Genomic DNA, 56,455 nt, shown 5'->3' with positions numbered 1-56,455 from the left:
GCGGGAGCCGCGCCGGAGCGGGCTCCCGCCGGGGGTGGGTGGTCAGGACCGGAGGGTGTAGCCGGCCTCGTCGACGGCGGCGGCGATGTCGGCGCGGTCGACGGGTCGGTCGGCGGTGACGGTGACGGTGCCGCTGGCCAGGTCGACGGTGACGGTGTCGACTCCGTCGACGGCGGCGATCTCCTCGGTGACGGCCCGCTGGCAGTGCGCGCAGGTCATGCCGGTGACGGAGAAGGTGGTCGAGCCGATGAAAGTGCGGGGCGTGGCGGACAGCATGGGAACTCCTCGGGTTGCTGGTGGGGTGGGGCAGGGACGAGCGTCGACGCGGAGCGGGATGCCTCTCACCGGCGGAATCGCCGGGATCCGCACCGGGGTCGAGCCGGGTCAGTGGCCGTGGCCGTGGCCGTGGCCGTGGCCGGTGGTGCCTGCCACGGGCTTGCCGCCGGGGACGGCGAGCAAGGTGAGGACGAACAGGGCGGCGAGGACGCCGGCGGTGGCGGTGAAGGCGCGCGCGTAGCCGTCGATCAGTCCGGTGGAGGTGGCCAGGTCGCCGGCGACGGCGGTGAGGGCGGCGACGCCGAGGGCTGCGCCGATCTCGTGGCCGGTCATCATGAGCCCGGAGGCGAGGCCGGACTTCTCGGACGGCACGTCCCCCATCGCGGCGACCGAGATCGCCACGAACATGGGCCCTACTCCGGCGCCGACGAGCAGGAACCCGGGCAGGACGTCGGCGGCGTAGGACGTACCGCCGGCGTTCGCAGCGAGCAGCAGCACGCCGGCGGTCATGATCGGCAGGCCGAGCAGGATCAGCGCGCGGGCGCCGACGTGCCCGATGGCGTGGGACGCGACCCCTGCGGCCACGGTGATGGCGGCGGCCAGCGGCAGGAACTGCAGCCCGGTGACGACCGGGGAGGCGCCGACGACGGCCTGCAGGTACAGCGAGCTGAGGAAGATGGCGCCGACGACGACACCGGTGACGCCGGTCATGACCGCCGAGGCGGACACGAGCGAGCGGATCCGCCAGGTGGCGGGTGGGACGAGGGGGTCGGCGGCGCGGCGCTCGAGCCGGGCGAAGGTGCTGAGCAGCACGGCGGCGATGGCGAGGGCGAGCCAGGTGCGGGGTGCGGTCCAGCCGGCCGAGCGGGTGGCCTCGATACCGAACACCAGCGCCAGCAGCCCGCTGACCAGCGTGAGAGCACCGGGGACGTCGAGGCGTCGGAGTCCGCTGCGCCGGCCGCTTCCACCAGGCACGGCGCGCAGGGTGCCGAGGACGACGGCTACCCCGATCGGGACGTTGATGAAGAAGACCGCCCGCCAGTCCAGCGCGCTGGTCAGCACGCCGCCGAAGAGGACGCCGGCCGCGATGCCGAGGCTGCCGACGGTCCCCCACACGGCCAGGGCGGTCTGCCGCTGCCGGCCGGCGTAGGCGGTCATGATGATCGAGAGCGCAGCCGGGGTGAGCAGTGCAGCGCCCGCACCCTGGCCGGCCCGGGCCAGGATCAGCATCAGCGGGGTCTGTGCCAGCCCGCTGACCAGCGAGGCGACGGTGAACAGGCCGATGCCGGCCAGGAAGGCCCGCCGCCGGTCCAGCAGATCGGCGATCCGCCCCCCGAGCAGCAGCAGCCCGCCGGAGAGCAGCACGTAGGCCGAGACCGCCCACTGGTAGTCCCCGGCGGACAGGTGCAGTCCCTCGCTGATGGACGGCAGCGCGACGTTCACCACCGACACGTCCAGGATGACCATGAACTGGGCGGCGATCATCAACGCGAAGACCGTCCACGGCCGGCGGGGGCCGTCCGCGGCGGCCTCTGGCCCCGCGATCGGCTGCAGCCCGTGCCGGTGGTGGGCGGAGTGCTGCTGCGCCACTGGTTCGGTGGCGGTGTGGGGTGACATGGCTCCTCCAGTGGGGACGTCGAGATGTGGCCCCACGCTCGCTGTCGCAGCGATCGCTCACGCCGGGGAAACCGCCGGGTCTCCTCGTCCCCGACCTGTCCTCGGCGGCCGATACGGTTCCGGCCGTGTTGGCTGGTCGGGATGCCGAGCGCGCGGCGATCGCCGCCCTGCTCGAGGCCGCCCGCACCGGGTCGGGCGGGGCGCTGGTCGTGCGCGGCGTGGCCGGATCAGGGAAGTCGACGTTGCTGGCCGACGCCGTCTCCGGCACGGACAGCATGCGCGTGCTGCGCACCTCCGGGGTGGAGTCGGAGTCCCCGCTGGCCTTCGCCGCCCTGCAGCGCCTGCTGTGGCCGCTGCGCTCCCGGATCGACTTCCTGCCGGCCCCGCAGCGGGCGGCGCTGCGCGCGGCGATGGGCGAGGCCGAGGGTGAGGGCGACCGGTTCCTGGCGTTCCTCGGCACCCTGAGCCTGCTCGCCGACGCGGCCGAACAGGCCCCGGTGCTCGCCGTCGTGGACGACGCGCAGTGGCTCGACGATGCATCAGCGGCCGCGTTGCTGTTCGCTGCCCGCCGGGTGCAGGCCGAGCCGGTGGCGCTGCTGTTCGCCGCGCGCGACGGCGACGCCCGCCGCTTCGACGCACCCGACCTACCCGCACTGGCCCTCGACGGAGTCGCCGGCGAGGACGCCGGCGCGCTGTTGGCGGCCCGCGCCGGGGGCGAGGTCGACCCGGCGGTCCGCGACCGGCTCGTCGCTGCCACGGGCGGCAACCCCCTCGCCCTCGGCGAGCTGGCCGGCGCCCTCACGAGCGACCAGCTGACCGGCCGTGCGCCGTTGCCCGCGCAGCTCCCGCTGACCGGCGGGGTCGAGCGCGCGTTCCTCGACCGGTACCGCCGGCTGTCCGAGCCTGCGCAGCGGCTGCTGCTCACCGCCGCGGCCGACGACACCGCGCGGCTGACCGTCATCCGCGATGCCGCCGAACGGCTCGGAGCGGACGACGCGGCCCTCGACGAGGCCGAGCGCACCGGGCTCCTCCGGGTCGATGCGGACACCGTCGTCCTCTTCCACCCCCTCGTGCGGTCCGGCGTCTACCGCGCGGCCACGAGCGCGCAGCGCCGCGCTGCCCACCGGGCGCTCGCCGAGGCCCTGGGCGCGGACGCCGACCGCCGGGCGTGGCACCTGGCCGCGGCCGCCGACCGGCCCGACGACGAGGTCGTCGCCGCGCTGGACGGCGTCGCCGAGCGCGCCGCTGCCCGCGGCGGGCACGAGGCGGCCGCCGCCGCCTGGGCCCGGGCCGCGGAACTCACCGGCGGCGGCGAGGCCCGGGGACGGCGGCTGTACCGGGCCGCGTCCTCGGCCTGGCTCGGTGCACACCCGGCGCAGGCGGCGGCGCTGGCCCGCTCCGCCGCGGCCGACGTCACTGAGCCGCTGCTGCAGGCCCAGCTGCTGACCCTGCAGGGGCAGATCGAGTGGAACACCCGCTCGCTGGACGACGGCTACGACCTGGTCCTGCAGGCCGCCCAGGCCGCGGCTCGGGTGGACGAGGCCGTGGCCGGACAGCTGGCGATGCTCGCCGCGGCCCTGGCGGCCTTCGGCGCCCGTTCACCCCGCACGGTCGACCTGGCCGGGCTGGTCCCCCCTGCAGCGCCCGACGCGTCGCCTCGCACCCGGGCCGCGGCGGCGCTGCTCACCGGGTTCCTCGCCGTCGGCCGCGCGGACTGGGCGACCGCGGACGAGAGCTTCCGGCGGGCCTTCGCCCTGACCGACGACGATCCGGTGGACGACCACGTCCTCCAGCCCAACCTCGGCGTCGCGGCGATGCTGATCGACGACGACGAGCGCGGGTTGCGGCTGCACGGGGAGCAACTGACGGCCGCCCGCCGTGCCGGCGCGCTCGCCATGGTGGAGCACGCGCTGACCCGGGGCGCCCAGTTCCAGATCGCGACCGGCGCGTGGGCGGCGGCAGCGGCCGCGGCCGCGGCCGCGCTGCCGCTGGCCGCCAGCACCGGGCACCCCGGGATGACGGCCCTGCCCACCGCCGAGTCCGCGCTGGTGGCCGCCCTCCGCGGGGACGCCGCCGCAGCCGACGGGCTCGCGACCGAGGCGACGGCGATCCGTCAGGCCCACCCCGTGGGACTGGTGGACGTCATCGTGGTCGACCTCCTCCACTGGACACGGGGACTCCGGTCCGGCAGCGCACCCACGGCGCTGCACCACCTCGAGCAGATCTCGCTGCCGGGACTGCGCCGCATGGCCGGTCTGGATCGTCTCGAGGCGGCCGTCCGGGCCGGCCGGGACGACCTGGCCCGCGCCTGGCTCGCCGAACTGGAGGCGTTCGCCGCCGGCACCGGCGCCCCGTCCGCGGTCGCCGTCGTCGAGCACGGCCGCGCCCTGCTCGCGGAGGGCGCCGCGGCCGAGGAGCACTACCTGCGCGCTCTGGCGGCGCACGAGCGGTCGCTGCGCCGGCCCGACCGGGCCCGGACCCACCTGGCCCTCGGCGAGCACCTGCGCCGGGTGCGCCGCCGGGTCGACGCGCGTGAGCACCTGCGCACCGCGCTGGCCCTCTTCGAGGACCTGGGCGCTGTCCCGGGCGCCGAGCGGGCGGCGCAGGAACTGCGCGCCTCGGGCGAGACCGCCCGCCGCCGCGACGTGTCCACCGCCACCGACCTCACCCCGCAGGAGCGCCAGGTCGCCGCGCTGGTCCGGCAGGGCCTGTCGAACCGGGACGCCGCCGCGCAGCTGTTCGTCAGCCCCCGCACGGTCGATTTCCACCTGCGCAACGTGTTCAGCAAGCTCGGCGTCTCCTCCCGGGCCGAGCTCATCGCCCTGCCGCTCGACGTCTGAGGCCGGGTCGTCCGGGGCCCGGCCCGGCGACGGACCCGGCGGTTTCCCCGGCGAGAGGCGTGCTGTCGCGCCCCTAGCGTCCCGGGCACCGTCCGCACCCACGAAGGAGAGACCGTGTCCCGCTCATCCCGCGCCGTCGGCCCCGGGCAGCACGACGTCGTCGTGGTCGGTGCCGGCCAGGCCGGCCTCGCCCTCGGCCACCACCTGGCCGCCCGCGGCGCCGACTTCCTGCTCCTCGACGCCGGACCCGAGGTCGGGCACTCCTGGCGCGACCGCTGGGACTCGCTGCGCCTGTTCAGCCCCGCCCAGTACGACTCGCTGCCGGGGATGCCGTTCCCCGCACCGGCCGACACCCACCCGACCAAGGACGACGTCGCCGATTACCTCGCCGCCTACGCCGCCCGCTTCGACCTGCCGATCCGGTTCTCCGCACCGGTGACGCGGCTGCACCGCGAGCCCGACGGCTCCTTCGCGGCGACGACCCCCTCCGGCACCGTCCGCGCCCGCCAGGTCGTGGTCGCCACCGGCCCGTTCCAGACACCGCACGTCCCGGCCGTCGCCGCGCAGGTGGACGCCTCGGTGCAGCAGCTGCACAGCGCCGGGTACCGGAACCCCGCCCAGCTCCCGGGCAGCGGCCGCGTCCTCGTCGTCGGTGCCGCCAACTCCGGCCTCCAGATCGCCGCCGAGCTGGCCACCACCCAGCCGGTCACCGTCGCCGTCGGCTCCACCCCCCTCCAGCTGCCCCAGCGCATCGCCGGCCGCGACCTGTTCACCTGGCTCACCCGCGCCGGCTTCTTCACCGTGCCGGCGGACTCGCGCCTGGCCCGCCGGCTGCGCGCCCGCGGTGACCTGGTGATCGGCAGCCGGCGCGGCGACCTGCGCCGCCGCGGCATCGACCTCCGGCCGCGGCTGACCGGCTTCACCGGCCGCACCGCGCGGTTCGCCGACGGCAGCACCGCCGACGTCGACGCCGTGGTCTGGGCCACCGGCTACCGCGCCGACCACTCGTGGCTGCACGTCCCCGGGGTCGTCGTCGACGGGCAGGTCCGCCACACCGCCGGCGTGACCGACGTGCCGGGGCTGTACTTCCTCGGGCTCCCCTGGCAGACCTGCCGCGGCTCCGCGCTGCTCGGCTTCGTCGGCGCCGACGCCGCCACCCTGGCCGACCGCATGGCCACCGACGCCCGCCGGCAGGCCCCCGGGTCGGCACGGCCGCAGGCGACCGCCGCCCGGCCGTGACCCGGCCCCGCGCCGGCCGCGTCAGCCGGTCGCCCCTTCGACGCGGAACGGTTCCGAAAGTCCCTACCGGCCGCCGCCCCGCCTCCCTAGCGTCCGCCGGGCGGCCGCCGCTCATCCCGCCTCGAACCAAGGAGACACCGTGATCCCCCATCCCCGCACCGACGTGGTCCCCTCCATCCCGGCGGCGGCCCGCGGCCGTGGCGTCACGAAGGTCTACGGCGAGGGCGACACCCGCGTCGTCGCCCTCGCCGGCATCGACGTCGACTTCACCCGCGGCCGCTTCACCGCGATCATGGGCCCGTCCGGGTCCGGCAAGTCGACGCTGATGCACTGCATGGCCGGCCTCGACTCGGTCACCTCGGGCCAGACCCACATCGGCGACACCGAGCTCAGCACGCTCGACGACAAGCAGCTGACCGCGCTCCGGCGGGACAAGGTCGGCTTCGTCTTCCAGGCGTTCAACCTGCTGCCGACGCTGACCGCGCTGGAGAACATCACGCTACCGATGGACATCGCCGGCCGCCGCCCCGACCGCGAGTGGCTGGACCTGGTCATCGACACCGTCGGGCTGCGGCCCCGGCTCGCCCACCGGCCCAGCGAGCTCTCCGGCGGCCAGCAGCAGCGGGTGGCCTGCGCCCGGGCGCTGGCCGGCCGGCCCGACATCGTCTTCGCCGACGAGCCGACGGGGAACCTCGACTCGCGCAGCGGCGCCGACATCCTGGACTTCCTCCGCCGCTCCGTGCGCGAGATGGGCCAGACGATCGTCATGGTCACCCACGACCCCACCGCCGCCGGCTACGCCGACCGGGTCCTGTTCCTCGCCGACGGGCGGATCGTCGACGAGATGCTCGAGCCGACCGCCGACCGGGTCCTCGAGCGGATGAAGGCCTTCGACCGCGACGCCGTCCCGGCAGTGCCTGTCGCGGACGAGACGACGGGGGCGCGCTGACATGTGGCGCACCACCTACCGGAACCTGATGGCGCACAAGCTGCGCCTGGCGATGTCCGGGCTCGCGATCGTCCTGGGCGTCGCCTTCGTCGCCGGGACGCTGATCTTCACCGACACCCTGAGCAGGACCTTCAACGACCTGTTCCGCAGCACCTCGGCCGACGTCAACGTCGAGCGCGCCGCCGCGTTCGACCAGGGGCTCACCGGCACCGGCGCCGGCGGCACGGCCTCCTACGTGCCGGCCGAGCTGGTCGAGGAGATCGCCGACGTCGACGGCGTCGCGGCGGTCGAGGGCTACGTCCAGGCCGAGGGCGTCTACATCCTGGAACGGGACGGCGACGTCCTGGACACCGGCGGGGCACCGGGCCTCGGCGTCAGCTGGGTCACCGAGCAGTCCGTCTCCCCCAGCACCCTGGTCGACGGGCGGGCGGCGACGGCACCCGGCGAGGTCATGATCGACACCAACGCCGTCGAGGAGACCGGGTACCGGGTGGGCGACACCATCACCCTGCTCACCCCCGGTCCGCGGATCGAGGCCGAGCTGGTGGGCACCTTCCGGTTCGGCGACGAGGGCGGCCTGGCCGGGGCGACGCTGACGGCCTTCGACGCGACCACGGCGCAGGAGCTGCTGACCGCCCCCGGCCAGTTCACCGGGATCAGCGTCGCTGCTGCCGACGGCGTCGACGACGCCGAGCTCGCCGAGCGGGTGGCGGCGGCGGTCGGTGCGGACTACGAGGTCAGGACGGCGGCCGAGCAGGCCGACAGCCTCGCCACGGACTTCTCCGAGGGGCTCGCGTTCTTCAACGTCTTCCTGCTGGTGTTCGCCGGCGTCGCGCTGTTCGTCGGCACGTTCATCATCCTCAACACCTTCTCGATGCTGGTCGCCCAGCGCACCCGCGAACTGGCGCTGCTGCGCGCGCTGGGCGCCAGCCGCGCGCAGGTGACCCGCTCGGTGTTGGGGGAGGCGCTGGTGCTGGGCGTGCTCGGCTCGACCGTCGGGCTCGCCGCCGGCTACGGGATCGCCGCCGGGCTGCGAGCGCTGTTCGGCTCCTTCGGGCTGACGCTCGACGGGGACCTCGTGTTCGCCGCCGACACCGTCGTGTGGTCCTACGTGATCGGCATCGTCGTCACCGTGCTCGCCGCCTACCTCCCGGCGCGCCGCGCGGCGAGGACGCCGCCCGTGGCCGCCATGCGCGACGACGTGGTCGCCGTGGAGCGGGGCCTGCGCCGACGCACCGTGGTGGGCGCCGTGCTGGCCGCCGTCGGCGTCCTCGCGCTGGTCGGCGGGACCCTGACCGACGACGGCAGCAACGCCGCGTCGCTGGTCGGCGCGGGGGCGCTCGCGCTGGTCCTGGGCGCCACGGCGCTGAGCCCGGTGCTGGCGCGCCCGTTCCTGCGCGTCGTCGGCGCGGTCCTCCCGCGCTTCTTCGGGACGACGGGCCGCCTGGCCCAGGAGAACGCCGTCCGCAACCCCCGCCGGACGGCGGCCACCGCGTCGGCCCTCATGATCGGTCTCGCGCTGGTCAGCGCCTTCAGCGTCATCGGGGCCTCGACGAACGAGAGCATCGACCGGCTGGTGGCCGGCACCGTCCGCGCCGACTTCGTCGTCTCCAGTTCCGTCGGCGCCCCGTTCAGCCCGGAGGTCGAGCAGGAACTCGCCGGGATCGACGGGGTCGACGCGGTCATGCCCCTGCGCTGGGGCCAGGTCCAGCTGGACGGCGAGACGGCGCTGTTGAACGCCGTCGACCCGGCGGGCCTGGACCGCAGCGTCGAGCTGACCTTCACGAGCGGTTCGTCCGAGGGCCTCGCCGGCAACGGCCTGCTGGTCGACGAGCAGACCGCCGAGGACCGCGGGTGGGCCGTGGGCGACACCGTGCGAGCGGTCTCCGTCGACGGCGGGGAGCAGGAGCTCGTCGTGGGCGGCGTCTACGAGCAGAACCAGGTCGTGGGGTCGACCGTCGTCTCCCTCGACACGCTCGCCGGCGCCGGCGGGGTGGCGCTGGACCGGTTCCTGTTCGTCGACCTCGCCGAGGGCGTGGCGCCGGGCGACGTCCGGCCCGCGCTGGAGGAGACGCTGGCCGCCTACCCGATCGTCGACCTCAAGGACCGGGGCGAGTTCTCCGACGAGCAGAAGGGCCAGGTCGACCAGATCCTCCTGCTGGTCAACGCGATGCTGGTGCTGTCGGTGGTCATCGCCGCCCTGGGCATCGTCAACACCCTGGCCATGTCGGTCATCGAACGCACCCGGGAGATCGGTCTGCTGCGCGCCGTCGGCCTCGGCCGCGCGCAACTGCGCCGGATGGTCCGCCTCGAGGCCGTCGTCATCTCCGTCTACGGCGCGGTGCTCGGCATCGTCCTCGGCGTCCTCTTCGGGATCGCGCTCAGCCGGGCGCTGGCCGACCAGGGCATCAGCGAGCTCGTCGTCCCGGTGCCGCGCATGGCGGTCTTCCTCCTCGTCGCCGCGGTCATCGGGGTGCTGGCCGCCGTCGGACCCGCTCGGCGGGCGGCGCGGCTGAAGATCCTCGACGCGATCGCGAGCACCTGACCGACGGTGTGGGGCCCGGGAGCGGCTGCTCCGCTCCCGGGCCCCACGCCGGCCCCTGGTCGCCCGACGCGGCGGCCGTGCGTCCTCCGACACCCCCAGCCGGTCCCGACAGGGAGGAAACGCCCGTGACGACTCCGCCCCCGATCCCACGGCCCACCCGAGCGGCCACGCTCGACGACGCCCGCGCCACCATCGCCGCCCTCATGGCACGTCACCACGTACCCGGCCTGTCCGTCGCGGTCACCGACGCCGACCGGTTGCTCCTCGCCGAGGGCCTCGGACACGCGGACCTGGCCACCCGGCGCCCGTCCACCGCCGACACCGGCCACCCGTGGTTCTCGATGTCGAAGATCGCCACCGCGACCGCGGCGATGCGGCTGGCCGACGAGGGCCGGCTCGACCTGGATGCCCCGGTCGGCGAGCTGGTGCCGGGGTTCGCGGCCCGCTCGCGCGTGCAGCCCCGGGTGCGTCAGCTGCTGAGCCACACCGCCGGGGTGGCCAACCCGCTGCCGATCCGCTGGGTGCTGCCCGGCGACGCCACCGACGGCGACGCCGACGCGTTCGCCCGGAGGCTGCTCGTCCGGTACCGCCACCCGAAGCGGCCCGCCGGCGGGCCGGCCCGCTACTCCAACCTCGGCTACCTGGTGCTGGCCGAGGCGATCAGCCGGGCGGCCGGCGAGCCCTTTCCCGAGCACGTGCGCCGAGCCGTGCTGGAGCCGAGCGGGATGACCGCCACCGGCTACGCCCACCGGGCCGGTGCCGCGTACGCCACCGGGCACGTGCGCCTGCCCCGCCCGGCGACCCCGCTGCTGCGCGCGGCGCTCCCGGCCGGGATCGTCGGCGACCGGCACGGCCGGTACGTCGCGCTGCGCCCGTTCCGGGTCGCCGGCGCCGGCTACGGCGGCCTGATCGGTCCCGTCACCGACGCCGCCCGGCTGCTGCGGCTGCACCTGGCCGACGGCACGGTCGACGGCACGCGCGTGCTGACGCCGGAGTCCGCGCGGGCGATGCGCACCATCTCCTCCCCGGGCAGGCCGTTCGACGTGGGCCTGGGCTGGTTCCGCCGGCCGGAGGACCGGGACGCCCGGCCGGGGTTCGTCGAGCACTGGGGCACCGGCGGCGGGTTCTGGAACGCGATGCGGCTCTACCCGGAGCTCGGGCTGGGCGTGGTCGTCATGGCCAACACCACCCGGCCCTACGACCACGCCGCGCTGATGGCTGCGCTGATCAGGGCGGTCGCCCGGTGACGGCCGCCCCGGGGGACTCCGACCGAGGCCACCGGTGAGGTGGCCGGCTACACCCCGGCGACGTGCCCGAAGTGCCGGCGGTGGTCTCCGGGGGTGGTGTCCAGCCGACGACGGAACGCGCGGTTCATGGTCTCCGGCGCCTGGAAGCCGCAGACGCGGGCGATGTGGTCGACGGCGTGACCGGTGGTCTCGAGGAGCCGGCAGGCTGCCTCGAGCCGCAACCGCTCCACGTGCTCGCTCGGCGTCACGCCGACCCCTGCCTTGAACACGCGGCTGAACTGCCGCTCGGACAGGTGCACGCGCCGGGCCAGGGCGGGGACGGACAGGTCCGCGGTGAGGTGGTCGGGCAGCCACGCCAGCAGCTCCCGCAGCGGTTCGCTGTCGGCTGCCTGTGCGGCGAGCAACGTGGAGAACTGCGCCTGCCCACCGGAGCGCCGCAGGTAGACCACCAGGTGGCGGGCGACGGCCGCTGCCGCCCGCGATCCGTGGTCGTCGGCGACGAGGGCCAGCGCCAGGTCGATGCCTGCCGTCACCCCGGCGGAGGTCCAGAGGTCACCGTCGCGCACGTAGATCGCGTCGCCGTCGACCGACACCTCGGGGTGTGCGTCGGCCAGCAGCCGGCACTCCGCCCAGTGGGTGGTGGCCCGTCGCCCGTCCAGCAGCCCGGCGGCCGCGAGGACGAAGGCCCCGGAGCAGACCGAGGTGACCCGTCGGGCGCTGCCTGCCAACCGCCGGACGTGGGCCAGCAGGTCGTCGTCCGCGCAGGCCTGCGCCATGTCCCGCCCCCCGGCGACGACGAGCGTGTCGACGGGCGCCACGACCTCGGCGAGCGCGGTGGTGCCGAACGACAGCCCCGAGCTGGCCGGCACGGGACCGCCCGAGGTGCTCACCACCTGCGTGCGGTACTCCACCGACGGCAGCAGGTGGGTGGCGCTGGAGAAGACCTCGAGCGGGCCGGTCACGTCCAGGATCTGCGCCGACGGGAAGGTGACGACCGCGACGTCGAGGGCAGCCACCCACGCACTGTACGGCCGGCCGTGTCCGGGATCGTCAAGCGCGCGTCCTGGCGCCGCCCACGGCCCGGGCCGCATCGTCGTCCCGTGCCCGTACCGCCGGCCCGCTCGAGGAGGCCGTCCGCCCGCGTCCCCCACCGGCCGGGTGCCCCTGCCGCTGACGCCCCGAGAGGCCCCGTGCCGGCCCCGGCGCCGGCCAGCTCGTCCGGCTCCGCGCACCGTCCGCTGCGCGCACCGCTGGTCTGGGGCGTCGTCTTCGGCGTCCTGCAGGCGGCCTCGCCGCTGGCGTTCCCCTGGCTGGACGCGGCGACCGTCCACGCCCTCGGCCTCACCCTCGTCGCCGCCGTCTACATCGGCTTCGCCGTCGCCGACGGGCGCCGGCACGTGCTGGTCGTCGAGACGGCCGTCGCGTCGGTGTTCGTGGTCGCTGCTGCCGCCGCCGGAGCCGGCTCGGCCTGGCTGGTCGTCGCCGGCCTGGCCGGACACGGCTGCAAGGACCTGTGGCAGCACCGCACGGGCTTCGTGGCCGGCACCCGCTGGTGGCCGCCGTTCTGCGCGACCGTCGACTGGGTCGCCGCCGCCCTGATCGCGGTGGCGCTGGCCGCGGGACTGCTCCCGACCTGACCGCGGCCGCGACGGGTCCGGCCCACCCGCCCCCTCGGCCGGCGCGAGCACCGCCGAGCGCCGTTCCCCCGACCCGACCCGACCAGGAGACCCCCGTGCCCGCTCCCGCCCCGACCACCGAGGCCACCGGGCCCACCCCCGGGCGGCCGGCGCACACCGGCCCGATCCGCCGGGTCGTCGCCGGATCACTGCTCGCCGGGGGACTCCTCGCCGCCGCACTCACGCTCGTCGTGTTCACCGGTGCGCCCGAGCACGTCGTCACCGGGTCGGCCCTGATGGGGTTCGCCGCCGGCTGGGCGCTGCTCGCGGCGCTGTCGGCGCGCATGACCAGCCAGCCGCAGCGGTGGGCACTGGTGCCGGCCGCCACCCTCGCCGCCACCGGCCTCGGGCTCGTGGTCCTCGCGCCGGGCGACCCCGGGCTGACTGCCGCCGGATGGGTGTGGCCCCCGGGGCTGCTGACGCTCGCCGTCTGGACGGGCGCCCGGATCCGCCGCGCCCTGGCCGCCGGCAGCGGCCGCTGGCTCCTCTACCCCGTCGTGGTGGTCATGGCCGCCGCGGCGGTGGGCGGGGCCCTGCAGACCGTCGCGCTCGCCTCCGGTGACCCCGCTGAGTCGATGCCGGGGCAGACCCACGACGTCGGCGGCTACCGGTTGCACCTGGACTGCACCGGGTCCGGCGGCCCGACCGTGGTGCTGTTCAACGGGCTGGGGCTGACCTCGGCCAACTGGGCGCGCATCGCCCCGGCCGTCGCGCGCAGCGGCCGGGTCTGCGCCTACGACCGCGCCGGCCAGGGGTGGAGCGAGGACGCGCCGCAGCCGCAGGACGGCCACCGGGCCGCAGCCGACCTGCACACCCTGCTCGAGAGCGCCGGGGAGCGGGGTCCCTACGTGCTCGTCGGGCACTCGATCGGCGGGGACCACGCGATGACCTACGCCGCCCGCTACCCCGAGCAGGTCGCCGGCATGGTCCTGCTGGACGCCACCGACCCCTTCCGCGTCGGCGGCGGTCCCCCCGGCGCGATGGCCGTCCTGCCCAGCCTCGCGCGCCTCGGTGTCGGGCGCCTGCTCCCCGCGTCGTACTGGTCCGCCCTGCCCGAGCCGGCCGCCGGGCGGGTACGGGAGTTCAACGCCGGCCCCCGCGGCTGGCGCAACGTCCGCGACGAGATCGCCACGCTGCCCGTGCTGCTCAGGCAGGCCCGCGCGCTCACCACCCTCGGCGACACACCGCTGGTGGTGCTCACCGCCGCCGGGGACGAGGACGACCCGGCCCGGCTCGCCGGGCAGGAACGGATGGCCGCGCTCTCGACCAACAGCGCCCACCGGCACGCAGATGCCGGGCACGGAGCCCTGCTGGACGAGGAGCGCGGTGCCGCCAGCTCGGTACGGGCGGTGGCCGACGTCGTGCGCGCGGTGCGCGCCGGCGTGCCCCTGCAGTAGACCCGGAAGTCCTCCGGACCTGGCCCTGCACGCCCGCCCCGGGCGTCTCGGCCAGACGAGTCCCCGGGTCCGGACGACTCCGCGGTCCCGTGACGGGACCCCGCGGACCCGCGCCGCCTGCCTATGCGCGCTGGTCGTCGGGGAGGAAGATCGCCACGAGGTCGTCGACCTCCCGGTGCGCCTCGGCGGGGTGGCGGAACGGCCGGTGCCGGGCCACCTCGTAGTGGGTCCGGCGGCCGCGCCGGGTCCGCGTCACGTAGCCGCCCTCCGCCAGGTCGCGGAGCACGGCCAGCACCGCCCGCGGGGTGATGCCCACCCGCTCGGCGAGCTCGGCGACCCGGGCGTCGGGATCGGCGGCCACGGCCAGCAGCACGTGACCGTGGTTGGTGAGGAAGGTCCACGTCGGACGCCGGTCCTCGGGCACGTCAGCCTCCTCGGTGGCGGGCACAGGTGAAGTCTGCTTCACTCGTTGCCGGGAGGGGAGTACCCCCACAGCGCCCCGTCGTCAGTACGGCCCCGCGGGAGGGGCTCGGCGGAGCGGGCCCGCGGCGCGGCCGCCGCGGCGCCGGGAGAGACCTCCGGTCGGACCGACCGGAGGAGGATCCGTGGACGTCTCCGTCTGGGTGTGGCTCGCGGTGCTGGGCCTCATCGTCGTCATGCTGGCCGTCGACCTGTTCGCCCACCGGCGGGCGCACGTCATCGCCGTCCGCGAGGCCGCGCTGTGGTCGGCGGCGTGGGTCGCGATCGGCGTCGGGTTCGGCGCGTGGGTGTGGTGGGCCCACGGCGCCGAGTCCGGCCAGCAGTACTTCGCCGGCTACCTCATCGAGAAGTCGCTGGCCGTGGACAACGTCTTCGTGTGGGCGATCGTCTTCACCTTCTTCGCCGTCCCCCGCGAGTACCAGCACCGGGTCCTGTTCCTCGGCGTGCTCGGCGCCCTGGTGCTGCGGGGGCTGTTCATCGCCGGCGGATCGGCGCTGATCGCCGGCTTCGGCGCGGTCCTCTACCTCTTCGCCGCCTTCCTGCTCTGGACCGGCTGGCGGATGTTGCGCCGGCGGGACGAGCACATCGACCCCCGGCGCTCCCGCACGCTGCGGCTGTTCCGCCGCTACGTCCCGATGACCGACGCCTACCACGGCCAGCGCTTCCTGGTCCGCCGCGCCGGTCGGGTGCTCGCCACTCCCCTGCTCGCCGTCCTGGTCCTGGTCGAGGTCACCGACGTCGTCTTCGCCGTCGACTCCATCCCGGCGATCTTCGCCGTCACCGACGAGCCGTTCCTCGTCTTCACCGCCAACGCCTTCGCCCTCCTGGGTCTGCGCGCCATGTACTTCCTGCTCGCCGACCTGATCCACCGCTTCGTCTACCTCAAGGTCGGCCTCGCCCTGGTCCTCATGTGGGTCGGCGTCAAGATGCTGCTCAAGATCGACGTCTACTACGTGCCGACGACGGTCAGCCTCGCGGTGATCGCCACGATCCTCGGCGTCTCGGTCGTGGCGAGCCTGCGCGCGACCCGCGGCCAGGGGCGCCGCGCCGCCGCTGCGCCGGTGGACCCCCCGTTCCGCGTGGCGACCGAGGCGGAGCTCGCCGACACCGAGCCCCTCCTGCCCCGGCGGCCGCGGGTGACCTCCCGGTGAGCCGTCACCACCGGCGGCCGCGGGCCCGGCGTCGCGGACGCACGGGTTCGGCCGGTTCCGGGTCGCCCCCGTCCGAAGGTCCCTGCCGCGGGGCGCGCCGCCCCGGCAGCATGGGCGGATGGCGCGCCTGTCCTCGGTGGAACGCAACACCCGGTCGGACCGCGCGGACCGTCCCGCCGTCCTGTCGCTGGCGGACCCGCGGGCGGCCGACCTGCGGCGCGCGGGCGCCAAGGCCGCGGCGCTGGCGACCGCGGCCCGGACCGGGCTGCCGGTGGTGCCCGGCTTCGTGCTGACCACCGCGACCGCCGAGGACGTCGCCACGGGCGGGGACCTGCCGCAGGAGGTCGAGGACGCCTGGCGCCGCCTGTCCCGGGAGGGCACGCAGGACCTCGTGGTCCGCAGCAGCTCGACCGTCGAGGACCTCGGCGGCGCCTCCATGGCCGGCCGTTTCGAGTCCGTGCTCGGCGTCCGGGGGTGGGAGGACTTCCGCCGGGCGGTCGAGCGGGTCGTCGCCTCGCGGGAGCAGGCGGCCGCGGGGTCGGCGACGCTCACCGGGCGGGAGCCCATCGCCGTGCTGGTCCAGCCGCTGGTGGCGGCGCGGTGCGGCGGCGTCCTGTTCGGGCTCGACCCGGTGTCGGGACGGGAGGACCGGCTGGTCGTGGCCGTGGTCGACGGCGGTCCCGACCGGCTGGTGAGCGGCCGGGTGGACGGCGACCGCTACGAGGTGGACCTCTCCGGCCGGCCCGTCGGCGTCGTGCGGGGCACGGGGGGCACGCGCCTGGGCCGCCGGCGGCTGCGCGAGCTGGCGGCCCTGGCGGCACGGACGGCGGAGGTGTTCGGCGGACCGCAGGACGTCGAGTGGGCCTCCGACGCCGGTGGCCGGCTGCGCCTCCTGCAGAGCCGGCCGGTCACCGCCGAGCGGCGCGGCCGGCCGGTCGGGCCGGTGCTCGGCCCGGGCCCGGTCGCCGAGACCTTCCCCGGACCGCTGCAGCCGCTCGAGGTCGACCTGTGGGTGGCGCCCCTGCGCACCGCCCTCCGCCGCGCGCTGGGCCTCGCCGGAGCGGCCTCCGACGCCGACCTGGACGCCTCCCCCCTCGTCCGCGTGGTGGACGGCTGGGTCGCGGTGGACCTGGACCTGCTCGAGCCGCGGCACCGCGCCCCGACCGTGGCGGAACGGCTGGACCCGCGGCCGCCGCTGCGCCGGCTGCACGCCTCCTGGCGGGTGGGGCGCCTGCGCTCGGCGCTGCCGCTGCTCGCACGGGACGTGCTCGACGCCGCCGACGCGGCGCTGACGGAGGTCCCGGCACCGGCGGGCCTCCTCGACCAGCAGCTGGTGGGGCTGCTGCACCGGCTGCAGCCCGCGCTGGCCGCGGCGCACGCGCACGAGGTCCTCGTCGGTCTGCTCGTCGCCCCGGACGCGCCGGTGACGACCGGGACCGGCACCGCCCTGCAGGTGCTCGCGCGGGCACGGCGGGCGGGGCTGGCCGACGCCGACGCGGTCGCCCGCCACCCCGTGGTCCTGGCCCTCGCCCCGCCCGTCGTCGGTCCCGCGCCGAGCCTGCCCGCGGACGTCCCCCTCCTGCCGCAGGACCCCGACGCACGTCCCGCCGCGGACGCCACGGACGCCGGCCTCCTGCGGGAGGCGCTGCGGCTGCGCGTGCGGTGGCTGCAGGAACTGGGCGCCCGAGCCGCCTGGGCCCTCGGCGAGCGGCTGGCGGCGGCCGGCCGTCTCGACGATGCCGCGGACGTCCGGGGCCTCCGCCTGGCCGACCTCGCCGCGGCCGTCGCGGACCCGGCCGCGCCGGTGTCGCCACGGCTCGTGACCCCGGGGGCGCCCCTCCCGGCCCGCTTCCGGATGAGCGACACCGGCCGGCCCGTCCCGGTCAGCGGCGGCGCGGCCGGTGCCAGCGGCGCCGGTGGCGGCAGCGGCAGCGGCCCGGTGCACCAGGGTGAGGACCCGCCGCAGGGCGCCGTCCTCGTCGTCCGGACCCTCGACCCGGCCCTGGCGCCCGTGCTCCCGCGACTGGCCGGGCTGGTGGCCGAGACCGGCAGCGTGCTGGCCCACCTCGCCATCCTGGCCCGGGAGGCCGGCGTGCCCACCGCCGTCGCCGTCGACGACGCCCTCGAGCGCTTCCGGCCCGGCACGGTGGTCCGGGTCGACGGGACGACCGGTGAGGTGGAGGAGGTGCGCGGCCGGTGAGGAAGCTCAGCTGGCTCGCCGGGGTGGCCGCGCTGGTCTCCTCCGGCGGGTACCTCCTGGTCTACGTCTACCGCTGGGAGTGGCACCGCGCCCTGCTCGTGGGGATCCTCTTCCTGGCCTCGCTGACCGGCCTGTGCGCCGCGCTCGTGCTGCGCCGGCTGGGCCGCCTGGAGCGGGAGGTCTCCGCCCCGCACCGGGCCTCCCCCACCGATCCGCTCCACCGGCTCCGCCAGGCACCCGTGGACAGCCCACCCTTCCGCTGGCTGGGCGCGCCCGATCCCGACCGGACGTACGTCTTCATCCCGATCCTCCTCGGCGGCGGGCTCCTGCTCTCCGGCGCCGCCTGGCTGGTCGAGCGGGTGGCCGGCTCCGCGGCGCGGACCGGCATCGAGGAGGACCTGGCCCGCGAGCTGCGCTCCGTCGCCTTCCCGGCGGGTCCGCTGGTGCCGACCGGCACCGAGGTGCTCGCCGGAGGCGGCGCCCGCGACGACCCGGCGCTGCGCCTGCTGCTGGGGCCGCCGGCCGCCGGGCGGCCCGCGTGACGCGGGCCCTCGCCTGGCTGACCGCCGCGGTCGTGGCCGCCACCGGTGTGCTCCTGCTGCGGGCCGAGCTGATGACCGTCCACGTGACGCACCCGGACGGCTCGTACACCGAGGTGCTCGTGCAGGCCCACGTCGTCCGGGAGGACCCGGCCGACCGGGAGGAGATGACGCGGAGCCTCGTCACGACCTGCAGGCTGCTGGTGGACGCCGAGATGGTCCCCGCGTCGTTTCGGACGGTCGAGGCGGGGGTATTCAGATTCCGGCTGTCACCGGGTCTCGACGAGTTCCGAGTACGAGAACTGCGCGGCTGCCTGTCCGATCTGACCGTGCCGCACATGCGGGCGGAGGTGCTCCACCTGGAGACGGTGACGCCGGCCGAGGCCGGCGGCGCTCCGGGTCGCCGCTGACGGCGACCGGCCCCCTGACCGGGGACGGCGCCGCGCCGGAGGACGCCTGCGCCCGTCCGGGAGGTCCGTTCCTCCGTGCTCGAACTCAGCCGAAGGCAGGTCCTGGCCGCCGGCGTGGGAGCCGTCGGCACGGTGGCCGCGGGCGGACTCAGCGCCCTGACCCTGCCGCTGCTCGGCCGCCAGGACCTCCTGCCCGGCGAGGCGCCCGCGGTGGGTCTCACCCCGCGCGCCTGGCCCACCCGGCCCGACCGGCTCACCTTCGCCGCCGTCGGCGACACCGGCAGCGGCGGCCGGCAGGCGATGGCCGTCGCCGAGCGGATGGCCCACGGCTACCAGCAGTCGCCGTACGGACTGGTCACCCACCTGGGCGACCTGTGCTACTACGGCCGCGTCGAGGACCGGTTCGACGACGTCTTCCTCCGGCCCATGGGTCCCCTGATCGACGCCGGCGTCCGGTTCGAGCTGGCCATCGGCAACCACGACGGCGCCCTGCACCACAGCGACGAGAGCCTGATCGAGATCGACGCCGAGCTGCGCCTCCTGGGCACCCCCGCGCGCAACTACACGACCGGTCACGGACCGGTCGACTTCTTCTACCTGGACTCCAGCACCCCGGGCCTCCTCGGCGAGGACGCCCCCGCCCAGCTGGAGTGGCTCGACGACGCCCTCGCCGCCTCGACCAACCAGTGGAAGGTCGTCTGCCTCCACCACCCGGTCTTCTCCTCCGGCGAGCACGGCTCCACGCCCGGCGCCGACGAGGAGCTGGCGCCGATCCTCGAGCGGCACGCCGTCGACCTCGTCCTCAGCGGCCACGACCACCACTACGAGCGGACCCGCCCCGTCGACGGGGTCACCTACGTGGTCAGCGGCGGCGGGTGCAAGACGACCCCGGTCGGCCGCAGCCGCTTCACCGTGGCTGCCTCCTCGGCGCTGCACTACCTGCACGTCGAGGTGGTGGGCGACCGGCTCACCGGCCGCTCGATCCAGGCCGACGGCACCGTGCTGGACCGCTTCGAGCTGCGCGCGCGGGAGGGCCGGTGACCCTCGCCCGGGTGGTGGCCGGCGGCCACGCCGTCCTCGTCGCAGCAGCGGTGGTGGCTCCCGCGGTCGTCCTGCGCGCCGCCGGCGACCGCGGCGGTCTCCCGCCGGAGCGCACCGGCGACGTCCTCGCGGTCAGCTGTGCGGTCGGGCTCGTCGCCGCCGTCCTCGCCGCGCGCCGGCTGCACGCGGGGACCGGGACCCTGGCCGAGCGGTGGGGCGCCGAGGCGGTGGGGCTGGCCGTGCTGGCGCCACTGGCCGCCACGCTGCCGGTCCTCACGTTCCTGGCCGTCGCGGCCCGGCTGCCGGCCGAGGTCGCCACCGGCCGCGGGATGGTCCCCGCCGCATGGGCCGCGAGCCTGGTCCTCGCCCTCCTGGTCGCCGCGGGAGCCCGACGCGCGGTGCGGCGCTGGGTGCTGCGGAGCACCGCCCCGGCGGGACGGGTAGTCCGTGGCCGCGCGGTCAGGACGCCGACGCGGGACGTGGTGCCCGGTCGCGTCCGGCGCCCGGCGGAGGTCGTCGTGGGGTCCCTCCGCGGCCGGGGGACCTCCCCCGCCGGCGGGTGACCGGCGGGTCCACGCGCCCGTGCCCGGCCACGGAACCTCCGCGTCGTCCCTGCAGGGGCGCGCCCGCGCCCCCGCAGGGATCGGCGTCCCCGGCTCCCCGGCGACGTGCCGATCCGCGTCAGGCGGCCGTCGCACGGACGGCGTCGGTGATCACGCCGGCGACGACGTCGGGCCGGGAGACCGTGACGGCGTGCGAGGCGTCGACCTCGACGACGTGCGACCCCGCACGCTCCGCCATGAACCGCTGGGCCGCCGCCGGCACGGCGAGGTCCTGCAGCGTGACGAGGGTCCACGACGGGACGGTCTTCCAGGCGGCCCTCGTCGCCTGGTCCGCCAGGGCGTCGGCGACGATCGGCCGCTGCGTGACGGCCATGAGGTCGGCGACGTCGGCCGGCACGTCCGCGGCGAAGACCGGCCGGAACCGGTCCTGCTGGATGTAGAGGTCGTCGACGGGCTCGCCGTCGGACCCGCGCACCGGCACCGGGCGCAGCGCCGGCCCGAGCTCGTTGCCGGGGAACCTCCCGGCCAGCTCGCCGGTGCTCTCGCCCTCGTCGAGCAGGAAGCTGGCCACGTGGACCAGCGCCCGCACCCGCGGGTGCCCGTCGGCGGCCTGGCTCATCACGCTGCCGCCGTAGGAGTGGCCGGCCAGGACGACCGGGCCGTCGACGCCGTCCAGGACGTCCCGCAGGAGCGCGGCGTCGCCGTGCAGCGAGCGCAGCGGGTTGGCGACCGCCACCACCGGATGGCCGTCCCGGCGGAGCCGGGCGATCACGCCGTTCCAGCTCGACGAGTCGGCGAAGGCCCCGTGCACGAGCACCACCGTGGGCTCTCCGCGGGGGCGACCTGCGGGCGTCACGGCGCGATCACCAGCTCGGCGACCAGGTCGCCGTCCATGGCGAACCGGTAGCCCAGCTCGACGACCCCGCCGGGGAAGTCGCCCACCAGCCGGTGGGTGACGACCCAGTGCGTGTCGTCGAGCCGCTGGGCCCCGACGAGCTCGCTGGTGTAGCTGAACCGGGACCCGGCGCTCGACACGAAGCGCCGGATCTCCTCGGTCCCCCGGTAGGTGGTGCCGTCGTCGACGACCACGGCGCCCGGGGTGAACGCGCGGATCGCGGCGTCGGCCTCCCGGGCCCGGTGGGCGGCGAGGAAGGCGCGGACGGTCGTGGGCAGCTGGTCGGCCTCGATGCGGGCGGGTGTGGTCATGCCCCGACCGTGCGGCCTCCCGCGCCGGGAGGGTCAACCGCTGGACCCTCCCCCGGGGGGAGGGTGCACAGTGCCCGGGTGCTGGCGATCGGCGAGTTCTCCCGGCTGACCCACCTCAGCGTGCGCACGCTGCGCCGCTACCACGACGCGGGCCTGCTCGAGCCGGCGACCGTGGACGACGCGACCGGCTACCGCTACTACAGCGCCGACCAGATCCCGACCGCCCAGGTCATCCACCGCCTGCGCGAGCTCGACGTCCCCCTCGCCGACGTGCAGCGGATCGTGGGCTCCCCCGACCCGGGCGCCCGCGCCGACCTGGTGACCGGCCACCTGCGGCGGCTGGAGGCCGAGCTCGACCGGACCCGCGCGGCGGTCGCGTCGCTGCGGCGGCTGCTGCAGCCGGGACCGGCGCCGCTGGACGTCGAGCTGCGGGCGGTGCCGGCCACCACCGTGGCCGCGGTCGAGGACGACGTGGCGCACGACCACGTGCTGGACTGGTACGCCGGGGCCATGGCGGAGCTGGACGCCGTGGTCCGGGAGCCGACCGGTGCCCCCGGCGGCCTCTTCGACAACGCGCTGTTCGAGGACGGCCGCGGGCACGTCCTCGTCTACCGGCCGGCAGACGAGCCCCCGCGCAGCGGCCGGGTGCACCCGGTGACCCTGCCCGCCGTCGAGCTGGCCGTCGCCGTGCACGCCGGGGAGCACGACGACATCGACGTCACCTACGGCGAGCTGGGCGCCTGGGTGGTGGCCAACGCGCTCGCCGTGGCCGGTCCGGTGCGCGAGACCTATCTGGTGGGTCCCCGGGACACGGCGGACCCCTCAGCCTGGCGCACCGAGATCGGCTGGCCGGTCTTCCGGGTGGCCCCCCGCTGAGCCGTCACCGCAGCGCGGCCAGCGCGGCGTCGGAGGCGGCGAGCGCCTCCCGGTCGTGGGTCGCCCCGCTGGCCAGCAGCTCGTCGGCGCCGCTGCGCTCGGCGAGCTGCTCGAGCCGGCGGCGCACCGTCTGCGGGCTGCCGGCCAGGACGGCGTCCAGGCCCTGCCGCACCCGCTCGGCGTCCCGGTCGTCCCAGCGCCGGCCGCGGATGGCGGCCACCGGCTCGAGGACGTCGAACACGCCGGTGCGCCGGGAGCGCACCATCGCCCACACCTCCGGCAGCGCCAGCTCCCGGGCCTCGGCGTCGGTGTCGGCGACCAGCACGTCGAGGGAGACGGTGACGTGGGGGCGGCTGCCCCGGTGCGGGCGGAATCCGCGCCGGTAGCCGGCGAGGACCTCGCCGAGCTCGGGACGGGCGAGCACCGGCCCGCCGACGACCACCGGCAGGCCGAGGCGGGCGGCGACCTCCGTGCCGCGGCCGGTGGCCAGCACGGAGAGCGGGATCGGCGCCTCCACCACCGGGCGGGCGGTGACCGGCGCGGTCCGCTCCAGGTAGGCCCGCAGCTCGGCGACGTCGTCGGCGAAGGCGTCCGGCTCGTCCCCGGAGCGGCGCAGCGCCCGGCGGACCGGCGCGGTGAAGCCCAGCGAGCGGCCCAGGCCGAGATCGACGCGCCCGGGGTACAGCGCGGCCAGCATCAGGAACTGCTCGGCGACCACGAGCGGCTGGTGGTTGGGCAGCATCACCCCGCCCGACCCCAGCCGGATGGTCCCCGTCCGCGCCCCGATCGCGGCCAGCAGCACCGCCGGCGACCCGGACGCGATGCCCGGGACGCCGTGGTGCTCGGCCACCCAGAACCGGTCGTAGCCCAGGCGCTCGGCGGCCACCGCCCGCTCCACGGTGTGCCCCAGCGCCGCCCCCTCGGGGGAGCCGGCACGGGTCCGGGACCGGTCGAGCAGCGAGAACCTCACCCCCGGGGCAACCCGGGACCCCGCGCCCGCCTTCCGGTCCCCGCCCGCCTTCCGGTCCCCGCCCGCCTTCCGGTCCCCGCCGGCCGGGCGGTCAGCCGCCGGCGGCCAGCAGCCGGCCCATCTGCTCGTGCACCGCCTGGATGCCCTTCAGCGGCCGCAGCATCACGCGGAACTCGACGATCCGACCCGCCTCGTCGCAGCGGACGACGTCGACGCCGTTGACGTACCTGCCCTCCACGGCGGTCTCGAACTCGAGCACCGCGGTGTCCCCGGACAGCACCTCCTTCGTGTACCGGAAGTCCTCCCCGTTGAGCACCCGGGCCGCCGCCTGCAGGTACTGCGTCGTGACGGCCTTCCCCTGCTGCGGCGTGAAGACCACCGGCGAGTGGAAGACGACGTCGTCGGCGAGCAGCTCCTCGAGGCCCCCGGGCAGGTCCCCGGCCAGGAACCGGTGCCAGCGGGCGATCACGTCGTGGATCACGGGGCCTCCTCGTCGGTGGCGCGACGGCCGCGCCCGGCACCGATCCTGCCCCCGGTCGGCCGGGACGGGCGGGAGCGGAGCGCGGCGCCGGTGCCGGTGCCGTGACCGGGCGGACGACGAGCACCCAGCGCAACCCGGCGAAGCGGGCCAGCCCGACGGCGCCGCTGACGGCGCACACCGCCAGGACGGACACGAGCGGACCCGCCGAGGCGGCCCAGACCTCGAGCGCGCCCAGCGTCAGGCTCGACGCCGCCAGCCCGACGAGGGCCAGGCCGCCCCCGGTCCACTGCGCCGTCGCCCACCCGACCCGGTCCCCGGCCCGGAAGGTCAGGCGGCGGTGCAGCTCGTTGGCCAGGGCGGTGGACACCAGCACCCCGACCAGGTTGGCCGCCTGGTCCCCCAGCCCGGCCAGCAGCAGGAACAGGCCGGCGTAGACCAGGTTGGCCGAGCCCCCGACCAGGGCGAACCGGAGGAGCTGCGCTGCCATGCGGCCAGGCTCCCGGGGCGACCGGCCCCGGCACATCCGGGGAATCCCTGGGACGTCCCCCTGACCCGTGCCGGAGGACCCGCACGCGGCGGCCGGGCAGCGCTCAGCCGCCGGGAGCCCGGACGTCCGCCGGCGCGGTCGGCGGGTGGACCTGCGGGCCCGTGACGCCGCAGTGCAGGCACTCCTCGACCGCGATGCGCCCGGGCGCCGGTGCGGCCGCGGCCGCCGGCTGGCGTCCGCCGACCAGCGCCGCCGACACCGCCGCCCCGGCCACCAGCAGCCCGGCCAGGACGAACACCGCCACCCGGAAGCCGTCGGCGAGGGCCTCGGGGTCGGTGTGGTCGTCGCCGCCGATGCCCGCCACGACCGGGACGACGGCCACCGCGAGCAGCCCGGCCGCCCGGGCCACGGCGTTGTTGACGCCGGAGGCGACGCCGGCGAACCGGTCCTCGGCCGAGGCCAGCACCGTCGCGGTCAGCGGCGCCACCAGCAGCGTGAGCCCGGCGCCGAAGACGACGGCGGCCGGCAGCACGTCCGCCACGTAGGAGGCGCCGGACCCGATCCGGAGCATCAGGAGGACCCCGCCCGCGGCCACCAGCGGACCGGCGGTCAGCAGGGGCCGGGGCCCGATCCGCTGCGCGAGCGCGCCGACGCGGGCGGAGAACAGCAGCATCAGCACGGTGACCGGGAGCAGCGCGGTGCCGGCGAGCAGCGGGCTGAACCCGGCGACCACCTGCAGGTGCAGCACGAGCAGGACGAAGACCACGCCCAGGGCCGCGTAGACCAGCAGCGTCGTGAGGTTGGCCGCGGTGAACCGGCGGTCGCGGAAGAGCGCCGGCGGGACGAGCGGGTGCGGCGAGCGGCGCTCCACGCGGACGAAGAGCAGCAGCGCGAGCACGCCGGCGGCGGCGACGGCCCACAGCAACGCCGGGGAGGTGTCCCCGCCGGCCGCCGTCAGCGCGTAGGTGAGCGTCGCCAGGGCCACCGTGACCAGGGCGGTGCCGGTCAGGTCCAGGTGCGGCGCGGCGTGCGGGTCGCGGGTCTCGGGCACGTGCCGCGCGGCGACCCAGAGGACCAGCAGCGCCAGTGGCAGGTTGAGCAGGAACACCGCGCGCCAGGTCCAGTCGACCAGCCAGCCGCCAAGGAAGGGGCCGACCGCACCGGCGACCCCGCCCAGCCCGGACCAGGCCCCCACCGCGGCCGCGCGCTCGTCGCCGGCGAAGGACGCCGAGATGATCGCGAGGCTGCCCGGCGTCAGCAGCGCGCCGCCCACGCCCTGCAGGGCCCGCGCCGCGACCAGGGTCTCGACGTCCCAGGCCAGCCCGCACAGCAGCGAGGCCGCCGCGAACCAGCAGACGCCCACCACGAAGACCCGGCGGCGACCCAGCCGGTCGCTCAGCGACCCGCCCAGCAGGATGAGCGCCGCCAGCGTCAGCGTGTAGGCGTTGACGGTCCACTGCAGTCCGGAGAAGCCGGCGCCCAGGTCGCTGCCGATCCGCTCGAGGGCGACGTTGACCACGGTCGCGTCGAGCATCGCCAGGCTCGACCCCAGCACGGTCGCCAGCAGCACCCACCGGGCCTGCGGGGTGCCCATGCGCAGCGCGGGCGCCTGCGCCGCCATCAGGCGCGCTGGGACCGGGGCGCCGGACCGTAGATGGCGGTGGCCTGCGCCGCGGCGAGCCGGGCGTCCTCCTCCCGCACCACGGACAGCTGGGTCTCCTCGGGCGGCAGCAGGCTCTGGAACAGCCAGTCCGCGGCCACCCGGACGCGGTTGGCCGTCGCCGGCAGCACCAGCAGGTGGTAGCCGCGGGTCACGACCTTGGCCACCGGGCCGGTCAGCCGGATGCCCAGCGGCCGCGCGACCGCGTCGAACCCGCCGAGGTCGGCGACCAGGCCGAGGTCGCGGTGCCGGTAGGGCCGTGCCGCGCCGTACCCGAGCGCGGCCGCGACGTTGCGCCCGACGGCGGTCCCCTGCCGCTGGGCGTGCTGGGCGGTCGGCTGGGTGTCGGGCAGCGCCCCGCCCTCGTCCGGGACGGCGGCGAGGTCGGGCACCGCCGCCGCGTCGCCGGCCGCCCACAGCCCCGCCACCCCCGGCACCGACAGGTCGGGGTCGACGACCAGCCGCCCGCGCCGGGTGGGCAGCCCCAGGCCCGCGACCAGCGGGCTGGCCACGACCCCGGCCCCCCAGAGCAGGGTGCGTGTCCGGATGGTGGTGCCGTCGGTGAGCACGACCCGGGTGTCGTCGGCCGAGGCGACGCTGGTCTCCAGCCGGACGTCGACGCCCCGCTCGCGCAGCACCCCGAGCGCGTGCGCGCCCAGCTGCGGGCCGAGCTCGGGCAGCACGGCGGGCGCGACGTCGACCAGCACCCACCGGACGTCGCTGGCCCGGGTCCGGTCCCACCGGCGCTCGATGCGGGTGAGCCAGCGCTGCGCCTGGGCGACGAACTCCGTCCCGGTGTAGCCGGCCCCGACGGCGACCACGGTGAGCATCTCCGCACGCGCCGCCCGGCCCGCCTCGGTGTCCGGCTGGGCGTCGGCGAGGTCCAGCTGCTCCAGCAGGTGGTCGCGCAGGTACACGGCCTCGACCAGGGTCTTGAGGCCGCGGGCGTGCTCGGGCACCCCGGGGATCTCGAACTGGCGGGTGATCGAGCCGGGGGTCAGCACCAGGTGGTCCCACCCGAGCTCCTGGGTCAGCTCGCCGCGCCGCACCGCCACGGTCCTGGCGGCCAGGTCGACGTCCTGGACCCGCCCCAGGACCAGCCGCACCCGCCGCAGCTTGCGACGCAGCGACACCGCGATGTGCCGGGCCTCGACCACGCCCGTGGCCACCTCCGGCAGCAGCGGGCTGTAGAGCAGGTAGTCGTCGGGGGTCACCAGCACCAGCTCGGCGGTGCCCGGCGGCAGCCGGCGCTGCAGGTACCGCAGGGCGGAGAAGCCGGCGAAGCCGCCGCCCACCACGACCACCCGCGCCGGGCCCCCGCTGCCCGGCCGTTCCGGACCGGGGGACCTCCGTCGCGAGGTCGGCGACCACAGGACGGGACGGCGGGGCGGCGTGCCGGTCATGGCGGGATGCTGCCACCGCAGGGACCCGCGCGGCACCCGTCCGCCCACCCTGACCGCCCGCCCGGCGCGCCCGCGGTGAGCTGTGCGGGCCCCCCGCAATGGGTACGGTCTGTGGTCCGCGCCACAGCACGAGGCCCGCCGGGTGCCGTGCCCACCGGGTCCTCCGGCTCAGTGAGGAGCTGCCATGCCCACCACCTCCGTCCGGACCGGGGTCAGGCTCAACTACGAGATCAGCGGGGACGGCGACCCGTTGCTGCTGGTCATGGGGACGTCGGGCTCGATCCTGATGTGGGGCGAGGTGGTCCCCCGGCTCGCCGAGCGGTACCGGGTGATCGCCTTCGACAACCGCGGCCTCGGTGGCAGTGAGCGGGGCGAGGGCGAGATCTCGGTGGCGTCGCTGGCCGAGGACGCCTCGGCGCTGCTCGAGGCGCTCGAGGTCCCCCGGGCGCACGTGATGGGCTGGTCGCTCGGTTCCGCCGTCCTCCAGGAGCTGGCCCTCGCCCGTCCGGACCAGGTGGCCACCGCGGTCATGTACGCGACCTGGGCGCGGTGCGACGGGTTCCAGCGGTCCGTCCTCACCGCGCTGCGCCACCCCTACGCGACGAGGGACCTGGAGTGCGCCCTGGCCGCCGCGGGGATCGCCTTCTCGCCGGAGCTGCTCGACCACCCGGAGTTCGACGCGATGCTCGAGCCGATGCTGCCCGCCTTCCCCCAGGACGAGGCGCAGATGCAGGTCACCGTCGAGCAGTGGGACGCGGACCTCGCGCACGACACCCTGGACCGGCTCGGCGGGATCACCGCCCCCACCCTGGTCGTCGTCGGGGAGCAGGACCTGCTGACCCCACCGCGGCAGTCGAAGGCGGTCGCCGACGCCGTCCCCGGGGCGCGTTTCGAGCTGCTCACCGGGCCGGGGTCGAGCCACGGCCTGCACATCGAGCGCCCCGACGACCTGGTGCGGATCGTCACCGGCTTCCTCCAGGAGCACACGCTGCTACAGCGCAGCTGACCGCCCACGGTCGCTCGGCGCGGGACCCTCGGCCGGCACGCCCGCGGCGCGGACCAGGCGAGCGGCTTCACGACGGGGTGGGGCCGCCCTGTCGGGACCCGGCGTACCGGGTCTCCGCCCGGACCCACTCCGCGGCGCGGAGCCGGGCCAGCCGCAGCTCCTCCGCCTCGTCGAACACGTACCACTCCAGGCTGGGCCGGTCCGGCAGCGCCCCGCGCAGGTACTCGCCGAGGAAGTGCAGCGGGCCCTCCCAGCCGATCGCGGGGCTGAACGCGTCGCCGGAGAGGTCGGTGTGGAAGACGTCGGCGAGGGAGGCGTGCTCGAGCTCGAGCCAGGTGGCGTCGTCACCGTCCGCCGTCAGCCGCACCTCGACCTGGTCGGCCTCGGGGCGGTCGGGAGGGATCCACTCCAGCCGCAGCAGCGTCGGGGCGTCGCAGGCGAGGACCCTCCCGGCCGCCTGCTCCTCGAACGCATAAGAGCCGCCCTCGCGGAGGTCGCCGCGGACGGGCAGGAAGAAGCGGTCGATGCGGTCGGCGGTCGTGATCGCGGCCCAGACCTCGCCGACCGGCGCGCCGAAGCGGCGCCGGAGCACCACCGCGTGTGCCGCTCGCCCGTCGATCTCCCGGCTGGTGACGCTGCGCTGCACGGCGCCCAGGCTGGTCTCCTCGTTGGCGATGTCGGTCATGGCGCTCCCCTCCCGGTGGTCCGTGCCGGCGACGCTAGGCAAGTCGCGACTTGCATGTCAACATCGACCCCGGCCGACCCGGACCGCACCCGAGGACGAGAGGACGACGCCGTGACCCTGCGAGGCTTCGCCACGATCAACTACTGGGCCGACGACGTCGTCGCCGCCGCCGCGTGGTACGCCGGGGTCCTGGGCGTGGAGCCCTACTTCTCCCGGCCTGGACCCGACGGTCGCCCGGCCTACGTGGAGTTCCGCATCGGTGACTCCGCCGACGAGCTCGGCATCGTCGACCGCCGCTTCCAGCCGCCGGGGGCCGCCGCCGGCCCGGGCGGTGCGGTCATGCACTGGCACGTCGACGACCTCGCGGGGACGGTCGACCGCCTCGTGGCCGCCGGAGCCGAGCTCTACGCCCCCATCACCCCGCACGGGGACAGCGGGTTCGTCACCGCCTCGGTGGTCGATCCGTTCGGCAACGTGCTGGGGGTCATGTACAACCCCCACTACCTCGAGGTGCTGCGCGCGGGCCGCGCGGGATGACCGTGGAGGTCCTGGAGTTCGCCGACGGGGCGGCGTGGGACCGGTGGCTGGCCGAGCACGGCCGCAGGCGGAGGGATGCGTGGCTGCGCCTGGCGAAGCGGCGCTCGCGACTCACCCGCCTGACGCAGCCGGAGGCACTCGACGCGGCCCTGTGCCACGGCTGGATCGACAGCCACCGACGGGCGCTGGACGACGACTCCTACCTCCAGCGGTACTCCCCCCGCCGGCAGGGCAGCTCGTGGTCGAGGGTCAACGTGGTCAGGGCGGAGGCCCTGCTCGCGGCGGGGCGCTTGCGACCGGCGGGGCTCGCGGAGGTGGCCGCGGCCTGCGCCGACGGACGGTGGGCGGCGGCCTACGAGTCCCAGGCCACCGCCACCGTCCCGCCCGACCTCGCCGCCGCCCTCGCGTCCGATCCAGGAGCCGGCGCGGCCTTCGACGCGGCTGGGCCGCACCGAGCGGTACGGGCTCGTCCTGCCCCTGCTCAAGGCGCGCACACCGCGGGCACGGGCGCACCTGCTGGCCCGGACCCTGGCCCGGCTCGGCGAGCACGACGGGACCGCTCACCCACCGGCGGCCCCCGGCGGGTGAGCGGACCACCCCGGCGGTCACCGCGGCGCGGCCAGCGCGGCGCCGGAGGCGGCGAGCGTCCCGGTCGTAGGTGGCCCCGCCGGCCCGCAGCTCGGCGACGTCGTCGGCGAAGGCGTCCGGCTCGTCCCCGGACCGGCGCAGCGCCCGGCGGACCGGCGCGGTGAAGCCCGGCGAACGGCCCAGGCCGAGGTCGACGCGCCCCTCCGTCACCCGGTCAGGGACGGGGCGCCAACCCCTGCCGCAGCTCGGCCATGGCCTGCGCGAGCGACACCCGGGGCGCCCAGCCCCACCGCCGGGCACGGTCGGTGCGCAGCCGCCCGGTCCACACCGGCTCGTCGGTCCACTCCGGCTCGACGCCCAGCGCGGCGCAGGCGGTGCCGAGGTAGTCCCGCCAGGTCGCCGGCTCTCCCGCGACGACGACCGGGGTGGTCGCGCCGGCCACCGGGCCGCGCTCCGGGTCGTCGGCCGTCGGGACCGCGCCGGCGGCGACGTCGGCGACCAGGGCCGCCAGGTCGTCGACGTGCACCCACGGCCAGCTCTTGTCCGGGTTCGCCCGGCGCTCGCCCGCGCGCATCGCCCGCGGCCGGAGCGTGTTCCAGACGGACGTGTCGCCGGCACCCAGGATCGCCGGCGGGCGGACGAGCACGGTCGTCAGCCCGCCGACCCCCGCGAGGGCGGCGTCGGCGGCGTTCTTGGTGTCGGGGTAGTCGCCGCTGCCGTCGGGCAGCAGGGCGCCGTCCTCGGCGATGTCCCCCGTGCCGGGCGAGCGGTCGTAGACGCCGGCGGTGGAGACGTGCACCAGCCGGGCCACGCCGGCGTCGCGGGCGGCCCGGGCCAGGGCCGCCGTCCCCTCGACGCCGACGCGGTGCTGCACCTCCCGGGGCGATCCCATCGGGTGGACCGTCGTGACGAGGGCGTCGGCGCCGTCGAGGACCGACCGGGCGACGGCGGCGTCCGTGGGGTCACCGACGTGCTCGGAGACCCCGTCCAGCGCCGGCGCACCGCCGGCGCGGCGGACGACGGCGCGCACCCGCGCCGACCGCCCGGCCAGCGCACGGCACACCGCGGAACCGACCAGCCCGTTGGCGCCGGTCACCACGACGACCGGAGCAGCACCGCCCATGCCGCCCACCCTGCCAGCCCGGGGGCTCCTCCGCCCCGCGGCCGCCGGTCCCCGGCACAGGGCCGGCACCCCCTCGGGGGACTCGCGCTCGGATGCGGCCTGCCGGACGCCGATGTCCGGATACCGTTCCGGTCTCGACCCCGTCAGCCGCGGGAGGAACGGATGACCCTTCGGACGACGGCCCCCGACGAGCGGGCCCTCACCGGTGCGGAGACCGCCCGGCTGGTGGAGCTGGCGGCCACGATCACCGCCGACCCCGCCACGGATCCGGCCGGCTTCACGTCCCAGGCGACCCGCGCGGCGCGGCGCGTCCCCGAGTCGCTGTGGGACGTCCTGCACTGCTTCGACCTGCACGGCAGCGCCAGCGGGATCCTCGTGCTGCGGGGCGTCCCGGTCGCCGACGTGCCGCCGACCCCCCAGGACAACCGCCACCACGTCGGGGAGACGACCGAGGCGGCGCGCGTCCAGGCGGTCGTCAACAGCTGCCTCGGGCACATGATCGGCTACGAGGCCGAGGCGGGCGGGCGCCTGTTCCAGGACATGGTCCCCTCCCCCGCGATGGCCGACACCCAGACGTCGCTCAGCTCCCGCGTGGTCCTCGAGGCGCACACCGAGCAGAGCTTCAGCACGCTCGCCCCCGACGTCGTCTCGCTGCTGTGCCTGCGCGGCGACCCGGCCGCGGCCACCTACGTCTTCCCCGCCACCGACCTCCTGCGCCACCTGACGCCGGCGCAGGAGGAGCTCCTGCGCCGGCCGCTGTGGACGTTCGAGGTGGACGAGAGCTTCCGCCTGCGCGGGGACGACTTCGTCGACGGCGACGTCCGCGGGCCGTACCCGGTCCTGGCCGGACCGGCCGACGACCCCACCTTCCGGTTCGACCAGGACCTGCAGCGCGGAACCACTCCCCAGGCGCAGGAGCTGCTGGAGGAGCTGATCGACCTCTACTGCGCGCACCGCCGGGAGCACGTCCTGGCCCCGGGTGACCTCCTGCTGCTGGACAACCGTCGCGCCGTGCACGGCCGGTCGGCGTTCCGCCCGCGGTACGACGGCCGCCAGCGGTTCGTCGTCCGCTCGTTCGTCGTCCGGGACCTGCACCGGTCCCACCACGCCCGTCCCGTCGGCGGGCGCATCGTGCCGGCCCGGTACAGCTGACCCTCCTCCGCCCGGTGCCCGGCCGCCGGCCGGCCCGGGTTCAGGTGGCGCGCCACCGGGTAGCGCGGCATCGACGCCGGTGGCCATCGCCGGCGGCCACCCCGACGCGCGAGGAGACCGAGCCATGAGCATGACCAGCCAGGACGCCGCGACCGGCTCGCGGGACATCAAGAGCCACGAGACCACCAGCTTCGCCGACCTCGGCAAGGAGATGTGGTCCTACCTGACCGGCAAGGGCGCCGCGATCAACTACGAGTTCGTCGACATGGTCGTCGAGGTCCCCCGCGAGACCGGGCCGGAGGCGCCCCGCGCTACCTGGCGGCTCAACGGCACGCTGCGCATCACGACCGCCGAGAACGCCAGCCGGGGATGACCGACCCGCTCGGCCCCCTGCACCTGTCCGGCGAGCTGTCGCTGGAGGTCGACGGGGTGGGCGTGCAGGTGCACGCCGAGGGCACGCAGGTGCGGGTCGTCGCCGACGACGTCGCCACCTTCGTGGCCCGGGTCCGGGAGGCGGCGACCGCCCGGAGCGGGGTCGCGCCGGGCCGCCGGGACCTGGGCGGGCTGGCGGAGGCCCTGGCCGCCCGCGGGATCACCGCGCACCTGGAGTCCCCCACGCGGCCGGTGGCCGTCGTCGGCGCCGGCGTCGACTCGGCCGCCGGGGGGCTGCTGCTCGGCACCCGGCTGGTCCGGCCCGGCGCCGCCGCGGTGGTGATCGCCGCCGGCCGCGGCCGGCGGCTGCTCGCCGCGGGTGCCGCCGCGGCGCTGCTGGCCACCGTGGTGGTCCGCCGCCGCGGGTGAACCACCCGGGGGCGCGGCCCGGCCGGCCGCGTCCCCGGGTCCGCCTCATCCGGGCAGGGGCGAGCGCTCCACCGCGAGCCGGTCGGCGAACAGCGGCGGCAGGTGGCGCAGCATCAGGGCCGACCACACCACGTGCGTGAGCACCGGGGCCTGGATCCCGCCGGTGATCCGGCGCTGCTGGGCGAACAGCAGGCCCATCGGCAGGCTCGCCAGCACCAGCGCGGGGTTGCGGGTGGCGGTCGTGGCCAGCCCGTAGACCGCGGTCGACACGAGGACCGGCCGCTGCGCCGCTGCCGCGTACAGCGCGCCGCGGAAGAAGACCTCCTCGGCCACGCCGTTGGCCAGTGTGGTGGCGAGCACCAGCGGGGCCGACCCCTGGTCGGCGTAGCTGAGGACCGACCCGATCGCGCGGTCCAGCACCGGGATGCGCCGGGCGACCAGCGCCGCGGCGTAGAACGCGCCGAACGCGCCGACGCCCGAGAGCACCGGCGTGACCACCGGACGCTTGAGACGGTCGCCGCGGCCGAACATGCGGCCCAGGTGCAGCGGCCCCGACGCCAGCCCCCCGGCGACCCAGGTGGCGGCCACCCCGAGGGTGAGCCCGTAGAACCGGGGCGAGCCCGGCGGCGTCGACAGCGAGACGCCCAGCAGCGACGCCCCGGTCACCGCGACCGCGCCGGTGACCCGCCGCCGGCGCCGGAAGTCCGCCTCGCTCTGCCAGTGGTCGCGGGGCACGCTGCGCAGCAGCGGCCCGGCCGCCCGCAGGACCCGGGCGCGCAGTCCGGTCACCGCCGCGCTCCCCGGCTCAGCCAGCCGCCGCGGCGCGCCCCGGTCCGTTGCCGGCGTTCCCGCGCCCGTTCGACCAGGGCGGTCATGACCATCTCGTCGTAGTCCATCGGGTCGAACGGGACGACCGAGCGGATGGAGTCGTCGGTGACGACCACCTCGTTGGTCATGGAGTCGATGAGCGAGCGGCCGGTGGTCAGGTCGACATCGGTGACCAGCGACAGCCACCGCGAGGACAGCCGCGGGCTGAGCAGCGGCACGGGGACGACGAACAGGTGCCGGTTCTGGATGTCGGCGACCCGGGTCAGCATCTGCAGGTAGGTCAGCACCTCGGGGCCGCCCACCTCGAACACCCGCCCCTCGGCCCCCGGCGCCTCGAGCACGCCGACCAGGTACCGGACGACGTCGGCGACCGCGATCGGCTGCGTCCGCGTGCTGACCCACCGGGGGGTCACCATCGCGGGCAGGTGGGCCACGAGCTGGCGGGTCATCTCCCACGACACCCCGCCGTGGCCGACCACGATGCCCGCCCGCAGCACCGTCACCGGCACGCCCGTGCCGCCCAGCAGCCGCTCGACCTCGCGGCGGCTGCGCAGGTGGCGGGACAGGTCGTCGCCGTCGCGGCCCAGGCCGCCGAGGTAGACGATCCGGGCCACGCCCGCCGCGGAGGCAGCACGGGCGAAGGCCCGGGCGGCGTCGGCGTCCTTGCGCTCGAAGTCCGTGTCGCCGAGCGAGTGCACCAGGTAGTAGGCGGCCCGGCAGCCCTCCAGCGCCTCCCGCAGCGACGCCTCGTCGCCGACGTCCCCGGCGACCGGCGTGCCGGCCCCCGCGTAGCGCTCCGGCCGGCGGGTCATCGCCCGGACGTCGTGGCCGGCGTCGGCCAGCGCGGTGGACAGCCGGCTGCCCACGAACCCCGACGCGCCGGTGACCAGGATCCTCACCGGCACAGCCTCACCCGGAGAAGCGTTGTGCGCGACCCGTCGCCTGCCGCCGGCTCACCACAGGCCCGGCGCGGGACCGTCCGGGTCCGGGCCGTCCTCGGCCACCGTCCAGGCGGTGCGCCCGTGCAGCGGCGGGGTCTTGGTGCCGTCGGTGAACCACACGACGACCCCGCCGTGCGCCTTGCAGTGCGCGCGGACGACCCGCACGCGGCTGCCCCGCCTCGTCCGCGCCGGCCGCACCAGCGGGAGGCCGAAGTCGGTGCCGACCACGTCGGTGGTCAGGACCGTCTCCCCGGTGGGCAGACGGGACGTGGAGACGGTGGCCATGGGCACCTCCGCGGCGCGTGTCGAACGTGCGTTCGATCCTGCCACATCGCGCAGGCTCCCGGTGGCGCGGCGCCCGGACCCCTCGTCCGCGCGGCGCCGGCCTGCCAGAGTGGCGCGCCGGACCGCCCCTGGGAGGACGACGTGCCCGCTGCCCGCACCGCCCCGACCGCGCTGGCCCTCGCCGCCGGCCTCCTGCTCGCCGGGTGCGGGACCGACGACCCACCGGCGCCGTCGGACACCGCGACCGCTCCCGGCACCCCGGGGACGCCGACGCCGGACGCGACCGGGCGGCCGAGCCCCTCCCTCCTGTCCCCGCCGACCACCTCCGCGCCCGCGACCGGCACGGTCGTCACGGTCGGTGACAGCGAGTTCGGGCCGATGCTCTTCGACGAGCGCGGCCAGGCGATCTACCTGTTCGACCAGGAGACGACGAGCACGCCCGTCTGCTACGGGGAGTGCGAGGAGGACTGGCCGCCGGTGCTCACCGACGGCGTCCCGCGGGCCGCCGGGGACGCCGACCCGGCGCTGCTGGGCACGACGCGGCGCTCCGACGGCTCGACCCAGGTGACCTACGCCGGGCACCCGCTCTACTTCTACGTGGACGAGGACCCCGGCGAGGTGCTCTGCCACGACGTCGACCTCAACGGCGGCACCTGGTACGTCGTCACCCCGGAGGGTGGTCCCGGACCGACCTGACCGCCGCCGGGCGGCGGAGGCCGCTCACGGACCGCGCGCGGCGCTACGGTGCCGGCCGTGTCCGGCCCGCCGCCGCCCGCGGACGCGGGCGCCCGCCTGCTCGAGCAGCGCGTCGTCGCCGTCGCGGTCAAGACGGGGCTCGCGGAGCTCGCCCGGTTCGCCGTGCTCGACGCCGCGGGCCGGGAGGTCGGCGAGGTCAGGTGGGACGGCGCGCACCGGCTGGACCGCACGGGGTCCGCGCGTCGGCGGTTCGCCGGGATCGACGGGCAGCTGCCGCAGACGCTGGTCGTGCGGGACGCCGGCGGGGTCGTGCTGGTCCTCACCCGGCCGCGCCTGGGCCTGGACCGGGTCCTCCTGCGCGTGGACCGGGCCGACGGGTCGGAGGTCGGCGCGGTGGTGGGCTCGCTCCTGTTCGGCGGACGCACCCGGCTGGTGTCCGGGGGCCGCCGCGTCGGCACGGTCCGCCGGGTGCGGGACCGCGGGCGGGTGCCGGACGGATACGACGTCACCGACGCCTCCGGGGCGGTGGTCGCGCGCATCGTGCACGACGCCGGCCCGCCGGCGCCCCGGTACGTCACCGAGATCCCCCGGCCCCTGGCCGATCCGCTCGCCGGCCTGGTCCTCGCCGCGGCCCTGAGCGTCGACACGGCGCTCACCGCCTACTCCCGGCTGGGCTGACCGGCGGTCAGGCGGCGGGGGTGCCGGGCTGCCGTCGGCGTCGGTCCCGGTCCCCGCCGACCACCTCCGCACCCGCGACCGGCACGGTCGTCACGGTCGGTGACGGCGAGTTCGGGCCGATGCTCTTCGACGAGCGCGGCCAGGCGATCTACCTGTTCGACCAGGAGACGACGAGCACGCCCGTCTGCTACGGGGAGTGCGAGGAGGACTGGCCGCCGGTGCTCACCGACGGCGTCCCGCGGGCCGCCGGGGACGCCGACCCGGCGCTGCTGGGCACGACGCGGCGCTCCGACGGCTCGACCCAGGTGACCTACGCCGGGCACCCGCTGTACTTCTACGTGGGCGAGGACCCCGGCGAGGTGCTCTGCCACGACGTCGACCTCAACGGCGGCACCTGGTACGTCGTCACCCCGGAGGGTGGTCCCGGACCGACCTGACCGGCGGTCAGGCAGCGGGGGGTGCCGCGCTGCCGTCGGCGTCGGTCCTGGCCCGCGTGACGCGCCGCTGGACGTCGTCGGCGAGGTAGCCGCTGACGAGCCGGTCGGCGGTCGAGGAGGGAGCCGAGGAGCCGGTGACCGCCCTGACGAAGTCGGGTCCGCCGAGGGCGGCCAGCACGGAGTCCTCCAGCGCGCGCACGGTCGCCGTCCGCGCCACCGCCCGCAGCAGCGCGATCTCGCCGAAGGCGTCGCCGGGGCCCAGCCGGCGGACCTCGCGTCCGTCGGAGACCACCGCCACCGAGCCGGACTCCACCACGTAGAAGTCGTCGCCGGGGTCCCCCTCGCGGAAGACGTCGGCGCCTGCCGCGACGGGCACGCGCCGCACGCGCCGGGCCAGCCCCTCGACGGCCGGGACCGGCAGCAGCCGGAGCATGCCCACCCGCCGCAGCAGCACGATGCGGTCCCGCCGCACCCCGATCTCGTCGTCGGTGGACCGCAGCCCGGCCCAGCGCACGGCCACCGCCAGCGGCAGCAGGCAGCCGGTCACGACCAGCGCCCCGTTGCCGCCGAGGCCGGAGACGAGGAGGGGGACGGCCAGCGACCCGAGAGCCAGCGCGAGGGAGAACACGGCCTCGGTCAGGGCCAGCACCCGGGCCAGCGTCTCGTCGGGGACGAGGCGCTGCAGCAGCGTGAACCCGGTGACGTCGACCAGGGCGTTGGCCGAGCCCACGACCAGGAACGCCCCGACCGCCACCCAGCTGCCGGTGAGCAGGCCGACCAGGACCAGCGGCAGGCCCCACAGCGCGATGCCGGCGCCGAACAGGCTGCCCAGCCGGGAGCTGCCCGCCGCGCCGATCGACGCCATGGCCGCGGCCAGGCCGCCGACCCCGAAGGCCGCCCACAGCAGCCCCACCCCCGGCCGGCCGAGGCTGGTGACCTCGACCGCCACCACGACGGCGAGCACCGTCAGGGCGCCGCGGACCAGGCACTGGACGCCGCCCAGGAGGATGACATCGGCGGCCCGGGGACGGCGGCGCAGCTCGCGCAGCCCCTCGGCGACGTCGGTGAGCACCCCGGGACGGCTCCCGGGCGCCGCGGCCGTCCGGCGGGGCGACTCGTAGCGCAGCCCGGCGGCGAGCAGGCCGGCCACGCCGGCGAGCACCGCGACGGCGCCGAAGGCGACGGCCGCGCTGGAGGCCGCGAGCAGGGCGGCCGCGGCCAGCGGGCCGACCAGCGCCGCCGCGCCGTCCAGGATCGAGCGGACGGCGTTCACCCCGGCCAGCTCGTCGGGGGTGGTGCACAGCGTCGGGAACAGCGCGCCGAGCACCGGCCGGTAGGCCGCGTGGCACACAGTGGAGACGGTCAGCAGCGCGTAGACGAGCAGCGGCAGCCCGGCCGCCGCCGCCACCCCCGCGCCCGCCGCGGTGGCCGCGCGCAGCGCGCAGGTCACCACCAGCAGCCGGCGGCGCGAGACCCGGTCGGCCAGCGCTCCCAGCCAGGGCAGCGCGACCGACGCGGGCAGCACGCGGAGGAACCCGATCAGGCCGACGCCGACCGCGCCGTCGGTGTCGAAGGCGTAGACCGTCATCGCGGTCAGGAAGAGGAACTCGCCCGTCCAGGCCGAGACCGACGACGTCTGCGCGAGCCGCAGGTTGCGGTTCCCGGCGACGGAGGCCCAGGCCTCGCGGTAGGCACCGCGCACCGCGCGCACGCTAGCAGCGCGGGAGGGTCCCGACCGGCAGAATCTGCGGGGTGGTCGACGAGCCCCCGGCACAGGTCCCGGCGGGCCGGCCGCCGCGGGTGCTGGGCGTGTTCGCCCACCCCGACGACGAGACCGTGTGCGCCGGCGGCACGCTCGCCCGGTACGCGAGCGCCGGCGCCGACGTCCGCGTGGTGTCCCTGACCCGGGGCGGCGCCGGCCAGATCAGGGACGCGGGCGTGGCGACCCGGGGCACCCTGCGCGCGGTCCGGGAGCGGGAGCTCGCCGCGGCGGGGGCCGAGCTCGGGCTCACCGAGACGCGGTGCCTGGACCACCCCGACGGCGGGCTGGCGGCCCTCGACCCGCGCGTGCTGACCGACCTGGCCGCGGACCTGCTCCGCGAGCTCACCCCGGACGTGGTGCTGACCTTCGGTCCCGACGGGTTCTCCGGACACCCCGACCACGTGGCCGTCGGGGCGGCGGTCACCGCGGCCTGCCACGAGCTGCGGTCCGCCGTCCCGGTCCGGCTCTTCCACTGCCACCTGCCGCGCAGCCGGGTGCTCCTGCGCGACCGGCTGGCCGACTGGGTCGTGGAGCTGACCAGCCGCTTCCGTGGCACGGCGGACTTCGTGCGCGCGCTGTCGGTCTTCTCGCGCGAGACGACGGCGCTCGGGTACGCAGCCGACTTCGTGACCGTGGAGTGGTTCCCCGCGGGCTCCTACCTGGTGGAGCAGGGCGAGGCGGCCACGGTCATGTACTTCCTCCTCTCCGGCCACGTGGAGATCCGGCGGGAGGGCGCGGACGGGGTCGTCCGGGTGGTCGACCGGTCCGGGGCCGGGGAGTTCATCGGCGAGCAGGGCATCGCCACCGGCCGGCCCCGCAACGCGCACGTGGTCGCCCTCGACGACGTCACCGCGCTCGCCTTCGCCTCCTCCGACCCGCTGGCGCTGGGCGGCGGCGGACGGGAGGACCCGTCGCCCGCCCTCACCCGGACGCTGCCGTCGGGGGACCGGATCGACGCCCGGGTGACCACCTGCATCGACGTCTCCGACTTCGTCGGCCACAGGATCCGGGCGACGGCGGCGCACCGGTCGCAGTACCCGATCGACCCGCAGATGTTCCCGGAGTCGATCCTGCGCGAGATGTTCGGAGCCGAGTACTTCGTCCAGGTGCTGCCCGAGCAGGAGCTGCGGACCTCGCTGCTCGACGACGCCGGCGGCTGAGCCGGCCGCCGCCGGGCGCGCACGGACCGCTGGTCACCACCTGCCCCGTCCGGTTGGATCCCGGGATGGCGACCCGCCGTGCGCTGCTCCTGATCGCCGACATCGGGGGCTACACGCAGTACATGCAGTTCCACCGCAGCGTCCTCGGGCACGCGGAGGCAGCGACCCGGCGGATGCTCGACCGCGTGGTCGGGGCCGCGCGGGACTTCGACCTGATCGAGATCGAGGGCGACGCGGCCTTCCTCTCCCGGGACGCCGACGGCCTCGACGGTCCGGCCACGCTGGCCGCCGTCAGCAAGGCGGCCGTCGCGATGCACCGCGCGTTCCACACCGAGCGCCGGTACGTCGAGCTGAACATGTGCCCGTGCGGGAGCTGCACGCAGACCAACGGCCTGACGCTGAAGTTCGTGGCGCACGTCGGCGAGGTGGCGACGCAGACGATCCGGCGCCGGCGGAAGCTGGTCGGCGTGGACGTCATCTACGTCCACCGGCTGCTGAAGAACCCCGTCGAGGTGCCCGAGTACCTCCTCGTCTCCGACGAGCTGTACCGCGACGGCGGCGCCACCGCCGGCGAGCTGGACATGCGGGAGGTCGCGCAGGACCTCGAGGGGATCGGGCCGGTGCAGACGTACTTCGTCGACGTCACGGACATGGCTGCACCGCTGCTGCCCATCCCGGACCCCTCGTGGCCCCGGCGCATCGGGAACACCCTCGGCATGGTCGGCCGCGGCCTCCCGCACGTCCTCCCCCGCCGGCGTCCCCGCACCCTCACCGCCGCCGGCTGACCCCGGGCCCGCGCGGGTGTCGCCGCGCCGGCGGCCGGGCACAGGGGCACGGTGCGCGTGCTGCTGGTGATCACCGACGAGGACTGGTACGAGGCGGCCGGGTACGCGGCCGCGTGGGTCCGGGCGCTGGAGGAGCAGGGGGCGCAGGTCGAGCGGCTCGCCCGGGTGCCGGCCGACTGGCCGGTCAGCGGCCCGCCCCCGGGCCGGTACGACCTCGCGATCGCGCACGTGCTGGTCGAGGAGGTCGTCGCCTACGCGCCCACCTTCGCCCTGGCCACCCTGCTCGAGGCCGCCGGCGTGCCGCTGCTCAACCCCGTCGCCTCGCTGGTCGCCTCCGCCGACAAGCTGGTGACCCACGCCGTGTGGGCGGCGGCCGGGCTGCCGCAGCCGGCCGCGTGGGACCTCGCGCACGTGCGCGAGTGGCCCATGCCCGGACGGCGGATGGTGCTCAAGCCGGCGCTGGGCGACGGCGCCCGCTACATCGAGCTGGTCGGCGACCTCGGCGCCGCCCGCGCCGTCGAGGCGGGCTGGCGGGCCGACGAGGCCGCCGGCGGTCACCGGCGCGGCGCCTCGGTGCTGCAGGAGTGGATCGCCGAGCCGGCCTGCGTGCGCCTGTTCGCCACGCCCACGGACACCTCCCTGGCCTACGAGAAGTCCCGGGCCGACGGCGCGCTGGTCACGCACGGCACGGTCTACCCGCGCGTCTACGAGGCGCCGGCGGAGATGGCGCGGCTGGCCCAGCGGATGGTCGCCGCGCTGGGCGGCGGGCTCATGGGCGTCGACGTGCTGGTCGAGCCGGACGGCCGGCTGGTCGCGCTGGAGGCCAACGCGCCCTTCGGCTTCGACGTCACCGATCCCCACCAGGGACGGTGGGTGGCCCGCGCCGCCCTGGCGGCGGCGGAACGGGCCGCGGGGCGGCGGGCGGCGGCGTGAGCCCCCAGCGGCTCGCCGGCATCCCGGCGTCGCTGGACGAGGCGCTGCTGCCCGGTGGCGGCGACCGGGAGCACGCGGCCGCCGCGCTGGCCGCCGTCCGGGCGTACGGGCCCGGCCGGCTGGCCGCCGACGTGACCCGGGCGGCGGCCGCGCTGGGCCTGGAGCACGGCATGGCCGGGGAGGAGCACCCGTTCCGGCTGGACCCCGTGCCGCGGGTGCTGCGGCGGGCCGAGTGGGAGCAGGTGGCCGCCGGCCTGCGCCAGCGGCTGCGGGCGCTGGAGGCCGTCGTCGCCGACGCGCACGGACCGCGCGAGGCGGTCCGCGCCGGCGTCGTCCCGGCCGAGGTGCTCGACACCAGCATCTACCTGACCCCGGGCCTGCCGGCGCCCCGCCGCTGGATCGGCATGGCCGGGCCCGACCTCGTCCGCGGCGCCGACGGCCGGCTGGTGGTCCTGGAGGACAACGTCCGCACGCCGTCGCTGCTGGCCTACGCACTGGCCGTCCGCGACCTGGTGGAGCCCCGGCTGGGCGTGCGGCCGGGCCCCGCGCCCGTGCGCGAGGCCGCGGTGTCGGCGGTGCGCCGGATGCTGGCGGCGGCCACCGACCGCCCCGACCCGGTCGTCGCCGTCCTCGGCGACGGGCCGCGCGGCGGGATCCCCTGGGAGATCGACCGGCTCGGGGAGATGGCCGGCGCGCCCGTCGTGCTGCCCGAGCAGCTCGCCGTCCGCGGGGACGCGCTGCACCTGCCCGACGGCCGGCGGGTGGACCTGCTCTGGCGACGCACCGGCGAGGAGCGGCTCACCGGTGACGACGGCCGGCCGAACGAGCTCGGCGAGGTGCTCCTGGGGCCGCTGCGCGCCGGCACGGTGACCGTCGTCAACGCCTTCGGCACCGGCGTCGCCGACGACAAGCGCACCTACGTCTACGTCGAGGACCTGGTCCGCTTCTTCCTCGGCGAGGAGCCGCTGCTGCGCTCGGTGCCCGCGTACGACCTCGGCGACCCGGCGCAGCGACGGGCGGCCCTCGACCGGCTGCCGGAGCTGGTGCTCAAGCCGCGGTGGGGCTCGGGCGGCTGGGGCGTGCTGATCGGCCCCCGTGCCGACGCCGGGCAGCTCGAGCGGGCCCGCGCCGCCGTGGTGGCCGCCCCCGGCCGGTGGATCGCGCAGGAGCCCGTGGCGCTGTCGACCCACCCCACCGTCGTCGACGGCGCGCTCGTGCCGCGGCACGTGGACTACCGGCCGTTCGCCTTCTGCGCCGACGACGAGACCGTCGTGCTCCCGGGCGGCCTCACCCGCGTGTCGCCGGCCGAGGGCGACCTGGTGGTCAACGCCTCCCAGGGCGGCGGCGCGAAGGACACCTGGGTGGTCGGCTGAGGCCGGGCGCCGCTGCCTAGGCTCGGTCGTCGTCCCCTCCCCCCGGATCGGAGCTCCATGCCCGCCGTCTCGCGCCTGTCGACGACGCCCGTCAAGGGCACCGCGCTGCACTCCCCCGGCCGCGTGCAGCTCACCGCGGACGGCGTCCAGGACAACCGGCGCTTCCACCTCGTCGACGCCCGGGGCCGGCTGTTCAACGGCAAGCACCACGGGCCGCTGGTCCGGATCACCGCCGACTACGACGCCGGCCGGCAGCACCTCACCCTGCGGCTCCCCGGCCGCGACCCGGTCGAGGGGACGACGGCGGAGCTGGGCGAGGCGGTGGTGACCGACTTCTACGGGCGTCCTGTGCCGGGCCACCTGGTGACCGGCCCGTGGGACGCGGCCCTGAGCGAGTTCGTCGGCGCGCCGGTGCACCTGGTCGCCACCGACGTCGCCGGGCACGGCGTCGACGTCCACCCGGTGACGCTGGTGTCCTCGGCGACGATCGAGCACCTGCGCCGGGTCGCCCCCGGCGGCGAGGTCCTCGACCACCGGCGCTTCCGGATGCTGGTCGAGCTGGACGGGTGCGAGGTCCACGAGGAGGACACCTGGGCCGGCCGCCGGGTCCGGCTGGGCGGGGCGACGGTCCGGGTGGTCGGGCCGGTGCCCCGCTGCGTGGTCACCAACGAGCACCCCGACACCGGCGAGGTCGACTTCAGCACCCTGAAGGCGATCGTCCGCTACCGCGGCGAGCTCGCCCGCGACCTCACCACCCCGGTCGCGCACCTGCCGGACAACGGCGCCGCGGTCTTCGGGGTGTACGCGACCGTCGAGGAGCCCGGCCCGGTCGGCGTCCGGGACCCGGTCGAGGTGCTGCACGGGGCCTGACCGGTCCCCCGGCGCCCGCGGGACTCAGCCCGGCGACGCCGCGCCCGCCGCTCCGGCGGTGGACCTCGTGCGCCGGCGGGCGCCGGACCGAACGACCGTGACCGGGCACGGGGCGGCGTGCACGCAGGAGTCGCTCACCGAGCCCATCAGCCGGCGGGCGAACCCGCCGTGCCCGCGCGCCCCGACCACGAGCAGGTCGGCGTGCGCCGCCGCGGCCAGCAACTTCGCGATGGGCGGCCCGTGCACCACGTGGGTGTGCACCTCCAGCCGGGGGTCGAGCCCCGCGTGCGCCACGCAGGACTCCAGCTCCTCGCGCACCGCCTGCTCGAAGTCGGTCAGGGGCGGCACGTAGCCCGGCTCCCAGGTACGCGGCCGGGGCGCCGACGTCATGTACCAGCAGCGGACGACGTGCAGCGGCAGCCCCGCCTTCCCGGCCAGGTCGGCGGCCCAGACCAGTGCCTCCTGCGCGCACGCGGACCCGTCGTGACCGACGACCACCCCGCCGTCGACCACGACCTCCTCGCAGACCCTCGTCATCGTTCCTCCCGCTTCCCCGGGGCGTGTGACGCACACCACGATCGCGTCTCCGCTCGCCCGGGGGAAGGGCCCGACGGTCCCCCGGCGGCACCGGTCGGGCGGGACGGGAGGTGTGGGACGGGAGGGGCGGGAGAGGCGCGTGGGACGGGCGCGCGCCCCTGCGGCCGTCGCCGGCGATGACAGGGGTGAGGCGGCCGCGCCGGCGTCCGTCCCGGGCCATCCCCCGTGGGCCCGGGCCGTGGGCGTCCGGCGCGGTCGTCTCCCCCGCCGGCCCGGCGTGTGCGCCGGCGCCGCGTCCACGGCCGGTCCTCGCCGCGTGGGCGCACACGCTCACGTCCGTGGTTCCCGGCCGGCCGGCTGGCGCGGCTCGGGCAGCAGCGGTGCCGGGGCGCGCAGCGCGGCCGACGCCGGCGCCCCGGCCGCCACCGTCAGCGGTGTGCCGTCGACGACCACGGGCACCGGCCCCTCGCCCCGGACGAGGGCGACCGTGGTGCCCTCCCGCGTCGTCTCCACCCGCAGCAGCCGGCCGCGCCAGGTGACCGAGTACGCGGTCCGGGACAGCGCCGCGGGCAGCAGCGGCGCCAGCTCCAGCTCCTCGCCGTCCTCCCGGAGCCCGCCGAGGCCGGCCGCCAGGGCCAGCCACGCCCCGCCGACGGCGGCCAGGTGCAGGCCCTTGCCGGTGTCGCCCTGGACGTCGCGCAGGTCGACGAGCGCGCACTCGCGCAGGTAGCGCAGCGCCAGGTCCGGGTGGCCGGCCGCGGCGCAGGCCACCGCCTGCACGGCGGCCGACAGCGAGGAGTCCCGCACCGTCCGGGCCTCGTAGTACGCGAGGTCGTGGGCCACCTGCTCGGGGGTGAACTCGTCGCGGCACCACCACAGCGCCAGCACGAGGTCGGCCTGCTTGAGCACCTGCCGCCGGTAGAAGGTCGCGTAGTGGTGGTGGTCCTGGACCGCGGCGCCGTCGGGCAGCTCCTCGAACGGCCACTCCCGGTAGGAGGTGAAGCCGGTGTTCATCGGGTGCACCCCCAGGCCCTCGTCCCACGGCACGTGCACCGCGTCGGCGGCCGCGCGCCAGGCGGCGGTCTCGGCGTGGTCCACCCCGAGCTCGGCCGCGCGCGCCTCGAGGCGCCGGCAGGCGTCGGCGGCCCACCGCAGGTTCCGCCGCGCCATGAGGTTGGTGAAGACGTTGTCGTCGACGACGCCGGTGTACTCGTCGGGGCCGGTCACGCCGAACAGGTGCCAGCCGCCGGCGGCGTCCTCGGCGCCCAGGCACGCCCACGTGCGGGCCGTCTCGACCAGCACCGCCAGGCCGCCCAGCTCGTCAAGGTCCTCGCCCGTGGCGTTCCGGTACAGCCAGAACGCGCGGGCGACGTCGGCGTTGACGTGCCGCGCCGCCGTGCTCGCCGGCCAGTAGGCGGAGACCTCCCGGCCGCTGATCGTGCGCCACGGGAAGGCGGCGCCCTCCATCCCGAGCGTCCGTGCCCGCTCCCGGGCGAGGTCGAGCGTCCCGGCCCGCCAGCGGAGCAGCTGCTCGGCGGCCCGGGGACGCAGCAGGGTCAGCGCCGGGACGACGAACCCCTCGACGTCCCAGAACGTGTGGCCGCTGTAGCCGCGGCCGGTGAGCCCCTTGGCCCCGACCGGGGCGCCGGAGATGCAGGCCGTGCCGCAGCACAGCTGGAAGACGGCGAAGCGCAGCGCCTGCTGCAGCTCCGGGTCGCCGTCGACCTCGACGTCGGCCGTCGCCCACAGCTCGTCGAGCTCGCCGCGCTGGGCGGCGAGGAGCCCGTCCCAGCCCAGGTCGCGGGCGGAGCGCACCGCCGCCGACGCCTCACCCAGGACGGAGTCGGCCGCCGCGTCGTACGACCAGCTGTACCCGGCCAGCTTGACGACGGTGAGGACGTCCCCGGCGCGCAGGTGAGCGGCGACCGTGGTCACGACGTGGTCGTCGTCGGCGTCCGCGTCGACCCGCCCGCCGTCGACGACGTGGTCGACCGCGGCCGCGATCGTGATCCCCGACCGCCGGGTCCGCTCGACGAGGGCGCCGCCGGCCGGGCCGACGGTGCGGGCGAGCAGCGCGAACGCGTCGTCCAGGCACTCGGCGACGCGTGGGTCGTCGTTGTCCACCCCCGTCGGCGTCACCCCGCCGCCGGCCAGCTCCGACCGCAGCAGCACGTGCGCGGAGCCGTCGAGCACCCGCACCTCGTAGCGGACGGCGCACACGCCGCGCTCGACCAGCGAGACCAGCCGCCGCGACGTCACCTCGACCGCGGCGCCCGCCGGCGTCGTCCAGCACACCCGCCGGTCGAGCGTGCCGGTCCGCAGGTCGAGCGTCCGCTCGTGTGCCTGCGGCCGGACCTCCCGGACGTCGAGCGGGACACCGTCGACGAGCAGGCGCAGCGGCGTGGCGTCGGCGACGGTGACCATCGCCTGCCCCTCCTCGGGATGGCCGTACCCGCCCTCGGGGTACGACAGCGGGTGCGTCTCGTGGACGCCCGACAGGTAGGTGGCCCGCATGCCGGAGGGCTCGACCTCGTCGAGGGTGCCGCGGACGCCGAGGTAGCCGTTGGACAGGCTGAACAGCGACTCGGTCGCGGCGAGGGTGGCCAGGCCGACGCGCGGTTCGCGGACCTGCCAGGGGTCGGTCTCCAGGTCGGGGGTGGGCATGCAGGTCCTCCCGGGCTCGGCGGGGCGCGGGCGGCACCCCGTCCCCGTCCTACCGGGCCGCGCGCGGCGGCGCGATCCGGCCGGGCGCGCCGACCGCCCCCGGCGCGGTCGCCTCGCCCCCGGAGGCCGCATGACCCCTGATCGACCCCACCGGCTCCGCTCCCCGTCGCTGCTCGCCGTCGAGTCGGTGCTGGTCGCCGCCCTGGCCTCCGGCGCAGGCGCGACGGCCGCGGACGCCCCCGTCCCCCTCGCGGACGCCGGCGACGGCTCGGTCACGGTCATGACGCGCAACCTCTACGTCGGCACCGGGGTCGGCGACGTCTTCGGGGCCCGGTCGCAGGCCGAGCTCGTGGCCGCCGGCAGCCGCGCCTGGGCCGACCTGCTCGCCAGCGACTTCCCCGCCCGGGCCGAGGCGCTGGCCGACGAGGTCGCGGCGGTGCGGCCGGACGTGGTCGGCCTGCAGGAGGCGACGCTCTGGCGCACCGAGACCCCCGGTGACGTCCTCACCCGCCCCGCCCCGGACGCGACCACCGTCGTGTTCGACTTCGTCGCGATCCTGCGCGCCGAGCTCGCCGGCCGGGGGCTGCCCTACACCGTGGTGGCCACGTCCACGAACGCCGACGTCGAGTTCCCCCGGGCCGACGGCGCGGCCGCCCCGGCCGACCTCCGGCTGACCGACCGCGACGTCCTCCTGGTGCGGACCGACCGGGCCGACCGCGCCGGCGACGCCCGGGACGGCCGCTACACCGCGCAGTTCGTCGAGCCCGTGCTGCTCGGGCCGGTCGGCTCCACCCGCGGCTGGACCGCCGTCGACTACCGGCTCGACGCGGCGACGACGGTGCGGGTCCTCAACACCCACCTCGAGGTGTTCGACCCGGCCACCGGCACGACCCAGCAGCAGCAGGCGGCGGAGTTCCTGGCGCTGGTGGCGGCGAGCCCCCACCCGGTCGTCGCGCTCGGCGACTTCAACTCCCCGGCCGACGGATCGGGCACCCCGGTGTACCGGGACCTCACCGCGCGGCTGACCGACGCGTGGGCCGCCGCGCGCCCGGGCGACCCGGGCTGGACGTGCTGCCAGACGCCCTCGCTCGCCGACCCGGTCGGCCGGCAGGCGGTGCGCCTGGACCTCGTCCTCGTCTCCGGCGGCCTGCGGGTGGACCGGGTGACGCGGACCGGCGACCGGCCGTTCCGGGCCGCGCCGCCTCCGCTGTGGGCGTCGGACCACCTGGGCGTCGCCGCGCGCGTCAGCGTCCCCGGGTGAACCGTCCGGCCCGCCGCTCCGTGTTCCCCGGCAGGTGGACACGCGGAGGTGCGATGGACCCGGGACCCCCGACGGCGACGCAGGACCCGCCGCGGGCGCAGCGCGCCGCGCTCGCCCGGGCCGCGGAGGCCGCCTTCCCGGCCGGTGAGTACGTGGGGCAGGAGAGCTTCGTGCGGGCGACCGAGATCCGCCGGCTGGCCGCACGGGCCGGCATCGGGCCGGGGGTGGCCGTCCTCGACGTCTGCTGCGGCACCGCGGGCCCCGGCCGGTTCCTCACCGCGGAGCTGGGCTGCCGGTACCGGGGCGTCGACTCCTCGGCCGCCGCCCTGGCCACCGCCCGGGAGCTCGCCGGGGACCTGCCCTGCTCCTTCGAGCAGGCGGAGGTCCCGCCGCTGCCGGGCGGCCCCGCCGACGTCGTCCTCCTGCTCGAGACCCTGCTCGCGTTCGCGGACAAGGCCCCCCTGCTGGCCGAGGTGGCCCGCGTGCTGGGGCCGCGCGGCCGCTTCGCCTGCACCGTCGAGGAGGGGCCGCCGCTCACGGCCGGCGAGCGGGCGCGGATGCCCGCCGCCGACACCGTCCGGCTCGTCGAGCTCGGCGAGCTGACCGCTCTCCTCGGCTCCGCCGGGCTCACGGTCACCCACCGGGAGGACTGGACCGCCGCCCACGCCGCGACGGCGGCCGCACTGCTGCACGCCTACCGCGCCGAGGCCGACGCGCTCGCCGGGGCGCTCGGGCCGCGGGCGCTCGCCGACCTGCTCACCGCGCACGAGCTGTGGGCCGGGTGGCTGGCCGGCGGCCGGGTGCGCAAGTACGCCCTGGTGGCCGAGAAGCGATGACACCCACCGGCACCACCCCGACCGGCACCACCCCGACCGGCACCACCCCGACCGGCACGGCCTACGCCTACACGCGCTACCTGGCCGCCAAGCGGACCGTCGACGACCGGGCCCTCAACCGGCCCGTCCTGGACGAGCTGCGGCGGCTGCTCCCGCCCGCGCCGCTGCGGGTCCTCGAGGTCGGCGCGGGGCTGGGCACCATGGTCGCCCGGCTGCTCGAGTGGGGGGTGCTCACCGACGGCGAGTACACCCTGCTCGACGTCGACCGCCGGCTCCTCGCCGACTCCCGCGAGTGGCTGTGCGCGTGGGCGGGCACGGCCGGCGTGCCCGCCCACGCCCTGCCGGACGGCGTCCGCCTGGGCGGGCTGCGGGTGCGGCTGGTCGAGGCCGAGCTCGGCGGGTACCTGGACGGCGGGCACGGGGAGCCGGCCGACCTGCTCGTCGCGCACGCCTTCCTGGACCTGGTCGACGTCCCCGCCGTCCTGCCGGGGCTGCTGCGGCTGCTCGTCCCGGGCGGCGCGTACTGGTTCACGGTGAACTTCGACGGCGAGAGCGTCTTCGAGCCCGGCCACCCGCACGACGACGACGTCCTCGGCGCCTACCACCGCAGCATGGACACCCGCGTCCGGCACGGCCGGCCCGCCGGTGAGAGCCGGACCGGCCGCCACCTGTTCGGCCACCTGCGCGCCGCCGGCGCCCCGGCGGTGGCGGCCGGCTCGTCGGACTGGGTCGTCCTCGCCGGGCCGGACGGGGCCTACCCCGCCGACGAGGCGGCCTTCGTCGAGGCGGTCCTGCAGACGGTCCAGGACGAGCTCGAGGGCCCCGGCGCGCCGGCCGGGCTCGCCGACTGGCTCGCGGCCCGCCGCCGGCAGCTCGCCGCCGGGGAGCTGGTGTACCTGGCCCACCAGCTCGACCTCTGCGGGCGCGCGCCCGCCGGTTGAACCGGGGCGGCTGCGCGTCCGTGCTCCCCTTCGAGGCGGCCGGACGCTGAGGGGGTGCCGTGCGCTCGATGCGGCGGGAGACGGTCCTCGGCGCGGTCGCCACCCCCGCCCTGCTCGGCGTCCTCGCAGCGACCGCCGGCCTCGGCGCCGCCGGCTGGGCGGTCGGGCTGGCCTCCGGCTGGGGCGCCAGCGCGCTGCTCGACCGCGGGCGGGCCCGCCGCGGGGAGGCGGTCCTCCCCCCGGACCGGGTGACGCTGGCCCGGGCCGTCCTGACCGCCGGTGTCGCGGGGCTGGTGGCCGGCTCGGCGGGCGGCCCGCTGCCCGTCGCCGCGCTGGCCCCCCTCGCCTCCGTCGCGCTCCTGCTCGACGCGGTGGACGGCCGGGTGGCCCGGCGGACGGGGACCGCCACCCCGTTCGGGGCGCGGCTGGACGGCGAGGTCGACGCCTACCTCATCCTCGTGCTCAGCGTCGCGGTGTCCCGCGAGTACGGGGCGTGGGTGCTGGCCATCGGCGCCGCCCGGTACGTGTTCCTGGTCGCGGGGTGGGCAGTCCGGTGGCTGGCCGCGCCGCTGCCCTACCGGTACTGGGGCAAGGTCGTCGCCGCCGTCCAGGGCGCCGTGCTGACCGCGGCCGCCTCCGGCGCGCTGCCCCGCCCGGTGGGCCTGGTCGCGGTCGCCGTCGCGCTGGTGCTGCTCACCGAGTCGTTCGGCCGCAGCGTCGTCTGGCTGTTCCGGGCCGGCGCCGGCCCGCGGACCCGGACGGCGGTGCGGTGGGGGTCGGCGCTGGCCGCGGGCGCGGTCGTGTGGGCCGCCCTGGTCCTGCCGCCCCGGCTCGACCTGCTCACCCCGGCCGCCTTCGCCCGCATCCCGCTGGAGGGGCTGGTCCTGGTCGCCGTGGCGCTGGCCCTGCCGTCCCGGGCCCGGCGGGCGGTGGCGGCGGGGGCCGGGGTGGTCCTGGGCGTGCTCGTCGTCGTCAAGCTGCTCGACGTGGGCTTCACCGCGCAGCTGGGCCGGCGGTTCGACCCGGTGGTGGACTGGAGCTCGTTCGGCCCGGCGATCGGCGCCGCGCGCGACGTGCTGGGCGCCGGGTCGACCGACGTCGTCCTGGTCCTGGCCGGGCTCCTCGTGGCCCTGCTGGTGGCCGTCGTCGCCGCCTCGACGGTCCGGCTCACCGGCGTCGCCGCCCGGCACCGGTCCCGCTCGGCGCGGGGCCTCGCCGGACTGGGCGTGGTCTGGGCGGTGTGCGCCGCGCTGTCGCTGCAGCTGGCGCCGGCCGGGCCCGTCGCCTCCACGAGCAGCGTCGCGCTGGCCGTGCAGCACGGGCGGGACGTCTCGGCGACCCTGGCCGAGCAGCGGCGCTTCGAGGAGGCCAGCCGCGCGCCCGACACGTTCGGCGGGCTGGCCGGCTCGGAGCTGCTGGCCTCGCTGCGCGGCACCGACGTCCTCGTCGTCTTCGTCGAGAGCTACGGGGAGGTCGCGCTCACCGACCCCGCGATCTCCCCCGGCGTCACCGCGGTGCTGCGCGACGCCACCGCCTCCCTGACCCGGGCCGGCATGGCCGCGCGCAGCGCCTGGCTGGACTCCCCCACCTTCGGCGGCCTCAGCTGGCTGGCCCACGCGACCCTGCAGTCGGGCCTGTGGGTCGACAACCAGGTGAGCTACGACCAGCTCATGGCCAGCGACCGGCTCACCCTCGCCGACGCCTTCGGCGCGGCCGGCTGGCGCACCGTCGGGGTCAACCCCGCCCACGAGGAGGAGTGGCAGGAGGGCGCGACCTTCTACGGCTTCGACCACGTCTACGACCAGCACGACCTGGGCTACGCCGGGCCCAAGTTCGGCTGGGCGCCGGTGCCCGACCAGTTCACCCTCGCCGCGTTCGAGCGGCTCGAGCTCGCGCCGGGGCACGGGCCGGTGATGGCCGAGATCGACCTGGTCTCCTCGCACTGGCCGTGGACCCCGCTGCCGCGGATGGTGCCCGACGGCGCGCTGGGCGACGGCTCGGTCTACGACCCGATGCCGGCGCAGGGCCTGGCCGCCGAGGAGGTCCTGGCCGACACCGGCGCCGTCCGCCGGCTGTACGGGGAGGCCGTCGCGTACTCCCTGGAGGCGCTGCTCTCCTGGGTCGCGCGGCAGGACGACCTCGTCGTCGTGTTCCTGGGCGACCACCAGCCCATCACCGCCGTCACTGGTCCCGAGGCCGGCACCCGGGTGCCGGTCTCCCTCGTCGCCTCCGACCCGGCCGTGCTGGACCGCGTCACGTCGTGGGAGTGGCAGGACGGGCTCGTCCCGGGGCCGGCCGCGCCGCTGTGGCCGATGGACGCGTTCCGGGACCGGTTCCTCGACGCCTTCACCGCCGCGCCGGCGGCCCAGGCGCTGCGGCCCCCGCGGTGACCGGCCCGGGAACCGGCGCGCGGGCCTTCTGGCTGCGCGGGCCCGGGGCCGGGGAGATCCGGCCGGTCCGGCTCCGCGAGCCGGGCCCGGACGACGTCGTCGTGCGCACCCTGCACTCGGGGATCAGCCGGGGCACCGAGACGCTGGTCTTCCGCGGCGAGGTGCCCGCCGGGCAGCGCGAGGTCATGCGCGCCCCGTTCCAGGACGGCGACCTGCCCGGCCCGGTCGCGTACGGCTACCTCAACGTCGGGGTCGTGGAGCACGGCCCGCCCGCGCTGCTCGGGCGCACGGTGTTCTGCCTGTTCCCGCACCAGACGGCCTACGTCGTCCCCGCGGCCGCCGTCGTCCCCGTCCCCGACGGCGTCCCCGCCCGGCGCGCCGTGCTCGCCGGCACGGTGGAGACCGCGGTCAACGCGCTGTGGGACGCCCCTCCCCTGCTCGGGGACCGGGTGACCGTCGTCGGCGCCGGGATGGTCGGCTGCTGCGTCGCCCGCCTGCTCGCCCGCTTCCCGGGCGTCGAGGTGCAGCTGGTGGACGTCGACGCGGGCCGGGCGGACGTCGCGGCGCGGCTCGGCGTGCCCTTCGTCGCACCGGCCGGCGCCACGACCGGCCGCGACCTCGTCGTGCACGCCAGCGCCAGCGCGGCCGGGCTGCAGCTGTCGCTGGACCTGCTGCGCACCGAGGGCACCGTGCTGGAGCTGAGCTGGTACGGCGACCGGGAGGTGACCGTGGCGCTGGGCGGCGCGTTCCACTCCGGCCGGCTGGCCCTGCGGGCGAGCCAGGTGGGGTCCGTGGCGCCGGCCCGCCGGTCCTCCCGGACGGCGCGGGACCGCCTCGCGCTCGCCCTCGAGCTGCTGCGCGACGACGCGTTCGACGCGCTGCTGACCGGCTCCTCGCCGTTCGAGGAGCTGCCCGAGGTGATGGCGCGGCTGGCCGACGGCCGGCTGCCCGCCCTCTGCCACACCATCCGCTACGCCGGGGAGGCCGCGTGTACGCCGTGACGGTCCGCGACTCGATGATGATCGCGCACAGCTTCACCGGCGCGGTCTTCGGACCGGCGCAGCGCCTGCACGGCGCGACCTACGTCGTCGACGCGACCTTCCGCCGCGCCGAGGTCGACGGCGACGGCGTGGTGGTCGACATCGGCGCCGCCGCGGAGCTGCTGCACGAGGTGCTGGGCGGCCTCACCTACCGCAACCTCGACGACGAGCCCGACCTCGCCGGCACCAACACCACGACCGAGGTCCTGGCCCGGGTGGTCGCCGACCGGCTGGCGCACCGGATCGGCGACGGCGCGCTCGGTGACGGGGGCCGCGGCCTGGCGGGGCTCACGGTCACCCTCCACGAGTCGCACGTCGCCTGGGCCAGCTACGACCGGTCGCTCTGAGCCCCCGCCGTGGACGCACCCGCCGTGGCCGCCGTGACCGTCGTCGTGCCGGCGGGGGTCGACGACCCGGCACGGGTCAGCGGCGGCAACCGCTACGACCGCGCGGTGTGCGACGACCTGCGCGCCGCCGGCACCACGGTGACCGAGGTCCGCGCCGCGGGGGCCTGGCCGCGACCGCGCGACGCCGACCTCGCCGCGCTGGCACGGGCCCTCGACGCCGTCCCGGACGGCGCCCTGGTGCTCGTCGACGGCCTGGTCGCCTCCGCGGCCCGCCCGGTGCTGGTCCCCTGCGCGCGGCGGCTGCGGCTCGTCGTCCTCGTGCACATGCTCTTCGGCGGGGACGCGCCCGGTGGGGGTGTCCCGGCCGGCGACGAGGCCGCGGTGCTGACCGCCGCGCGCGCGGTCGTCACCACCAGCGCCTGGACCCGCCGCCGCGTGGTCGGCCGGTACGGGGTGCCGTCGGCGCGGGTGCACGTCGCCCGCCCGGGCACCGAGCCGGCGCCGCCGACCGTGCCCTCGCCGGACGGCGGCCGGCTGCTCTGCGTGGGGGCGCTGTCCCCGCTCAAGGGGCAGGACCTGCTGGTGACGGCGCTGGGCCGGCTCCCCGACCTGCGCTGGCGCTGCCGGCTGGTGGGCCCGCTGGACCGGGACCCGCCCTTCGCCGCGTCGCTGGCGAGGGAGGCCGCGGCCGCCGGGATCGCCGCGCGGGTGGCGGTGCCGGGGACCGCCGGCCGGGCGGCGCTGCGCCGCGAGTACGCCGGCGCCGACCTGCTCGTCGTGCCCTCGCGCGCCGACACCTACGGCATGGTCGTCACCGAGGCGCTGGCCGCCGGGGTGCCCGTGCTCGCCGCCGCGGTCGGCGGGCTCCCGGAGGCCCTGGGGCGCACGGCGCGCGGCGTCCCCGGGCTGCTCGTCCCCCCGGAGGACCCCGCCGCCCTGTCCACCGCGCTCCGGCGGTGGCTCGGCGACGCCCGGCTGCGCGCCCGCCTCCGCCGCGCCGCCCTCGACCGCCGGGCCGGTCTGCCGGGCTGGTCGCGGACCGGGGCCGACCTGCGCCGCGCCCTGGCGACGGCCGGCGCGGTGGACCGGCACCCGGGTGCACCGGACCGGGTGCGGATCGAACCGGACCCGGCGGGGATCCGTGCTGCCCAGTGAGACGGACGGAGGGCCGATCGGCGTGAGACGACGTGCGGAGGCGGCGGCGCGCCTGGTCGGCGGTGCCCTGCTCCTCGCGGTCGTCGTGGCGTGGGTCGGACCCGGCGCGTTCCTCGCCGGCCTGCGCGGTCTCGGTCCCGGCACGCTGCTCGCCGCCCTGGCCGTCGGCGCCGTCACCACGGTCTGCTCGGCCTGGCGCTGGCGGGTCGTCGCCGGCGCACTCGGGGTCGGGCTGCCGCTGCCTGCCGCGACCGCCGCGTACTACCGGTCGCAGTTCCTCAACAGCACGCTGCCGGGCGGGGTGGTCGGGGACGTCCACCGGGGGCTGCGGCACGGCCTCGACGCCGGCGACCTCGGCACCGCGGTGCGCGCCGTGGTGTGGGAGCGCGTCGCCGGGCAGGTCGTCCAGGCCGCGGTCACGGTGGTGGTGCTGCTCGCCCTGCCGTCGCCGGTCCGCGCCGCGGTGCCCGGCGTCGTCCTGGTCGCCGCCGGCGCCCTCGTCGTCCTCCTCGTCCTGGGCCGGGGCGTGGTCCGGCGCGGGCCGGCCCGCCTCGGGCGGGCCCTCCGGGCCGCGGCGGCCGAGGGCCGCGACGTGCTGGTGCGGCCGCCCGCGCTGCGGCCGGTCGTGGTCGCGTCCGTCCTCGCCCTCGCCGGGCACGTGACCCTGTTCGCCGTCGCGGCCCGGGCGGCCGGGGTGGCCACGCCGCTGCCGCGGCTGCTCCCCCTCGCCCTGGTCGTCCTGCTGGCCGCCGCCGTCCCGCTCAGCGTGGCGGGCTGGGGTCCGCGCGAGGGCGCGGCCGCCGCCGTCTTCGCCGCCGCCGGCCCGGGCGCCGCCGCCGGTGCGGCGACCGCGACCGCCTTCGGCGTGCTGGCCCTGGTGTCCGTGCTGCCCGGCGCCCTGGTCCTGCTCGCCGGCCGGCGGTCCCCGCCGCCGGTCCCGCGGCCGGCGGGCGTCCCGTCCCGGGAGCCGCCGGCCGCACCCGCCCCCGTGCCCGCCGGGATCCGAGAGAACGGAGCGGCCCATGGCTGACCGGCCCTACACCCTGCTCAGCTGCGGCATGTCGATCGACGGCTACCTGGACAGCGCCGGCGCCACCCGGCTCCTGCTGTCCAACGCCGACGACTTCGACCGGGTCGACGCCGAGCGCGCCCGCTGCGACGCCATCCTCGTGGGCGCCGGCACGGTGCGCGCCGACGACCCCCGCCTGCTGGTGCGCTCGGCGGACCGGCGGGCCGAACGGCTGTCCCGGGGGCTGCCCGCCTCACCGGCGAAGGTCACGCTGACCCGCCGCGGCGACCTCTCCCCGGCCGCCGCCTTCTTCACCACGGGGGACTCCGCGAAGCTGGTCTACTGCCCCGAGCCCGCCGCCGCCGCGCTCCGGGCCCGGCTG

Annotated in this window: 54 protein-coding genes and 1 pseudogene (1 of these 55 running past the window's edge); 36 read left to right on the top strand and 19 right to left on the bottom strand. The window is 77.1% G+C overall.

The genetic code is table 11. From position 1 onward, the window contains the following. Positions 1-42: 42 nt before the first annotated feature. Both ACI8AX_RS07230 and ACI8AX_RS07225 read right to left on the bottom strand, forming a co-directional pair. Positions 43-276: a heavy-metal-associated domain-containing protein gene (locus ACI8AX_RS07230; RefSeq protein WP_456549112.1), complete on the bottom strand. Its 234-nt coding sequence runs from the start codon at positions 274-276 to the stop codon at positions 43-45. A gap of 108 nt (positions 277-384) precedes the next feature. Continuing rightward, the gene (locus ACI8AX_RS07225; protein ID WP_456549111.1) at positions 385-1,893 is read right to left on the bottom strand and encodes an MFS transporter; all 1,509 of its coding nucleotides are present in this window, start codon (positions 1,891-1,893) and stop codon (positions 385-387) included. A gap of 125 nt (positions 1,894-2,018) precedes the next feature. Here ACI8AX_RS07225 and ACI8AX_RS07220 point away from each other — a divergent pair, with 125 nt between their 5' ends. The 5 genes from ACI8AX_RS07220 (at position 2,019) to ACI8AX_RS07200 (ending at position 10,713) form a co-directional block, all read left to right on the top strand. Beyond that, complete coding sequence (locus ACI8AX_RS07220) at positions 2,019-4,733, top strand: AAA family ATPase (protein WP_456549110.1); 2,715 nt, start codon at positions 2,019-2,021, stop codon at positions 4,731-4,733. A gap of 114 nt (positions 4,734-4,847) precedes the next feature. Further along, on the top strand, positions 4,848-5,972 hold the full coding sequence (locus ACI8AX_RS07215; RefSeq protein ID WP_456549109.1) for a flavin-containing monooxygenase: 1,125 nt from the start codon (positions 4,848-4,850) through the stop codon (positions 5,970-5,972). A 139-nt stretch (positions 5,973-6,111) separates the two neighbouring features. Further along, positions 6,112-6,921: an ABC transporter ATP-binding protein gene (locus tag ACI8AX_RS07210; RefSeq protein WP_456549108.1), complete on the top strand. Its 810-nt coding sequence runs from the start codon at positions 6,112-6,114 to the stop codon at positions 6,919-6,921. 1 nt (position 6,922) lies between these two features. Next, positions 6,923-9,466 carry an ABC transporter permease gene (locus tag ACI8AX_RS07205; RefSeq protein WP_456549107.1) on the top strand — a complete coding sequence of 848 codons (2,544 nt, stop codon included), beginning with the start codon at positions 6,923-6,925 and terminating at the stop codon, positions 9,464-9,466. A gap of 125 nt (positions 9,467-9,591) precedes the next feature. Further along, positions 9,592-10,713: a serine hydrolase domain-containing protein gene (locus ACI8AX_RS07200; protein ID WP_456549106.1), complete on the top strand. Its 1,122-nt coding sequence runs from the start codon at positions 9,592-9,594 to the stop codon at positions 10,711-10,713. A gap of 47 nt (positions 10,714-10,760) precedes the next feature. Here ACI8AX_RS07200 and ACI8AX_RS07195 read toward each other — a convergent pair whose 3' ends face one another. Continuing rightward, positions 10,761-11,729: a GlxA family transcriptional regulator gene (locus tag ACI8AX_RS07195; RefSeq protein ID WP_456549105.1), complete on the bottom strand. Its 969-nt coding sequence runs from the start codon at positions 11,727-11,729 to the stop codon at positions 10,761-10,763. A gap of 174 nt (positions 11,730-11,903) precedes the next feature. Between ACI8AX_RS07195 and ACI8AX_RS07190 the strand changes: the two genes are divergently transcribed. Together ACI8AX_RS07190 and ACI8AX_RS07185 are read left to right on the top strand one after the other, a co-directional pair. Then, positions 11,904-12,350: a hypothetical protein gene (locus ACI8AX_RS07190; RefSeq protein WP_456549104.1), complete on the top strand. Its 447-nt coding sequence runs from the start codon at positions 11,904-11,906 to the stop codon at positions 12,348-12,350. A gap of 95 nt (positions 12,351-12,445) precedes the next feature. Further along, entirely contained in the window at positions 12,446-13,786 is a 1,341-nt protein-coding gene (locus tag ACI8AX_RS07185) for an alpha/beta fold hydrolase (RefSeq protein WP_456549103.1), read from the top strand. A gap of 121 nt (positions 13,787-13,907) precedes the next feature. On the opposite strand, the gene ACI8AX_RS07180 is transcribed toward ACI8AX_RS07185, so the two are convergent. Continuing rightward, complete coding sequence (locus ACI8AX_RS07180) at positions 13,908-14,210, bottom strand: winged helix-turn-helix domain-containing protein (protein WP_456549102.1); 303 nt, start codon at positions 14,208-14,210, stop codon at positions 13,908-13,910. Between the two features lie 181 nt (positions 14,211-14,391). Between ACI8AX_RS07180 and ACI8AX_RS07175 the strand changes: the two genes are divergently transcribed. The 6 genes from ACI8AX_RS07175 (at position 14,392) to ACI8AX_RS07150 (ending at position 20,170) form a co-directional block, all read left to right on the top strand. Then, positions 14,392-15,417: a TerC family protein gene (locus ACI8AX_RS07175; RefSeq protein WP_456549101.1), complete on the top strand. Its 1,026-nt coding sequence runs from the start codon at positions 14,392-14,394 to the stop codon at positions 15,415-15,417. Between the two features lie 118 nt (positions 15,418-15,535). After that, on the top strand, positions 15,536-17,617 hold the full coding sequence (locus tag ACI8AX_RS07170; protein WP_456549100.1) for a PEP/pyruvate-binding domain-containing protein: 2,082 nt from the start codon (positions 15,536-15,538) through the stop codon (positions 17,615-17,617). Continuing rightward, positions 17,614-18,159 carry a hypothetical protein gene (locus tag ACI8AX_RS07165; RefSeq protein ID WP_456549099.1) on the top strand — a complete coding sequence of 182 codons (546 nt, stop codon included), beginning with the start codon at positions 17,614-17,616 and terminating at the stop codon, positions 18,157-18,159. Before ACI8AX_RS07170 ends, ACI8AX_RS07165 begins: the two co-directional genes overlap by 4 nt. After that, on the top strand, positions 18,156-18,566 hold the full coding sequence (locus tag ACI8AX_RS07160; protein ID WP_456549098.1) for a hypothetical protein: 411 nt from the start codon (positions 18,156-18,158) through the stop codon (positions 18,564-18,566). The genes ACI8AX_RS07165 and ACI8AX_RS07160 overlap by 4 nt, the downstream gene beginning before the upstream one ends. Before the next feature lie 75 nt (positions 18,567-18,641). After that, complete coding sequence (locus ACI8AX_RS07155) at positions 18,642-19,607, top strand: metallophosphoesterase family protein (protein WP_456549097.1); 966 nt, start codon at positions 18,642-18,644, stop codon at positions 19,605-19,607. Then, positions 19,604-20,170, top strand: coding sequence for a hypothetical protein (locus ACI8AX_RS07150; RefSeq protein ID WP_456549096.1), 567 nt, complete (start codon positions 19,604-19,606; stop codon positions 20,168-20,170). Before ACI8AX_RS07155 ends, ACI8AX_RS07150 begins: the two co-directional genes overlap by 4 nt. 118 nt (positions 20,171-20,288) lie before the next feature. Here the strand turns inward: ACI8AX_RS07150 and ACI8AX_RS07145 are convergent, their stop codons facing one another. Next, on the bottom strand, positions 20,289-20,990 hold the full coding sequence (locus ACI8AX_RS07145; protein ID WP_456549095.1) for an alpha/beta fold hydrolase: 702 nt from the start codon (positions 20,988-20,990) through the stop codon (positions 20,289-20,291). Positions 20,991-21,022: 32 nt separating this feature from the next. Then, positions 21,023-21,376 carry a nuclear transport factor 2 family protein gene (locus tag ACI8AX_RS07140; RefSeq protein WP_456549094.1) on the bottom strand — a complete coding sequence of 118 codons (354 nt, stop codon included), beginning with the start codon at positions 21,374-21,376 and terminating at the stop codon, positions 21,023-21,025. A gap of 78 nt (positions 21,377-21,454) precedes the next feature. Between ACI8AX_RS07140 and ACI8AX_RS07135 the strand changes: the two genes are divergently transcribed. Beyond that, positions 21,455-22,252 (top strand): MerR family transcriptional regulator, encoded by a 798-nt coding sequence (locus tag ACI8AX_RS07135; protein WP_456549093.1) that lies wholly within the window; start codon positions 21,455-21,457, stop codon positions 22,250-22,252. A 4-nt stretch (positions 22,253-22,256) separates the two neighbouring features. Here ACI8AX_RS07135 and ACI8AX_RS07130 read toward each other — a convergent pair whose 3' ends face one another. The 5 genes and pseudogenes from ACI8AX_RS07130 to ACI8AX_RS07110 all read right to left on the bottom strand — a co-directional run bounded on the left by ACI8AX_RS07130 (position 22,257) and on the right by ACI8AX_RS07110 (position 27,253). Further along, entirely contained in the window at positions 22,257-23,222 is a 966-nt protein-coding gene (locus tag ACI8AX_RS07130) for an MsnO8 family LLM class oxidoreductase (RefSeq protein ID WP_456549092.1), read from the bottom strand. 91 nt (positions 23,223-23,313) lie between these two features. Further along, a complete protein-coding gene (locus tag ACI8AX_RS07125; protein WP_456549091.1) occupies positions 23,314-23,703 on the bottom strand; it encodes a nuclear transport factor 2 family protein in 390 nt (129 codons plus the stop codon). Between the two features lie 187 nt (positions 23,704-23,890). Then, positions 23,891-24,190 (bottom strand): annotated as a pseudogene (locus ACI8AX_RS07120) (GtrA family protein); the annotation flags it as partial. Positions 24,191-24,293: 103 nt separating this feature from the next. Then, a complete protein-coding gene (locus ACI8AX_RS07115; RefSeq protein WP_456549090.1) occupies positions 24,294-25,811 on the bottom strand; it encodes an MFS transporter in 1,518 nt (505 codons plus the stop codon). Then, positions 25,811-27,253, bottom strand: a complete 1,443-nt coding sequence (locus ACI8AX_RS07110) for an NAD(P)/FAD-dependent oxidoreductase (RefSeq protein ID WP_456549089.1) — start codon at positions 27,251-27,253, stop codon at positions 25,811-25,813. The genes ACI8AX_RS07115 and ACI8AX_RS07110 overlap by 1 nt, the downstream gene beginning before the upstream one ends. A 184-nt stretch (positions 27,254-27,437) precedes the next feature. Between ACI8AX_RS07110 and ACI8AX_RS07105 the strand changes: the two genes are divergently transcribed. Continuing rightward, complete coding sequence (locus tag ACI8AX_RS07105; protein ID WP_456549088.1) at positions 27,438-28,259, top strand: alpha/beta fold hydrolase; 822 nt, start codon at positions 27,438-27,440, stop codon at positions 28,257-28,259. A 67-nt stretch (positions 28,260-28,326) separates the two neighbouring features. On the opposite strand, the gene ACI8AX_RS07100 is transcribed toward ACI8AX_RS07105, so the two are convergent. Then, positions 28,327-28,944, bottom strand: a complete 618-nt coding sequence (locus ACI8AX_RS07100) for an SRPBCC domain-containing protein (protein ID WP_456549087.1) — start codon at positions 28,942-28,944, stop codon at positions 28,327-28,329. 111 nt (positions 28,945-29,055) lie between these two features. Here ACI8AX_RS07100 and ACI8AX_RS07095 point away from each other — a divergent pair, with 111 nt between their 5' ends. Continuing rightward, positions 29,056-29,481 (top strand): VOC family protein, encoded by a 426-nt coding sequence (locus ACI8AX_RS07095; RefSeq protein WP_456549086.1) that lies wholly within the window; start codon positions 29,056-29,058, stop codon positions 29,479-29,481. 802 nt (positions 29,482-30,283) lie between these two features. Here the strand turns inward: ACI8AX_RS07095 and ACI8AX_RS07090 are convergent. Then, the gene (locus tag ACI8AX_RS07090; RefSeq protein WP_456549085.1) at positions 30,284-31,192 is read right to left on the bottom strand and encodes an NAD-dependent epimerase/dehydratase family protein; all 909 of its coding nucleotides are present in this window, start codon (positions 31,190-31,192) and stop codon (positions 30,284-30,286) included. 162 nt (positions 31,193-31,354) lie between these two features. Between ACI8AX_RS07090 and ACI8AX_RS07085 the strand changes: the two genes are divergently transcribed. The 3 genes from ACI8AX_RS07085 to ACI8AX_RS07075 all read left to right on the top strand — a co-directional run bounded on the left by ACI8AX_RS07085 (position 31,355) and on the right by ACI8AX_RS07075 (position 33,145). Continuing rightward, positions 31,355-32,344: a TauD/TfdA family dioxygenase gene (locus ACI8AX_RS07085; RefSeq protein WP_456549084.1), complete on the top strand. Its 990-nt coding sequence runs from the start codon at positions 31,355-31,357 to the stop codon at positions 32,342-32,344. A 124-nt stretch (positions 32,345-32,468) separates the two neighbouring features. Continuing rightward, positions 32,469-32,717: a hypothetical protein gene (locus ACI8AX_RS07080; RefSeq protein WP_456549083.1), complete on the top strand. Its 249-nt coding sequence runs from the start codon at positions 32,469-32,471 to the stop codon at positions 32,715-32,717. Next, positions 32,714-33,145 carry a hypothetical protein gene (locus ACI8AX_RS07075; protein WP_456549082.1) on the top strand — a complete coding sequence of 144 codons (432 nt, stop codon included), beginning with the start codon at positions 32,714-32,716 and terminating at the stop codon, positions 33,143-33,145. Before ACI8AX_RS07080 ends, ACI8AX_RS07075 begins: the two co-directional genes overlap by 4 nt. Before the next feature lie 45 nt (positions 33,146-33,190). Here ACI8AX_RS07075 and ACI8AX_RS07070 read toward each other — a convergent pair whose 3' ends face one another. The 3 genes from ACI8AX_RS07070 to ACI8AX_RS07060 are packed head-to-tail and all read right to left on the bottom strand — an operon-like array spanning position 33,191 to position 35,199. Further along, entirely contained in the window at positions 33,191-33,934 is a 744-nt protein-coding gene (locus ACI8AX_RS07070) for a CPBP family intramembrane glutamic endopeptidase (protein ID WP_456549081.1), read from the bottom strand. Next, positions 33,931-34,872: an NAD(P)H-binding protein gene (locus tag ACI8AX_RS07065; protein ID WP_456549080.1), complete on the bottom strand. Its 942-nt coding sequence runs from the start codon at positions 34,870-34,872 to the stop codon at positions 33,931-33,933. Before ACI8AX_RS07065 ends, ACI8AX_RS07070 begins: the two co-directional genes overlap by 4 nt. 54 nt (positions 34,873-34,926) lie before the next feature. Next, the gene (locus ACI8AX_RS07060) at positions 34,927-35,199 is read right to left on the bottom strand and encodes a hypothetical protein (protein ID WP_456549079.1); all 273 of its coding nucleotides are present in this window, start codon (positions 35,197-35,199) and stop codon (positions 34,927-34,929) included. 141 nt (positions 35,200-35,340) lie between these two features. Here ACI8AX_RS07060 and ACI8AX_RS07055 point away from each other — a divergent pair, with 141 nt between their 5' ends. The 3 genes from ACI8AX_RS07055 (at position 35,341) to ACI8AX_RS07045 (ending at position 37,010) form a co-directional block, all read left to right on the top strand. Continuing rightward, positions 35,341-35,895 carry a hypothetical protein gene (locus ACI8AX_RS07055; protein WP_456549078.1) on the top strand — a complete coding sequence of 185 codons (555 nt, stop codon included), beginning with the start codon at positions 35,341-35,343 and terminating at the stop codon, positions 35,893-35,895. A gap of 57 nt (positions 35,896-35,952) precedes the next feature. Beyond that, entirely contained in the window at positions 35,953-36,573 is a 621-nt protein-coding gene (locus ACI8AX_RS07050; RefSeq protein ID WP_456549077.1) for a scramblase, read from the top strand. A 119-nt stretch (positions 36,574-36,692) separates the two neighbouring features. Next, complete coding sequence (locus tag ACI8AX_RS07045; RefSeq protein WP_456549076.1) at positions 36,693-37,010, top strand: COG4315 family predicted lipoprotein; 318 nt, start codon at positions 36,693-36,695, stop codon at positions 37,008-37,010. Between the two features lie 7 nt (positions 37,011-37,017). On the opposite strand, the gene ACI8AX_RS07040 is transcribed toward ACI8AX_RS07045, so the two are convergent. After that, the gene (locus tag ACI8AX_RS07040) at positions 37,018-38,712 is read right to left on the bottom strand and encodes an MFS transporter (protein WP_456549075.1); all 1,695 of its coding nucleotides are present in this window, start codon (positions 38,710-38,712) and stop codon (positions 37,018-37,020) included. 50 nt (positions 38,713-38,762) lie between these two features. On the opposite strand from ACI8AX_RS07040, the gene ACI8AX_RS07035 reads away from it, so the two are divergent. From ACI8AX_RS07035 to ACI8AX_RS07015, 5 genes are all read left to right on the top strand, one after another. Continuing rightward, positions 38,763-39,932, top strand: a complete 1,170-nt coding sequence (locus ACI8AX_RS07035) for a PIG-L family deacetylase (protein WP_456549074.1) — start codon at positions 38,763-38,765, stop codon at positions 39,930-39,932. 65 nt (positions 39,933-39,997) lie between these two features. Continuing rightward, positions 39,998-40,717 (top strand): DUF2652 domain-containing protein, encoded by a 720-nt coding sequence (locus ACI8AX_RS07030; protein WP_456549073.1) that lies wholly within the window; start codon positions 39,998-40,000, stop codon positions 40,715-40,717. Between the two features lie 51 nt (positions 40,718-40,768). After that, the gene (locus tag ACI8AX_RS07025) at positions 40,769-41,650 is read left to right on the top strand and encodes an ATP-grasp domain-containing protein (protein ID WP_456549072.1); all 882 of its coding nucleotides are present in this window, start codon (positions 40,769-40,771) and stop codon (positions 41,648-41,650) included. Then, positions 41,647-43,023 (top strand): circularly permuted type 2 ATP-grasp protein, encoded by a 1,377-nt coding sequence (locus ACI8AX_RS07020; RefSeq protein ID WP_456549071.1) that lies wholly within the window; start codon positions 41,647-41,649, stop codon positions 43,021-43,023. The genes ACI8AX_RS07025 and ACI8AX_RS07020 overlap by 4 nt, the downstream gene beginning before the upstream one ends. A 57-nt stretch (positions 43,024-43,080) precedes the next feature. Then, the gene (locus ACI8AX_RS07015; RefSeq protein ID WP_456549070.1) at positions 43,081-43,893 is read left to right on the top strand and encodes an MOSC domain-containing protein; all 813 of its coding nucleotides are present in this window, start codon (positions 43,081-43,083) and stop codon (positions 43,891-43,893) included. A 24-nt stretch (positions 43,894-43,917) separates the two neighbouring features. Here the strand turns inward: ACI8AX_RS07015 and ACI8AX_RS07010 are convergent, their stop codons facing one another. Together ACI8AX_RS07010 and ACI8AX_RS07005 are read right to left on the bottom strand one after the other, a co-directional pair. Further along, positions 43,918-44,430, bottom strand: coding sequence for a universal stress protein (locus ACI8AX_RS07010; RefSeq protein WP_456549069.1), 513 nt, complete (start codon positions 44,428-44,430; stop codon positions 43,918-43,920). 330 nt (positions 44,431-44,760) lie between these two features. Beyond that, entirely contained in the window at positions 44,761-47,094 is a 2,334-nt protein-coding gene (locus ACI8AX_RS07005) for a glycoside hydrolase family 65 protein (RefSeq protein WP_456549068.1), read from the bottom strand. A 130-nt stretch (positions 47,095-47,224) separates the two neighbouring features. Between ACI8AX_RS07005 and ACI8AX_RS07000 the strand changes: the two genes are divergently transcribed. From ACI8AX_RS07000 to ACI8AX_RS06960, 9 genes are all read left to right on the top strand, one after another. Next, entirely contained in the window at positions 47,225-48,355 is a 1,131-nt protein-coding gene (locus ACI8AX_RS07000) for an endonuclease/exonuclease/phosphatase family protein (protein WP_456549067.1), read from the top strand. 53 nt (positions 48,356-48,408) lie between these two features. Next, positions 48,409-49,191 (top strand): class I SAM-dependent methyltransferase, encoded by a 783-nt coding sequence (locus ACI8AX_RS06995; protein WP_456549066.1) that lies wholly within the window; start codon positions 48,409-48,411, stop codon positions 49,189-49,191. Further along, complete coding sequence (locus ACI8AX_RS06990; protein ID WP_456549065.1) at positions 49,188-50,132, top strand: hypothetical protein; 945 nt, start codon at positions 49,188-49,190, stop codon at positions 50,130-50,132. Before ACI8AX_RS06995 ends, ACI8AX_RS06990 begins: the two co-directional genes overlap by 4 nt. A gap of 68 nt (positions 50,133-50,200) precedes the next feature. Next, a complete protein-coding gene (locus ACI8AX_RS06985) occupies positions 50,201-52,522 on the top strand; it encodes a CDP-alcohol phosphatidyltransferase family protein (protein ID WP_456549064.1) in 2,322 nt (773 codons plus the stop codon). Then, on the top strand, positions 52,519-53,523 hold the full coding sequence (locus ACI8AX_RS06980) for a zinc-dependent alcohol dehydrogenase (RefSeq protein WP_456549063.1): 1,005 nt from the start codon (positions 52,519-52,521) through the stop codon (positions 53,521-53,523). Before ACI8AX_RS06985 ends, ACI8AX_RS06980 begins: the two co-directional genes overlap by 4 nt. Continuing rightward, entirely contained in the window at positions 53,511-53,909 is a 399-nt protein-coding gene (locus ACI8AX_RS06975; RefSeq protein ID WP_456549062.1) for a 6-pyruvoyl trahydropterin synthase family protein, read from the top strand. The genes ACI8AX_RS06980 and ACI8AX_RS06975 overlap by 13 nt, the downstream gene beginning before the upstream one ends. A gap of 9 nt (positions 53,910-53,918) precedes the next feature. Beyond that, positions 53,919-55,064: a glycosyltransferase family 4 protein gene (locus tag ACI8AX_RS06970; protein WP_456549061.1), complete on the top strand. Its 1,146-nt coding sequence runs from the start codon at positions 53,919-53,921 to the stop codon at positions 55,062-55,064. A 22-nt stretch (positions 55,065-55,086) separates the two neighbouring features. Continuing rightward, positions 55,087-56,094, top strand: coding sequence for a lysylphosphatidylglycerol synthase domain-containing protein (locus tag ACI8AX_RS06965; RefSeq protein ID WP_456549060.1), 1,008 nt, complete (start codon positions 55,087-55,089; stop codon positions 56,092-56,094). Further along, positions 56,087-56,455, top strand: partial view of a RibD family protein gene (locus tag ACI8AX_RS06960; RefSeq protein ID WP_456549059.1) — the 5' portion only. Its footprint extends 351 nt past the window's final position; the window shows 369 of its 720 coding nt (coding positions 1-369); its start codon is at positions 56,087-56,089; its stop codon lies beyond the right edge, outside the window. Before ACI8AX_RS06965 ends, ACI8AX_RS06960 begins: the two co-directional genes overlap by 8 nt.

The sequence above is a fragment of the Blastococcus sp. SYSU D00813 genome (assembly GCF_054050735.1).
This window is presented reverse-complemented; position numbering and strand designations above follow the sequence as displayed.

Excerpts from the sequence above, each read along its gene's own strand:
- ACI8AX_RS07085 (WP_456549084.1), top strand. The coding sequence starts at position 31,355 with ATGACCCTTCGGACGACGGCCCCCGACGAGCGGGCCCTCACCGGTGCG.
- ACI8AX_RS06990 (WP_456549065.1), top strand. The coding sequence starts at position 49,188 with ATGACACCCACCGGCACCACCCCGACCGGCACCACCCCGACCGGCACC.
- ACI8AX_RS07045 (WP_456549076.1), top strand. The coding sequence starts at position 36,693 with ATGCTCTTCGACGAGCGCGGCCAGGCGATCTACCTGTTCGACCAGGAG.
- ACI8AX_RS07000 (WP_456549067.1), top strand. The coding sequence starts at position 47,225 with ATGACCCCTGATCGACCCCACCGGCTCCGCTCCCCGTCGCTGCTCGCC.
- ACI8AX_RS07140 (WP_456549094.1), bottom strand. The coding sequence starts at position 21,376 with ATGACCACACCCGCCCGCATCGAGGCCGACCAGCTGCCCACGACCGTC.
- ACI8AX_RS07115 (WP_456549090.1), bottom strand. The coding sequence starts at position 25,811 with ATGGCGGCGCAGGCGCCCGCGCTGCGCATGGGCACCCCGCAGGCCCGG.
- ACI8AX_RS07030 (WP_456549073.1), top strand. The coding sequence starts at position 39,998 with ATGGCGACCCGCCGTGCGCTGCTCCTGATCGCCGACATCGGGGGCTAC.
- ACI8AX_RS07225 (WP_456549111.1), bottom strand. The coding sequence starts at position 1,893 with ATGTCACCCCACACCGCCACCGAACCAGTGGCGCAGCAGCACTCCGCC.
- ACI8AX_RS06985 (WP_456549064.1), top strand. The coding sequence starts at position 50,201 with ATGCGGCGGGAGACGGTCCTCGGCGCGGTCGCCACCCCCGCCCTGCTC.
- ACI8AX_RS07105 (WP_456549088.1), top strand. The coding sequence starts at position 27,438 with ATGCCCACCACCTCCGTCCGGACCGGGGTCAGGCTCAACTACGAGATC.
- ACI8AX_RS07100 (WP_456549087.1), bottom strand. The coding sequence starts at position 28,944 with ATGACCGACATCGCCAACGAGGAGACCAGCCTGGGCGCCGTGCAGCGC.
- ACI8AX_RS07060 (WP_456549079.1), bottom strand. The coding sequence starts at position 35,199 with ATGGCCACCGTCTCCACGTCCCGTCTGCCCACCGGGGAGACGGTCCTG.
- ACI8AX_RS07015 (WP_456549070.1), top strand. The coding sequence starts at position 43,081 with ATGCCCGCCGTCTCGCGCCTGTCGACGACGCCCGTCAAGGGCACCGCG.
- ACI8AX_RS07005 (WP_456549068.1), bottom strand. The coding sequence starts at position 47,094 with ATGCCCACCCCCGACCTGGAGACCGACCCCTGGCAGGTCCGCGAACCG.
- ACI8AX_RS07080 (WP_456549083.1), top strand. The coding sequence starts at position 32,469 with ATGAGCATGACCAGCCAGGACGCCGCGACCGGCTCGCGGGACATCAAG.
- ACI8AX_RS07110 (WP_456549089.1), bottom strand. The coding sequence starts at position 27,253 with ATGACCGGCACGCCGCCCCGCCGTCCCGTCCTGTGGTCGCCGACCTCG.
- ACI8AX_RS07010 (WP_456549069.1), bottom strand. The coding sequence starts at position 44,430 with ATGACGAGGGTCTGCGAGGAGGTCGTGGTCGACGGCGGGGTGGTCGTC.
- ACI8AX_RS06995 (WP_456549066.1), top strand. The coding sequence starts at position 48,409 with ATGGACCCGGGACCCCCGACGGCGACGCAGGACCCGCCGCGGGCGCAG.
- ACI8AX_RS07090 (WP_456549085.1), bottom strand. The coding sequence starts at position 31,192 with ATGGGCGGTGCTGCTCCGGTCGTCGTGGTGACCGGCGCCAACGGGCTG.
- ACI8AX_RS07170 (WP_456549100.1), top strand. The coding sequence starts at position 15,536 with ATGGCGCGCCTGTCCTCGGTGGAACGCAACACCCGGTCGGACCGCGCG.
- ACI8AX_RS07205 (WP_456549107.1), top strand. The coding sequence starts at position 6,923 with ATGTGGCGCACCACCTACCGGAACCTGATGGCGCACAAGCTGCGCCTG.
- ACI8AX_RS07075 (WP_456549082.1), top strand. The coding sequence starts at position 32,714 with ATGACCGACCCGCTCGGCCCCCTGCACCTGTCCGGCGAGCTGTCGCTG.
- ACI8AX_RS07230 (WP_456549112.1), bottom strand. The coding sequence starts at position 276 with ATGCTGTCCGCCACGCCCCGCACTTTCATCGGCTCGACCACCTTCTCC.